Raw genomic sequence first — 57,079 nt, 5'->3', positions numbered from 1 at the left:
CTGCTGCTGCTCGCCCACGGGCTGCGGCGCCGCAAGCGCCGGGCATGGCGCGCCGCGGTGGTCCTGCTCCCGCTCGGCGCCGTCGCGCAGTTCGCGTACCGGCACTCGCTGATCGGCGTCGTCATCTCGGCGGCGCTGCTCGCACCGCTGCTGCGCCACCGCGACGAGTTCGCGGCCCTGCCCGATCCGCGCAGCCGGTGGCGCGCGCTCGCCAACTTCGTTCTCATGGGCGCCGGTTCCCTCGTCCTCGGTCTCCTCATCGTCAGCGTCCACGAGAACCGCATGATCGGCGACCCGAGCCTGGCCGACCGCATCACCCACGTCCTGTACGGCCTCGTCGGCTTCGAGGGCCCCGTCGACTACGCGGGACCCACCTCCTGGACGGTCGCCTTCTCCCTCGGCGCCCTCGGCTGGCTGACCGCCGTCACCACCGTCTACCTCGCCTTCCGCCCCGAGCACCCAGCCGCCCGCCTCACCGAGGACGACGAGGTCAGGCTCCGCGCCCTGCTGGACCGGCACGGCAGCCGCGACTCCCTCGGCCACTTCGCGCTCCGCCGCGACAAGGCCGTCGTCTTCTCGCCCAGCGGCAAGGCGGCGGTGACCTACCGGGTGATCTCCGGCGTGATGCTCGCCAGCGGCGACCCCATCGGTGACGTGGAGGCCTGGCCCGGCGCCATCGAGCGCTTCATGGACGAGGCGCGGGCGCACTCCTGGACCCCGGCCGTGATGGGCTGCTCCGAGACGGGCGGCGAGGTGTGGACCCGCGAAACCGGTCTCGACGCCCTCGAACTGGGCGACGAGGCGGTGGTGGATGTCGCGGATTTCTCCCTGGCCGGGCGCGCGATGCGGAACGTGCGCCAGATGGTGAAGCGCATCGAGCGGGCTGGTTACGAGACACGGGTACGGCGCATCCGTGACCTCGGCGAGGGCGAACTGGACCGGATACGGCGCGCCGCCGAGGACTGGCGCGGCACCGACACCGAGCGCGGTTTCTCCATGGCACTCGGCCGTATCGGTGACCCGTCCGACGGGGACTGTCTGATCGCCACCGCCCACAAGGCGGACGCACAGCCCGGCCCGTACGGCGATCTGAAGGCCGTCCTGCACTTCGTCCCCTGGGGCACCGACGGGGTCTCCCTGGACCTCATGCGACGCGACCGCGCGGCCGACCCCGGCATGAACGAACTCCTCATCGTGGCCGCACTCCAGGCCGCACCCCGCCTCGGCGTCGAACGGGTCTCCCTCAACTTCGCCATGTTCCGCTCGGCACTCGCCCGCGGCGAGAAGATCGGCGCCGGGCCCGTGCTGCGCGCCTGGCGCGGACTGCTCGTGTTCCTCTCCCGCTGGTTCCAGATCGAGTCGCTGTACAAGTTCAACGCGAAGTTCCGCCCCCGCTGGGAGCCGCGCTTCGTCGTCTACGCCTCCTCGCGCGACCTCCCCCGCATCGGCCTCGCCGCCATGCAGGCCGAGGGCTTCGTGAACCTCGCCCTCCCCCGCCTCCTGCGCCGCCGCCCACGGGCCCGGCGCCCCTGCGCGCACGCGCCGGCGGAACGCGCCGTCAGAGCCGCGTAGCCCGGACGCCGCCCCGCCCCCTCCCCCGTCCGTACGTGGGCGGGGGCGCCGTACGGACCGGAGCGATCGGGGCCGGGGCGATCCGGTCCGGGAGGAGCGGAGCGTGCCAGGCGTCGACGGCGGACGAGACTTTGCGGACACGCCCTAGGCTGGGCGTATGAGCATTGAGCGCGGGCGCGGCCGAGTCGCGGGACTGCCGACGTGGGACCGCTGCGCGGTCATGGGGGTCGTGAACGTCACCCCCGACTCCTTCTCCGACGGCGGCCACTGGTTCAACACGACGGCAGCCGTCAAGCACGGCCTCGACCTGGTCGCCGAGGGCGCCGACCTGGTGGACGTGGGCGGCGAGTCCACCCGCCCCGGAGCCACCCGCGTCGACGAGGCGGAAGAGCTCAAGCGCGTCATCCCCGTCGTCCGCGGCCTCGCCGCCGAGGGCGTCACCGTCTCGGTGGACACCATGCGCGCCTCCGTGGCCGAACGGTCCCTCGCCGCCGGAGCCGCCCTCGTCAACGACGTCAGCGGCGGTCTCGCCGACCCCGCGATGCTCCCGGCCGTCGCCGCAGCGGGCGCCCCCTTCGTCGTCATGCACTGGCGCGGCTTCCTGGCGGGCGGGAACGTGAAGGGGGTGTACGAGGACGTGGTCTCCGAAGTCGTCGACGAGCTGCACGCACGCGTGGAGGCCGTCATCGACGCCGGGGTCGCCGCCGACCGGATCGTCGTCGACCCCGGGCTCGGCTTCTCCAAGGACCCCGAGCACGACCTCGCGCTCCTCGCCCACCTCGACCGCCTCCACGCCCTCGGCCACCCGCTGCTGGTCGCCGCCTCCCGCAAGCGCTTCCTCGGTCACGTCCTGGCCGACCCGAAGGGCGCACCGCCGCCCGCGCGCGAACGCGACGCCGCCACCGCCGCCGTCTCCGCGATCGCCGCCCAGCACGGCGCCTGGGCGGTCCGTGTGCACGAGGTCCGGGCCACCGCCGACGCCGTACGGGTCGCCCGCGCCGTCGAGGGTGCCCGCACCGGCGGGCCGTCCGGCACCGCCGGCCGTCCGGCCGCAGAGGGAGCCCGGTGAGCACACCGCAGACCGACGTCGAGCAGGTCGAACGCGCCAACACGGCCTTCTACGAGGCGCTGGAGCGCGGCGACTTCGAGGCTCTCTCCGGCCTGTGGCTGGCCCCGCTGGACACGTCCGACGACGACTTCGAGGGTGAGGGCGCGGTCGTGTCCTGCGTCCACCCGGGCTGGCCCGTCCTCAACGGCCGCGGCGAGGTCCTCCGCTCGTACGCGCTGATCATGGCGAACACGGAGTACATCCAGTTCTTCCTCACCGACGTGCACGTCTCCGTCTCCGGCGACACCGCCCTCGTCACCTGTACGGAGAACATCCTCAGCGGGGGCCCGGCACCCGACGACGGCGAGGAGCTCGGCCCGCTCGTCGGCCAGCTCGTCGTCGCCACGAACGTCCTCCGCCGCACCCCCGAGGGCTGGAAGCTCTGGTCCCACCACGCCTCACCCGTGCTCGCCGAATCCACCGAGGAAGAGGACGAGGACACCGCCGGTTGAGTGGGTATGGGTCCCACAGGGACCAAGAAGTGGTTGGAATCACCACCTCGGGGTAGGGGCGGCTACCAACCCGTGAGCCGCCGCGTTCCCCAGGGGAAACGTCCGGTGAAGCCTCGTCGCCTTCGCCCGGACGCCCGCCCCGTGGGCGAACGCTGTCAGTGCCCGCAGGTAGATTCGCCTGAGGCTGGTGTGCCGACCGCACTCGGTGCACGACGGCCGTTACCGACGATTGCAGGAGTGATTCGCGTGGATCGTGTCGCGCTGCGCGGCCTCAAGGCCCGCGGGCACCACGGCGTCTTCCAGAGGGAACGCGAGGAGGGCCAGACCTTCATCGTGGACCTGACGCTGGGCCTGGACATCCGGCCGGCCGCGGCCGACGACGACCTGACGAAGACCGTGCACTACGGGATCGTGGCGGAGGAGGTCGTCGCCGTCGTCCAGGGCGAGCCCGTCGATCTCATCGAGACGCTCGCCGAGCGCATCGCCCAGACGTGCCTCAAGCACGACGGGGTCCTGGAGGTCGAGGTCTGCGTCCACAAACCGGACGCGCCGATCACGGTCCCCTTCGACGACGTGACCGTCACGATCACCCGGAGCCGAGTATGACCGCCGCGTCCTTCACCGAGGGTCAGAGCGACCCGACCGTACAGCCGGTGCCCGCCTCGGTCGTCGAGCGCGTGGACGCCGCCGACTCGACCCTGCAGAACCCCCGGCGCGCCGTGATCTCCCTCGGCTCGAATCTGGGCAACCGCCTGGAGACCCTCCAGGGCGCCATCGACGCCCTGGAGGACACCCCCGGCGTCCGGGTCAAAGCGGTCTCCCCGGTCTACGAGACGGAGCCGTGGGGCGTCGAACCGGACAGCCAGCCCTCGTACTTCAACGCGGTCGTGGTCCTCAGGACCACCCTGCCGCCGTCCTCGCTCCTGGAGCGGGCGCACGCGGTCGAGGAGGCCTTCCACCGCGTACGGGACGAGCACTGGGGCCCCCGCACCATCGACGTGGACATCGTCGCGTACGCCGACCTCGTCTCGGACGACCCGGTGCTGACCCTCCCTCACCCGCGCGCCCACGAGCGGGCCTTCGTCCTCGCCCCCTGGCACGACGTCGACCCGGAGGCGCAGCTTCCCGGCCGCGGCGCCGTCGCCCAGCTCCTCAGCACGCTCACGCGGGACGGCGTAGCTCCCCGCGCGGACCTGGAACTCCGGCTGCCCGAGTAGTCGTTAAGGTCAGGACGACCACGGGCCGGCCGGCACAGGGCCGGCCCCAACGGGCTACCGAAGGGGCATCGTGAAAGAGCTGCGCATCCGGACACTGGCCGCGGTGTTCGTCGTGGCCGGAGTGCTGTCCTGGGCGGGCGCCCGCCTGTGGGCCGCGGTGGGCACGCTGCCCCGGGTCCCGCTCGCCGCACCCATCGTGCTCGCCCTGATCGCGATCGTCCTCCTCGCGACGGCCCTGTCGCTGCGCGCCCGCCTCAAGGCCCAGCGGGAGCGCCGCCCCGGCGCCAAGGGCGTCGACCCGCTGATGGCGGCCCGCGCGGTCGTCTTCGGCCAGGCGAGCGCTCTGGTCGCCGCCCTGGTGGCGGGACTGTACGGCGGGACCGGCGTCTTCCTCCTGGAGTCCCTGGAGGTCCCCGCCCGCCGCGACCAGGCCATCTACGCCGGCTTCTCCGTCCTCGCCGGCATCGCCGTCATAGCGGCCGGCTTCTTCCTGGAGCGCGTCTGCAAGCTCCCGGAGGACGACGACGAACACCACGGCGGAGCGGCCCCGGCCGCCTGACGACGAGCTGTGCGCCACGGGCCCCGGCCCCGCCGGTGAAGGCGGACCGGGGCCCGTGGCGCACAGAGCCCGACCGCGGACGGCCGGGGCGCCGCTACGGGCTCTTCTTGCTAGCGGGCCATGATGAGGCTCATCGCCTCGTTGCGGGTCGCCGCGTCCCGCAACTGTCCGCGCACCGCCGAGGTGATCGTCTTCGCGCCGGGCTTGCGGATGCCGCGCATCGACATGCACATGTGCTCGCACTCGATGACCACGATCACCCCGCGCGGCTCCAGGATCTCCATCAGCGAGTCGGCGATCTGGGTCGTCAGCCGCTCCTGCACCTGCGGGCGCCGGGCGTAGACGTCGACGAGACGGGCGAGCTTGGACAGGCCGGTGATCTTGCCGCTGGCCGCCGGGATGTAGCCGACGTGGGCGACACCCCGGAACGGGACCAGGTGATGCTCACAGGTGCTGAAGACCTCGATGTCCTTCACCAGGACCATCTCGTCGTGGCCCAGGTCGAACGTCGTCGTCAGCACGTCCTCCGGCTGCTGCCGCAGCCCCGCGAAGATCTCCTTGTACGCCCGCGCCACGCGCCCAGGCGTCTCCCTGAGGCCCTCTCGGTCCGGGTCCTCGCCGACGGCTATCAGGAGCTCGCGTACGGCGTTCTCGGCACGCTTCTCGTCGAACTCGCCGATCGCGGCCTCGCCGTCCAGCGTCACGGGGTCGGTCATCTGGTCCTCGTTCCTGTGGATCCTGCGCGTGCCGTCGACGCGTCCAAAAGGTGCGGGCGTACGAAAAAGCCGCGCCCCCCAAGGCTAGAACCTGGGGGGCGCGGCGTGCATTCCGGCCCTGGTGGGAGCGCCGGGAGCCGAACGATGTCAGCTCTCGGTGCGGTCCTCCGGGCTGCTCTCCGTCGCCGGGACGGACTCCGTCGCGGTGGCGATGGAAGCCGTCGAGCCGTTCGCGCCGTTCGTCAGTGCCAACTCCTTGGGGGAGAGCACCGGCGGGCGGGTGGACGGGGTACGGCGGGAGGAGCCGGTCCACGCGGGGCGGGCCGGGCGCTTCACGATGGGAGCGAAGACCTCGGCGATCTGCTCCTTGCTCAGCGTCTCCTTCTCCAGCAGCTGGAGCACCAGCGCGTCCAGAACGTCGCGGTTCTCGACCAGGATCTCCCAGGCCTCGTTGTGCGCGTTCTCGATGAGCTTCTTGACCTCTTCGTCGACGAGCGCGGCGACCTCTTCCGAGTAGTCACGCGGGTGCGACATCTCCCGGCCCAGGAAGGGCTCGGTGTTGTCGCCGCCGAACTTGATCGCGCCCAGACGCTCGGTCATGCCGTACTGCGTGACCATCGCGCGAGCGGTGGTCGTGGCCTTCTCGATGTCGTTCGCCGCACCGGTGGTCGGGTCGTGGAAGACGAGCTCCTCGGCCGCGCGGCCGCCCAGCATGTACGCGAGCTGGTCCAGCATCTCGTTGCGCGTCGTGGAGTACCTGTCCTCGTCCGGCAGGACCATCGTGTAGCCGAGGGCACGGCCGCGCGACAGGATCGTGATCTTGTGCACCGGGTCGGAGTTCGGGGAAGCCGCGGCGACCAGGGCGTGTCCGCCCTCGTGGTACGCGGTGATCTTCTTCTCCTTGTCCGACATGATCCGGGTCCGCTTCTGCGGGCCCGCGACCACACGGTCGATCGCCTCGTCCAGCATGTCGTTGTCGATGAGCTTCTTGTTGCCGCGCGCGGTGAGCAACGCAGCTTCGTTCAGCACGTTCGACAGGTCGGCACCGGTGAAGCCGGGGGTCCGGCGGGCCACCGCGGACAGGTCGACGCCCGGGGCGACCGGCTTGCCCTTCTGGTGGACCTTGAGGATCTCCAGACGGCCCTGCATGTCCGGACGGTCGACCGCGATCTGGCGGTCGAATCGGCCGGGGCGCAGGAGGGCCGGGTCGAGGATGTCGGGCCGGTTCGTGGCGGCGATCAGGATGACGCCGCCCTTCACGTCGAAGCCGTCCATCTCGACGAGCAGCTGGTTGAGGGTCTGCTCACGCTCGTCGTGACCACCGCCGAGGCCGGCGCCGCGATGGCGGCCGACCGCGTCGATCTCGTCGACGAAGACGATCGCCGGAGCGTTCGCCTTGGCCTGCTCGAAGAGGTCACGGACTCGGGAGGCACCGACACCGACGAACATCTCGACGAAGTCGGAACCCGAGATCGAGTAGAAGGGAACGCCCGCCTCGCCCGCGACGGCACGCGCGAGCAGGGTCTTGCCGGTACCGGGAGGCCCGTAGAGCAGGACGCCCTTGGGGATCTTGGCGCCGACGGCCTGGAACTTGGCCGGCTCCTGCAGGAACTCCTTGATCTCGTGGAGCTCCTCGACGGCCTCGTCCGAACCGGCGACGTCCGAGAACGTCGTCTTCGGGGTGTCCTTGGTGATGAGCTTCGCCTTGGACTTCCCGAAGTTCATGACCCGGGAGCCGCCACCCTGCATCTGATTCATCAGGAACAGGAAGACGACGACGATGAGGACGAAGGGCAGCAGAGACAGCAGGATGCCCAGGAACGGGTTCTGCTTGGACGGCGAAACGGTGTAGCCGTCCGGGATCTGCTTGTTCTCGAACTTGTTCTGGAGTGTGTTGGCCAGGGTCACACCCTGGTCGCCGATGTAACTCGACTGGATCTTGGAGCTGCCGTCGACCTTCTCGCCATCCTTCAGCGAGACCTTGACGACCTGCTCGTCGCCGGTGGTGATCTTTGCCGACTCGACCTTGTTCTGGTTGATCGCCTGGACGACCTGGCCGGTGTCCACCGTCTTGTAGCCGCCGGACGAACCGACGACCTGCATCAACACGACCACGGCAAGGACGGCCAGCACGATCCACATGACCGGCCCACGGAAGTATCGCTTCACGTCCATCCATACGGAGCGATGCCGCCCCGTCCCTCCTGCCATAGTGAGTTTGATAAAGACTGTTCTTCGGACGGTACCCCAGCATTGTCACCCGAAGCCGCAGGGGACTGCTGGCAATCCCGCCCACGCATGCTCCAACGGCGCGAAAGCCGCTGGGGTTCCCGAACGTCTTACGAGGACTCAGCCGCCCTCGCGGAGAGGGTGCTCAGCCGCCGTAGACGTGGGGCGCGAGCGTACCGACGAACGGGAGGTTGCGGTACTTCTCGGCGTAGTCCAGGCCGTACCCGATGACGAACTCGTTCGGGATGTCGAAGCCGACCCATTCCACGTCGATCGCGACCTTCGCCGCGTCCGGCTTGCGCAACAGCGTGCACACCTTCAGCGAGGCGGGCTCGCGCGAGCCGAGGTTGGACAGCAGCCAGGACAGGGTCAGTCCCGAGTCGATGATGTCCTCGACGATCAGGACGTGCTTGCCCTTGATGTCGGTGTCGAGATCCTTGAGGATCCGCACCACGCCGGAGGACTGGGTGCCCGCGCCGTACGACGACACGGCCATCCAGTCCATGGTGACGGGGGTGGACAGCGCACGCGCGAGGTCCGCCATGACCATCACGGCGCCCTTGAGCACTCCGACGATCAGCAGGTCCTTGCCCGCGTACTCCGCGTCGATCTTCGCGGCCAGCTCTGCCAGCTTCGCGTCGATCTCTTCCTTGGTGATGAGCACCGACTTGAGGTCGGTGCCCATGTCTTTCGCGTCCACCCGCATCACTTTCGGTCGTCCGTCCCACTTTTTTGGGCTCGCGCGGCCGGTCGGACCGCCCGGGACCCGGTACTGGGGTCCCGTGGAACCGCGTGAGCGGCCCCGGCGGAGGGTCCGGTTTTCAGCCTTGCCGAATCACCAGTCTGCCACCCTGGCGCTGAGCGACGACTTTGCCCGGGAGATTGATCGCTCCCTGGCCTCGCCAGCCGGTGATCAGCCGGTCGATCTCCTCGATGTGACGGGCGAACAGCGAACCGGCCGGGGCGCCCGCCTCGATGGCCGCGCGGCGCAGGATGCGGCGCCGTACGGCGGGCGGCAGGGCGTAGAGCTTGGCGCATTCCAGGAGGCCTGCCGCGTCGCGTACGGAGGCCTCGGCCTGGCTGGCCCAGGTGTCGAGGGCGTCGGCGTCGTCCCGGGACAGCTGGGCCGTCCGGGCGAGTGCCTCCACGACTCCTTTGCCGAGGGCCTTCTCCAGGGCGGGCAGCCCTTCGTGGCGGAGCCGGGAGCGGGTGTACGCCGGGTCGGTGTTGTGCGGGTCGTCCCAGACAGGCAGCGACTGGACCATGCAGGCCTTGCGGGCGGTCTGCCGGTCCAGGTGCAGGAAGGGACGCCGGTAACGGCCGTCGGCCCCCGAGACCGCGGCCATGCCGGACAGGGAGCGGATGCCGGAGCCGCGCGCGAGGCCGAGCAGGACGGTTTCGGCCTGGTCGTCGCGGGTGTGGCCGAGGAGGATCGCGGTGGCGCCGTGGCGCTCGGCGGCGGAGTCCAGGGCGGCGTACCGGGCGTCGCGGGCGGCGGCCTCGGGGCCTCCGTCGCGGCCGACGGTGACGGCGATCGACTCGGCGGGTGCCAGACCGAGTTCGGTGAGGCGCAGGACGACCTCGTCGGCGCGCAGGTCGGAACCGGGCTGCAGACCGTGGTCGACGGTGACGCCACCGGCGCGGATGCCGAGTTTGGGGGCCTCGAAGGCGAGGGCGGAGGCGAGCGCCATGGAATCGGCGCCGCCGGAGCACGCGACGAGGACGAGGGGTGCCGGGGGCGCGTCGCCGCCCTGGCGCGGCCGGGGAGAGGCCGCGGGGGGCTGTTCGAGGGGAGCGCCGGCGGGCACGGTCATGCTGCGGCGCGTTCCGGGGGCGGGGACGCGCTCGGCGTCGGGCACGCAGGGGCGCGCGGCACCGCGGGCGGGCGAACGCCGGGTGTCGGGGGTGGGCGGATGCTCGGTGAGGATGTCGTGGAGTACGCGGCGGACCGCCAGGCGTATCGCCGCGACCGCAGGATGGGGACCCATGTCCGGTTCCCTTCATGAAGTTTTCGGGGGGTTAGCCCGGGATCGGTCACTCAGAGTGTGTAGATGGTGACAGAACCGGGGCGTTCCCCGAGCATTGCACGCCTACCCATGCTCCACGGTCCCTCGGACGGGTGATTGGAGGGGCGTTTGCCTGCCGTCGGCCGGATCCGGTTCACGACCGTCCCGTAAGGTTCACGACTCCGCTTTGCGGTGCACCCGTGTGACCCAGTCCGCCGGTTTGGCGATCTCGGCCTTGGTCGGGAGGGTGTTCGGGGAGGTCCACACGCGGTTGAACCCGTCCATGCCCACCTCGTCGACGACCGCGCGGACGAAGCGCTCGCCGTCGCGGTACTGCCGGAGCTTGGCGTCGAGGCCGAGCAGCTTGCGCAGGGTCAGGTCGAGGCGGGAGGCACCCTTCGCCCGGCGCTGCTGGAACTTCTCGCGGATCTCGGCGACGGAGGGGACCACGGCGGGTCCGACGCCGTCCATCACGAAGTCGGCGTGTCCCTCCAGGAGGGACATCACGGCGGTGAGCCGGCTGAGGATCTCCCGCTGGGCGGGGGTCTGCACGATTTCCACAAGGGAACGGCCGCCGTCGTCCTCCTCCGTGTCGGGGCGCGAGCCGGCGAGCGACTGCGCGGCCTCGCGGACGCGCTCCAGGACCGTCATGGGGTCGACCTCGGTCTCCCCCAAGAACGACTGGATTTCGCCCTCCAGGTGGTCGCGCAGCCAGGGCACGGCCGAGAACTGGGTGCGGTGCGTCTCCTCGTGGAGGCACACCCAGAGGCGGAAGTCGTGGGGCTGGACGTCGAGTTCGCGCTCCACGTGCACGATGTTCGGGGCGACGAGCAGAAGCCTGCCACCGCCGTTGCCGGGACCCGCGGGGCCTCCGGCGGGCAGGTCCCGGGTCGCGGGCGCGAACGTCTCGTACTGCCCGAGGACCCGGGAGGACAGGAACGACAGCAGCATGCCCACCTCGACACCGGTGACCTTGCCGCCGACCGCGCCGAGGACGGCTCCGCCCGGAGTGTTGCCGCGTCGCTCCTGCATCTTCCCCAGGAGGGGCTTGAGGATCTCCCGGAACCCCGCGACGTTCGCCCGCACCCAGCCGGGGCGGTCGACGACGAGGACGGGGGTGTCGTGGACGACGTCGCCACCCATGCGGGTGAAGCCCCGGACGTGCTCCTCCGAGGACTTCGCGTGCCTGCGCAGTTCGGCGACGATGGCCCTGGCCTCGTCACGGCTCACTTCGGGGCCCGGCCGCACGAGCCGGGTCGCGGTCGACACCGCGAGGTTCCAGTCGACCATCCCAGTAGATGCAGCACCACCGATGCTCGTCATGCGTCAACCGTACGTGAGCGGGTCCGTGTGCGGTGAGGAGTACGGCGCCGGATGCGGCCGGGTGGGGGGCCGGTGGTGCTGGTGATGCCGGTGGGACGCAACGGGCCCGACACCGTCCGGACGGCCCCCCGTTCGCCCGTCCCGTCGCCGTAGCGGGGGCCCGTCCGTCCCGTCGCGTCGCGGCTACCGGCAGCCGCAGGACGCCAGCGCCGTCGCCGTGTGGTCGAGGGCGGACCGCGCGGCGAACGGATTGGGCGGGTTCGCCTCGTCGGACGTCATGAAGGCGAAGGCGAGGAGGCGGCCGTCCGCGTCGACGACCGTTCCGGCGAGGGTGTTCACGCCCGTCAGGGTGCCGGTCTTGGCGCGGACGACGCCGGTGGCCGTGGGGGCGTCGGCGTACCGGGTGCTGAGCGTGCCGGTGAAGCCGGCGATGGGCAGGCCGGTGAGGACCGTACGGAGTTCGGGGTGGTCCGGGTCCCCGGCCGCGGCCAGCAGGGCGGTGAGCAGGTCGGCGGAGAGCTTGTCGGCGCGGTTCAGGCCGCTGCCGTCCGCGAAGTGCGCGCCGGTGAGCGGCAGTCCGAGCTTCTTCAGCCGGGCGTGGATCGCCTTCGCGTCGCCGTCGAAGCTGGGGTCGGCGCCGGTGGCGAGGGCGACCTGGCGGGCCAGTGCCTCGGCGATGTCGTTGTCGCTGTTGGTCAGCATGCGCTCGACGAGGGCGGACAGCGGCGGCGAGGAGACGGACGCGAGGGCCTTCGAGCGGCCCGTCGCCTTCGAGAGGCCCGGTGAGGTCGTGTCGATGCCGCGGTCGTGGAGCAGGTCACCGAATCTGCGCGCCGCGTCGGCCGCCGGGTCCTGGGCGCGTGCGGCCGTACCGCTCGTGGTGTCGTCCAGGCGGCCCTCGTCGACCATCAGGGGGGTCACCTCGGCGATGTTCTCGTTGACCCCGATGGGGTGAAGTACGGGGCCGGTGTAGAGCGAGGTGTCGTAGGAGAGCGTCACGTGGTTCATGTGCCGGGACTTCAGCGCGGCGGCCGTCCGGTCGGCGAGGGTGCGCAGGCTCGCCCAGCCGTCGGTGACCTTGCGGGCGGTCAGTGTCGGGTCGCCGCCGCCGACCAGCACGACCTCCCTGGTGTCGGGCTCCAGGACCGTACGCGTGGTGATGCGGTGGTCGGGTCCGGGTGCCGTGAGGGCGGCGACGGCGGTGGCGATCTTCGTGGTGGAGGCCGGGGTCTGGACCTCGTCGGCGCCCTTGCCGTAGAGCCGCTTGCCGGTTGCCACGTCGACGACGACGGCGGTGCGCCGGGCGCCGAGGACGGAGTCGTCGAGCAGGGGGTCGAGGACGCTCTTGAGGGCCTTCCCGGCGGGGGCGGGCACGGTTCCCGTGGAGCGGCTCAGCCCGGCCAGGACGGAGGCGGCACTGGGGGCGGGCCTGGGTGCCGTCGCGGCGGCACCGGCCGCGCCCGCGTGATCTGCGCCACCCTCGGGTGCCCGCGATGTGGCCCAGTCGCGCTCCGCCGTACGCTGACCGCTGGAGTCCCAGGGGCCGGCCACGGTCACCGCACCGGCCGCGAGCGCCAGGCCCACGGTGGCGGCGACCGCTGTGAGCTGGGGTGTCGTGAATCGCACGGCACCGGGCCGCACCGCTCGGGTGACCCGCGCCACATGCGGTTTCACCGTCCGCGCGACCCGCACCAGATGCGGTCTCGCGGTCCGCCAAGCCCTCAGCTCTGGCACGACCACCAGCCCCTTTCGCGATCACCCACCTGCGTGAGGGACACTTAACCACCAGAACTATGTGCTGATCATGGAGGAGCCACCGGTGGAGTTCGACGTCACGATCGAGATTCCGAAGGGTTCACGGAACAAGTACGAGGTGGACCACGAGACCGGTCGGATCCGTCTGGACCGTCGACTCTTCACCTCGACCAGCTACCCGGCCGACTACGGCTTCGTCGAGAACACCCTCGGCGAGGACGGCGACCCGCTGGACGCCCTGGTCATCCTGGACGAGCCGACGTTCCCCGGCTGCCTCATCCAGTGCCGCACGATCGGCATGTTCCGGATGACGGACGAGGCCGGCGGCGACGACAAGCTGCTGTGCGTCCCGGCGCACGACCCGCGTGTGGAGCACCTGCGCGACATCCACCACGTGTCGGAGTTCGACCGCCTGGAGATCCAGCACTTCTTCGAGGTCTACAAGGACCTCGAGCCCGGCAAGTCCGTCGAGGGCGCCGACTGGGTCGGCCGCACGGACGCGGAGGCCGAGGTCGAGCGTTCCTACAAGCGCTTCAAGGAGTCGGGCGGTCACTGACCTGCCGTGGGCGGCCCCGGCCGCCCCGATTCCGAACGGGCCGTGCGATCCCCCTGGGGGCCGCGCGGCCCGTTCGCGTATCCGTACGCATACTGAGGCATACGGAGGTTAGAAGAAGATCCACAGGCAGGCGAAAGGCGAGGCGGGAGTTGGTGGCGGACCCGGAAGCGGAAGACCGCAAGCCGCAGTCGGACGAGGCGAGGAGCGCCTTCAGTCCGCCTGCCGGTCTCGCGGCGCCGGGATCGGCGACGGTGGACGACGAGTCGTCGACCACCTCGGAGTTCGCCCTCCCCAAGGGACTCGACGTCGCACAGGCGCCGGAGCCCGAGCAGGAGGGTTCGGCGTTCAGCCTCCCTGCCACCTACAGCGCGCGGCAGGCCCCGCCCGCCTTCACCCCGCCGAACGGCATCCCCGCGGTCAGTCTGACCAAGGACGCCCCCTGGCAGGACCGGATGCGCACGATGCTGCGCATGCCGGTGACCGAGCGGCCCGCGCCCGAGCCCGTCCACAAGGGGGACGAGTCGGGGCCCGCCGTTCCGCGCGTGCTCGACCTGACGCTGAGGATCGGCGAACTGCTCCTCGCGGGCGGTGAGGGCGCCGAGGACGTGGAGACGGCGATGTTCGCGGTCTGCCGCTCCTACGGCCTCGACCGCTGCGAGCCGACCGTCACCTTCACGCTGCTGTCGATCTCGCACCAGCCGTCCCTGGTGGACGACCCGGTGACGGCGTCACGGACGGTCCGCCGCCGGGGCACCGACTACACCCGCCTGTCGGCCGTGTACCGGCTCGTGGACGATCTCAGCGACCCGGAGACCGCGATCTCCCTGGAGGAGGCCTACGGGCGCCTCGCGGAGATGCGCCGCAACCGGCACCCGTACCCCGGATGGGCGCTCACGGCGTCCGGCGGGCTGCTGGCCGGTGCGGCCTCCGTGCTCGTCGGCGGTGACGCGATCGTGTTCGTCGCGGCGGCGCTCGGCGCGATGCTCGGCGACCGGCTCGCGTGGCTGTGCGCCGGACGCGGACTGCCGGAGTTCTACCAGTTCACCGTCGCCGCCATGCCGCCCGCCGCGATAGGGGTGGCGCTCACGGTCGCGCACGTCGACGTGAAGGCGTCCGCCGTGATCACCGGTGGGCTCTTCGCCCTGCTGCCGGGGCGGGCGCTCGTCGCGGGCGTGCAGGACGGTCTGACCGGCTTCTACATCACCGCGTCCGCGCGCCTGCTCGAAGTCATGTACTTCTTCGTCGGTATCGTCGCCGGCGTCCTGGTCGTGCTCTATTTCGGCGTGAAGCTGGGCGCCGAGCTGAACCCGGACGCCGCGCTGAACATCTCCGAACGGCCGCTGCTGCAGATCGCCGCGTCCATGCTGCTGTCGCTGACCTTCGCGGTCCTGCTCCAGCAGGAACGGTCCACCGTGCTGGCGGTGACCCTCAACGGCGGTGTGGCCTGGTCGGTGTACGGGGCGATGCGCTACGCGGGCGACATCTCGCCGGTGGCATCCACGGCCGTCGCGGCGGGCCTGGTCGGACTCTTCGGGCAACTGCTGTCGCGCTACCGGTTCGCCTCGGCGCTGCCGTACACGACGGCCGCGATCGGGCCCCTGCTGCCCGGTTCGGCCACCTACTTCGGGCTGCTGTCGATCGCGCAGAACAACGTGGACAAGGGGCTGGTCTCGCTCACCAAGGCGGCGGCCCTCGCGATGGCCATCGCGATCGGCGTGAACCTCGGATCGGAGATCTCGCGGCTCTTCCTGCGGCTGCCGGGCGGCTCCGCCGGCGGCCGTCGGGCCGCCAAGCGGACGCGCGGATTCTGAGGTCCGGGGCTGCCGCGAGGGCTGCCGGGCGGCCTCAGTTCTGGCCGTTCCCCTGGCCGTAGGGGTACTGCTCCGAGCCGTACTGCTGCTGGGAGGGGTCCTGCGGGTACGGCCTGCGCCTGCCCTGACGCGGGTCGTAGCCCTGCTGGGGCTGCTGGGACTGCTGGGACTGCTGAGGCTGTCCCTGGTCGTAGCCCTGCTGGTAGCCCTGGTCGTACTGCTGCTGGTCGTAGCCGCCCTGTCCCTGGCCGTACTGCTGCTGGTGCGGCTCCTGGTACTGCTGCTGCTGCGGGTAGCCGTAGGCCTGGTTCTGGTGCTGGCTCGCGTAGGGGTCCTGGCCCTGGTGGCCGTACGGGTCGTGGCCCTGGCCCTGGTGGCCGTACGAACCGTCGTGGCCGTTGTCCCCGTACGCCCGGCCCTGACTCTGGTAGCCGTACTGGTCCTGGCCCTCCTGGACCGGCGGCACGCGCAGCGGCCGGGTCGCGTCGTCCATGACGGGCGCGGCGGGGTGGGTGTGGGCGGCCGGCTGCTCCTGCGGCGGGTTCTTCCTGGCCTTGGACCGGGCGCGCAGGAACTCGATGGCGATCGGGACGACCGACACGAGGACGATCAGGATGAGGATCGCCTCGATGTTCTTGTTCACGAACTCGATGTTGCCGAGCCAGGAACCGAGCAGGGTGACACCCGCTCCCCACAGGACGCCGCCGATCACGTTGAACGTGATGAAGGAGCGGTACTTCATACCGCTGACGCCGGCGATGATCGGCGTGAACGTGCGCACGATCGGCACGAAGCGGGCCAGCACCAGGGACTTGGGCCCGTACTTCTCGAAGAACTCGTGGGCCTTCACCACGTTCTCCTGCTTGAACAGGCGGGAGTCCGGGCGGGTGAACAGGGAGGGACCGACCTTCTTGCCGAAGAGGTAGCCCGCCTGGTCGCCGAGGATCGCGGCGACGCAGATCAACAGGATCGCCGCCCACAGCGGGAAGTCCAGGGTGCCCGCCGTGATCAGCAGACCGCAGGTGAACAGCAGCGAGTCGCCCGGCAGGAAGAAGCCGATGAGCAGACCGGACTCGGCGAAGACGATGAGCAGCAGGCCCCAGATGCCGAAGTTGTCCAGGAGCGTGTTCGGATCCAGCCAGCTTGGACCTAGGGCAAGCGTCGTCACGGTTCCGGGCTCCTGAGGGGTGAAGGGAGGTGCGGCGGTCCTGTTCGGCCGACCAAAGCTATCAACGCAATGGGTCCATCCCAGGTTCCACCCGTGGCTCCAGGATGCACTGTGCGCCGACTGGGACAAAGCTGTGAGCCATGGGCATCGAAGAATACGGAGGCGGCCAGGGTCCCCAGTCGGACATTCTGGTCGTGACGACGAACGACGTACCCGGCTACCGCGTCGAGCGGGTCATCGGTGAGGTCTTCGGCCTCACCGTGCGCTCGCGTCATCTGGGCAGCCAGATCGGCGCGGGTCTGAAGTCGATGATCGGCGGTGAGCTCAAGGGGCTCACCAAGACGCTGGTCGAGACCAGGAACCAGGCCATGGAACGGCTCGTCGAGCAGGCACGCACGCGTGGCGGCAACGGCGTGCTGATGTTCCGCTTCGACGTGAGCGAGGCGGCGGACGTGGGCACGGAGGTGTGCGCGTACGGCACGGCCGTGGTCCTCGTGAAGGAGTAGCGCGAACAGCGGTACAGGTAACGCGAACGGCAGGTAGGGGTAAGGGGCGGCCGCCATGGACGGGCACCCCTTACCCCTCTGCCTACGGCCGGTCCGCGGCCGTGCGCGTGCGGCCGGTCCTCACCCGCCGGCCCGGGCCGCGTTCGCCGCGATCGCGGTCCTCAGGTGCTCGGCGAGCGCCGGCCGCATCGAGTCGTAGAACTCCTTGAACCGCTCGTCGGCGACGTACATCTCGCCGAGCCCCTGATGGATCTCGTAGGTGCAGTCGTAGAACCACCGGGTGATGTGCTGCCGGTGCTCCTCGGCCAGGTCCATGGCCCGCTCGCCGTCCGGCAGTTCACCGGCCTCCATGAGGGCGCCGTACCGCTCGCCCCAGGACGCCACCTCCGCCTGCATGCGTTTCCAGTCGTCCCTGGTGTAGCGGGCCGCGCGGCGCTGCGACTCGGCGTAGGTGTCCGTACCTCCCCAGCGGCGTTCGGCCTCCTCCGCGTGTGCCTCCGGGTCCTTGTCCCCGAAGACCTCGAACCGCTCCTCCGGCGTCAGGTCGATGCCCATCGTCCGTGCCTCCATGGCGTGCTCCACGGCCGCCGCCATCCTCTGCAGTCTCTCGATCCGGGCGGTCAGCAGGTCGTGCTGACGGCGCAGGTGTGTGCGCGGGTCGGCCTTCCCGGTGGCCTGATCGTCGAGCAGGGCGGCGACCTCGTCGAGCGGAAAGCCGAGCTCCCGGTAGAACAGGATCTGCTGCAGCCGGTCGAGGTCGGCGTCGCCGTAGCGCCGGTGCCCCGCCTGGCTGCGTCCGCCCGGTGCGAGCAGGCCGATCTCGTCGTAGTGGTGCAGCGTGCGCACCGTGATCCCGGCGAAACCGGCGACCTGGCCCACTGAGTAGCTCAACGTCCGCTCCTTCCTCGGTACGCGCTTCACGATGGGGCCTCACGCGACGTGAGGTGCAAGCCCCGGCCCGCCATCCGGTCCGGCCCCTCCCCCGTCACCCGCCCAACCGCCCGGGCCCGGCGACCGCTCGGGATGTTATGTCCGTTTCGCGCGCTTAGGGTGAGCCCGTGACCGACGAAGCGGCTCCCCCGGGGCCCGCCCCCTCCCGGGCGATGCGCGCACGCACCCTGCTGCCGCTGTTCCTCCCGGCCGTCGTCGTCGGCGCGGTCGCCAGTCTCCTCTTCGTGGGCGTGAGCGAGCTGGCCGACCAGCTCAAGGACGTGCTGTGGTCGACGCTTCCGGACGCGCTCGGCGTCGGCCGCTACTCCTCCCTGTGGATGATCGTCATGCTCACCGCCACCGGCATCCTGGTCGGCCTGGTCGTGTGGAAGGCGCCCGGACACGCGGGCCCCGACCCGGCGACCCTGGGGCTCCAGGCCTCCCCGATGGCCCTCGTCATCCTCCCGGGGCTCCTCGTGGCGACGGCGCTCATGCTGGCCGGCGGTCCGAGCCTCGGCCCGGAGAACCCGATCATCGCGGTCAACGTGGCGCTGGCGTTCTGGGCGGGCCGCAGGTTCGCGCCGACCGCCCCCGGCGAGCTGTGGGTGACCCTGGCCGAGGCCGCGACCATCGGCGCACTGTTCGGTACGCCGGTCGCGGCGGCGCTGGTCATCTCCGAGGCGCTCGCCGGACGCCAGGTGAAGGGCATGCTGTGGGACAACCTCTTCGCCCCGCTGACGGCGGCGTCGGTGGGCTCGATGACCACGGCGCTGATCGGCCATCCGAGCTTCGACCTGGATCTGCCCCCGCTCGGTGATCCCGGCTGGGCGGACGTCCTGTCCGCACTGGTGATCGCCTCCGCCGCGGCGGTGCTGGGCATGGCCTCGGTCTACGTCTTCCCCTACGTCCACAAGGTCTTCTCGCACTTGCGTCACCCCATGGTGGCGCTCCCCGTCGGCGGGCTCGTCCTCGGCCTGCTGGGCTGTCTGGGCGGCTCGCTGACGCTGTTCAAGGGCCTGGACCAGGTCGCCGCGCTGGCCAAGGACCCGGACGGCTACTCGGCGGGCCGGCTCGCGCTGATGACCGTGGTGAAGCTGGCCGCGCTGGTGATCGCGGCCGGCTCCGGTTTCCGCGGCGGCCGCATCTTCCCGGCCGTCTTCGCCGGCGCCGCGTTCGGGCTGTGCGCCCACGGTCTCGTGCCCTCGGTCCCGGCCTCGCTGGGCCTGGCCGCCGGAGTGCTGGGCATGCTCCTCGCGATCACCCGGCAGGGCTGGGTGAGCCTGTTCACGGCCGCCGTCCTGGTGTCCTCGCCCTCGATCATCGCCCTCCTGTGCATCGCCTCCCTGCCGGCCTGGCTGCTGGTGACCGGCCGGCCCCAGATGCAGCTGCGCAAGGACGGGACCGCGATCCGATGACCCGATCCGTGAACCGCGGGAGTGCCCGCATCCGATGAATGAAGGGGACGCTCCGTCCCACAGAACGATGGGAGAAGCCCATGCCGCTCCACAAGGGCCACCAGGCACACGAGGAAAGCCCGATGTCCGTCAACCCGTTCTACGGGGAGACCAACCCGGTCAGCGGCATGGTCGAGGCGCCGCCGAAGCACCGCCTCCCCGACGGCCCGCTACCGCCCACCACGGCGCTGCAGATCGTGCACGACGAGCTGATGCTGGACGGGAACTCCCGGCTGAACCTGGCCACCTTCGTCACCACCTGGATGGAACCGCAGGCGGGGATGCTGATGGCGGAATGCCGCGACAAGAACATGATCGACAAGGACGAGTACCCGCGCACGGCCGAGCTGGAGCGGCGTTGCGTGGCGATGCTCGCCGAGCTGTGGCACGCGCCCGATCCGTCGACGGCGGTGGGCTGTTCGACGACCGGGTCGAGCGAGGCGTGCATGCTCGCCGGCATGGCGCTGAAGCGGCGCTGGGCGCAGCGCAACGCCGACCGCTACCCCGGCGCGCGGCCCAACCTGGTGATGGGCGTGAACGTCCAGGTCTGCTGGGACAAGTTCTGCAACTTCTGGGAGGTCGAGGCACGCCAGGTCCCCATGGAGGGCGACCGGTTCCATATCGACCCCCAGGCGGCGGCCGAGCTGTGCGACGAGAACACCATCGGGGTGGTCGGCATCCTCGGCTCCACCTTCGACGGGTCGTACGAGCCGATCCAGGAGCTGTGCGCGGCGCTGGACGCGCTCCAGGAACGCACGGGCCTCGACATCCCGGTCCATGTCGACGGCGCGTCCGGCGCGATGGTCGCGCCCTTCATCGACGAGGACCTCATCTGGGACTTCCGGCTGCCCCGGGTGGCGTCGATCAACACCTCGGGCCACAAGTACGGCCTGGTGTACCCGGGTGTCGGCTGGGCGCTGTGGCGGACCCCCGAGGACCTGCCCGAGGAGCTGGTCTTCCGGGTGAACTACCTGGGCGGTGACATGCCGACCTTCGCGCTCAACTTCTCGCGCCCCGGAGCGCAGGTCGTCGCGCAGTACTACACGTTCCTGCGGCTCGGCCGCGAGGGCTACCGGACGGTGCAGCAGACGACCCGGGACGTGGCACGGGGTCTGGCCGAACGGGTCGACTGCCTGGGCGACTTCCGGCTCATCACCCGGGGGGACGAGCTGCCGGTGTTCGCCTTCACGACGGCGCCCGACATCACCTCGTACGACGTGTTCGACGTGTCCCGGCGGATGCGTGAGAGCGGCTGGCTGATCCCGGCTTACACGTTCCCCGAGAACCGGCAGGACCTGTCGGTGCTGCGTGTCGTGTGCCGCAACGGCTTCACCTCCGACCTGGCCGAGCTGTTCATCGACGACCTGAAGCGGCTGCTGCCCGAACTGCGCGGCCAGTCCCACCCATTGATCCGCGACAAGAGCGCGGCGACGAGCTTCCACCACTAGGGCCTGCGATCGGGCTCACCGGCCGGGCAGCCGTGGCGGGTCAGCGGGCGTCCTCCGGGTGCCGTTCGCCCGTCGCGTACGGGTTCTCCTCGCCCTCCGCGAGGATCCCGAGGAACGGCGCGCCCTCCCCGGCGAAGGTGTACGCGCCGGCCTCGACGCGGGCGATCAGACCGCGGGTCCACGTCGCGTCGGCGTCGGCGGAGTGGACCCACAGATTCATGATCTCGCCGATGTGGCCGAGCTGTTCCGGGCCGTCCTCGGGCACGTAGTGCTCGGTGACCGCCGCCCGCCACTCCTCGATCTTCCCGACGCGCTCCTTCAGGAGGGCCACGGCCTCCTCGCGCGGGAGGTCGACCATGAAGCCGATGCCCGCCGACCGCACGTCCATCTTCTGGTCGTACGCCGTCAGGGACGCGCGCAGCAGCGCCAGGAACTCCTCGGTGCCGCTGTCCGTGATCTCGTACTCGGTGCGGGGCGGGCCGCCGGCCGTGGACGGCGCGATCTCGTGGGCGTGCAGCAGTCCCTGCTTGGCCATCTGCTTGAGCGCGTGGTAGATCGAGCCGGGCTTGGCGTTGGACCACTCGTGCGCGCCCCAGTACTCCAGGTCGTTGCGCACCTGATAGCCGTGGGCCCGCCCGTGCTGGCGCACCGCGCCGAGCACGAGGAGACGGATCGCTGACATGCCGCCCAGCCTAAGGCGGGCGGGCGTGTCAGCCCCAGGAGGTGCCCTGCTCCTGTGCGACCAGTTCGAAGGCCGTCTTCCCGTCCAGGGACTCGCGGATGATGTCGGCGTGACCTGCGTGACGGGCCGTCTCGCGGATCAGGTGGAGAGCGACCCAGCGCATCGAGACGCGGCCGTCGGGCGGGAACCAGGGGTCGTTCGGGAGCGCGAAGGTGGCGTCGAGGCTCGGCACCGAGCGCAGGAACGCGTCGGTCTCGGCGGCGACCTTCTCCCAGTACGCGAGCTGGGAGGCGACGGTCTCGCCCTCGCCCAGGACGAAGCACTCGTGCCAGTTCGACTCGTCCCGCCGCACGGCGGGCGCCTCGCCCCGGGCGCGGGCGATCCACCCCTGCTCGACCTCGGCGACATGCTTGAGCAGCCCGGACAGGGACAGTTCGCTCGCGCTCGGCCGGCTCGCGGCCTGCTCCTCGGAGAGCCCGAGCAGCGCCCGGCGGACACCGCCCCGCTGCTCCTCGATGAAGGCGAGCAGCGCCCCCCGCTCGTCGCCCTGCTCCTCTGCTCGCACATGCGTGACCATGACCGGCCCCTCTCGTCCCATCGGGTCCTCTTGCCTGACACCGATGAACGCTACGGGCCCTTGCGGTCAGGTTCTGTCCGCAAGGGCCCGGGTGCGTGAGATGGAACGAGGACGGCTTCGGCGGCCGCGAGGACGCCCCGGTCCGGCTGTCAGAAGGGGAAGCGGCTGCGGCCGTGCTGCACGGAGATCCACTTCGTGGTGGTGAACGCGTCGACCGTCGTCTCGCCGTTCAGGCGGCCGATGCCGGAGTGCTTCTCGCCGCCGAAGGGGACGAGGGGTTCGTCGTGGACGGTGCCGTCGTTGACGTGGAACATGCCGGTGTCGATCTGCTTGGCGAAGTTCACGCCGCGCTCGACGTCGGCGGTGTGGACGGCGCCGGACAGCCCGTACGGGGTGTCGTTGACGAGGCGGACGGCCTCCTCCTCGCCGTCGAAGGGAACGAGGAAGACGACCGGCCCGAAGACCTCCTGCCGGAGCAGCGCGGAGTCGGCGGGCAGGCCGGTCAGGACGGAGGGCTCGACCAGGTTGTCCGTGGTCGTGCCGTGCACCAGGGCGGTGGCGCCCTCCGCGATCGCCTGCTCGACGGTGCCCGACAGGGCGTCCGCCTGCGAGGAGTTGATGACGGGGCCGATCACCGTCTGCGGGTCGCTCGGGTCACCGACCTTCAGGGTCCGCACCTTGGCGACGAACTTCTCGGTGAACTCGGCCTCGACGGAGCGGTCCACGAGGACACGGTTCGCCGCCATGCAGACCTGGCCCTGGTGGACGTAGCGGCTGAAGACCGCCGCGTCGACCGCGTAGTCGATGTCCGCGTCGTCCAGCACCACCAGGGCGCTGTTGCCGCCCAGTTCGAGGACCGAGCGCTTGAAGTTCGCGGCGCAGACCGTGGCGACGTGCCGGCCGACCTTGTCGGAGCCGGTGAAGGAGATGACCTTCGGCACCGGGTGCTCGATGAAGGCGTCGCCTATCTCGGCTATGTCGGTGATGACGACGTTCAGCAGGCCGCCCGGCAGCCCCGCGTCCTCGAAGATCTTCGCGACCAGGGAGCCGCCGACGATCGGCGTGTTCTGGTGCGGCTTGAGGACCACGCCGTTGCCGAGCGCGAGGGCCGGGGCGACGGACTTGACCGACAGCAGGAAGGGGAAGTTGAAGGGGCTGATGACGCCCACGACGCCCACCGGTACGCGGTAGAGGCGGTTCTCCTTGCCGTCGACCGGCGAGGGGATGATCTTGCCCTCGGGACGCAGCGCCAGCTGGACCGACTCGCGCAGGAACTCCCGGACGAGGTGCAACTCGAACGCGGCCTTGAGGCGGGTGCCGCCCAGCTCCGCGATGATCACCTCGGTGATCTCGGCCTCACGCTCGTCGATGAGGGCGAGGGCCTTCTCGAAGACGGCACGGCGCGCGTACGGGTTGGTGGCGCCCCATTCCTTCTGGGCGCGCTCGGCGGCACGGTAGGCGTCGTCGATCTCCTCCACCGTGGCGATGGTGATCGAGGCCAGCTTCTCGCCGTCGTACGGGTTGAAGTCGATGATGTCCCAGGAGCCGGTGCCCGGGCGCCACTCGCCGTCGATGTACTGCTGGGCCAGGTCGGTGAAGTAGGACGACATGCGCTCCCTCAATCCCTGTGCTGCCGAGGCAGGCTCCTGACCCGGGGCAGCGGACATCCGATCACGGTCTGATCACACGTCATCGTACTTGTGTTTCAAGGGAGTTGAAGGTGACCTGGCAAGTCCGTGGCCCCGATCAGGAGAGCTGGAGAAGACCCCTCAGCAGATCGCGGCTCTCGGACGGCCCGGGGCTGTCCTGCTGCAGCTGCTTGAGCGCGCTCTCGTACTGCGTGACGTCCTCGCGCTTGTCCAGGTAGAGCGCGCTGGTCAGCTGCTCCAGGTAGACGACGTCCGAGAGGTCGGACTCCGGGAAGCTGAGGAGGGTGAAGGAGCCGCTCTCGCCGGAGTGCCCGCCGAAGCTGAACGGCATGACCTGGAGCCGGACGTTGGGCTTCTCCGAGACCTCGATCAGGTGCTGGAGCTGTCCGCGCATCACCTCGCGGTCGCCGTACGGGCGGCGGAGCGCCGCCTCGTCGAGGACGATGTGGAACTCCGGGGCGTTCTCGGCGACGAGGTACTTCTGCCGTTCCAGACGCAGCGCGACGCGGCGGTCGACGTCGGCGGCGGAGGCGCCCTTCATGCCGCGCCGGACGACCGCGTGGGCGTACGCCTCGGTCTGCAACAGGCCGTGCACGAACTGGACTTCGTAGACACGGATCAGGTGGGCGGCGCCTTCGAGGCCCACATAGGTGGGGAACCAGCTCGGCAGGACGTCGGAGTAACTGTGCCACCAGCCCGCGACGTTGGCCTCCTTGGCGAGCGAGACCAGGGAGGTGCGCTCCGCCTCGTCGGTGATGCCGTAGAGCGTCAGCAGATCCTCGACGTCGCGCGTCTTGAAGCTCACCCGTCCCAACTCCATGCGGCTGATCTTCGATTCGGAGGCGCGGATCGAATAGCCGGCCGCTTCACGGGTGATGCCACGCGCCTCACGCAGGCGCCGCAGATGTGACCCCAGCAGCATGCGCCGCACCACCGAGCCGCTCGACTCACCAGCGCTCACGTTCGTCCGCCTCCCCAACCGTCTTCCAGACGCCGCAGTCTGCCACTAAAACACTTCAAGCAGTACTCGTTCGGTTACGGAAACGGAAAGGAGCCAACGGAGGCGTGCATTAACAGATCAACAGAGCGTCAACAACGGGAATAAGACGCCAGAAAAAATGCACAGGAACCAGGAGAGGAAGGTCCAATCCGGGCGCGTGCACGTGCATCTGCCCTTGCATCTGCTGTGCGCATTCGGAACCATGGTCCCCGCGCCACCGCTGCATCGCAACGACCGCGAACACCCGGGAGTGCCTCGCATGGGGACGAATGGATCGACCATGCTCGAACCCTTACGGCAGGGACTTCCGCCTCTCGATCCCGCGGCCGTGTGCAGCGCAGCTTCGTGCGCTCTGCCCGCCCGCTTCGAAGCGGTCCGCGAGGCGCGGCAGTTCACCCGCAGGACGCTGGACCAGTGGGACATCGGCGAGCGGTTCGACGACGTCTGCCTGGTCGTCTCCGAACTCGTCACCAACGCGCTGCGCCACGCCCTGCCCTCGGACACCCCGCGTGTCGACCAAGGGCCCCCCGTGCGGCTGCACTTGATGCGCTGGACCTCACGACTGGTGTGCGCGGTGCGCGACCCCAGTCACGAGAGCCCGGTCGCCGGCGACTCGGACGACTTCTCCGCCGAGTCGGGCCGCGGCCTGTTCCTCGTCGACTCGTTCGCCGACGGCTGGGGCTGGCACCCGCTCGCCGGGACGCTCAGCGGCAAGGTGGTCTGGGCACTGTTCCGGCTGCCGCCGCAGCCTGCACCCGCCGCTCCCCCCTGTACGTGAAGAACCGCGGCGCCTTCTGGCGCCGCGGTTCTACGCGCGTCACGGAACGCTGCGTGACGATTAGCCTCGGTCGATACCGGCCCTCCCGTGGCCGGCCCGTGCCGTGCGCCCCGCGATCACATCCGTCATCCGGCGATCAGATGGTCGAACTCGCCGTCCTTGATGCCCAGGAGCATCGCTTCTATCTCGGCGCGGGTGTAGACGAGCGCGGGCCCCTCGGGGAACCGCGAGTTCCGCACCGCGACGTCGCCGCCGGGCAGCCGCGCGAACTCCACGCAGGAACCCTGCGAGTTGCTGTGCCTGCTCTTCTGCCAGGCCACACCGTCGAGTTCGGTCGCGGCCATGCCGTTGTACACGTCGTCAGCCATGCCGTTGTACACGTCATCCAGGTCGAACACGTCGTGGTCCACAGGTCGCTCCCCGGTCGTGCAGTGGCTGAGGTGGCCATAGATGCAGTGGTCAACTGACTCGGATCATAGCTCTGTTCATGTGCAGATGCATGGGCAGATGCACGTGCACGGGGGGTGGTCCTGCGGTTACAGCTTCCGCCGGTTTTTGACTACCGACTGTGGTGCCGACCGCTACTGCCTGCGGCCCGTCCGAGCACGGACCGGACTACATCCGGTCCAGCGCATTCCCCAGAGCCCGCATCACATGCGACCTCCAGCCCCCGTCCATGATCTTGCGCGCCATCATCTGTGCGGGATCGTCCGGATCGAATCCCTCGTGTACTAGGAAGAGACGCGTGCCGCGCCCTTCCTGTTCCAGTGTCCATGTGATGGTCCAGTGGACAGTGCCGGAGGCATCCGCGTCGGCCCACCGGACGCTCAGCATCCGCTCCGGCTCGAAGGCGAGAACGCGCACGTCGACGGTGCCGGAGAAGTTCGTATGGGGGCGCGGGACGGACGTCAGCGTGTACCGGTGGCCGACTTCGAGCCGGAAGCCCTCCGATCCCGGCATCTGCCAACGCGCCAGCAGTTCCGGCTCGGTGAGGGCGCGCCAGACCTTCGCCGGCGGATGCGGCAGGAACTGGTCGACGCGGATCGTCGTGAGGTCATCATCCGGAACGTGGTTCATGTCCCGGCATCGTCGCCCATGCGGTCCAGGAGATCACCGAGGCCCCTGAGCCGGTCGCGCCAGAACCGCTCGTACGGATGGAGCCAGTCCTGGACGTCGGCCAGCGGGGCGGCCTCCAGCCGGTAGATGCGCTGCCGGCCCGCGCGCTCCTCGGACACGAGGCCCGCCTCCCGGAGCACCCGGAGGTGTTCCGAGAGGCTCGGGCGCCGCATGGCGAAGTGGTCGGCCAGCGCCTGGACGGGCTGGGGACCGCGCTCCCGCAGCAGACGGAGCACCTCACGCCGGGTGCCGTTGGCGAGCGCGGCGAAGAGCAGGTCCTCGCCGGCGCCGGACGGCGAGGCGGCGGAAGGCGAGGCCCCGGCGCCGGGCGCGGCGAGGGCGGGCGGGGCGGTGACGGGGGCCGAGGCGACCGAAGGGGAGGCCCCGGTGCCGGGCGGGGCGGGGGCGGGGGCCGAGGCGACAGCGGAAGTGGCGCCGGGCGTGGCCGTGCCCGCCGGTCGGCCGCCGCCGGGTTCCGTCGCCCGGCCCGGACCGGTCACAGCTCCGCTCCGGTCACCGTCATGGCGCGCTCCGCACCTTTCTTCTACGAGGCCGTGTCGAGGGCCTTCTCCGTGATCAGCATCAGACCGTTGCCATCCGGGTCGCGGAACGAGGCCATGCGGCCCCAGGGGAGGTCGTCGGGACCCTCCACCGCCACCCCGGCGGCGACGAGCCGAGCGCAGTCGGCGTCGACGTCGCTCGTGACCAACATGATCCCCCGGCTCCCGCCCGGCGTGAAACCGCCCATGCCCGGACCCGAGAGCGTGAAGACCGTCTGCGCCCCCGCGGGCGCCACCTGCAGCCAGCGGCCGGGCGGCATCTCCAGGTCGGCGGCGACCTCGAAGCCGAGGACGTCCGTGTAGAAGCGCAGGGCCCGGTCCTGGTCGGCGACGGGCAGCGTGACGAAGGAGGCGTGGGTGATGTTCATGGATCCAGGATAGGTAGGGAATTTCCTACCCGTCAACCGTAGGAAATCTCCTACCTGTGACATCCGGCGGCGGACTCCGGGAACCCTCGGACCGTCCTGGTAACTTGCGGCCGTTCAGGCGACGCGGCATCCGACCCACCTTTGGGGGCTTCAGTGACTACGGCGACCTTCCCGTTCCGCCGGGCACGGCTCACGGCCTCGGCCGCGGGTCTCGCGGCGGGGCTCGCGCTGACCGGCTGCGGCGGCGGCGACGGCGGCTCCGACGACACACCGACGAGCGCCGGCACGTCCGCCACGGCGGGCACCGGTACGGACGACGGCGGCACCGGCGGCGACTCCGGCGGCACGTCCTCCGCGGGCGGCGACCTGTCGGGCAGCTGGCTGACCACGGCGGGGGGCAAGGCCGTCGTGCTGATGGTCAACGGCAAGCAGGCCGGCCTCTTCGCGACCGGCGGCACCATGTGCAGCGGCACCACCGCCGAGAAGTCCGGCACGCGGACGATCCGTCTCGCCTGCACGGACGGCAGCAAGGACCGCGCCGTCGGCACGGTCGACTCCGTCAGCGGCAGCACCCTGCACGTCACTTGGCGGGGCGCGCTCGGCAAGGAGACGTACACGAAGAGCCAGGGCGGCAAGCTGCCCACGGGCCTGCCGACGGCGAGCCTCGGGCTGGGGTCCTGATCGGGCCGGCTTCCGGCCCGACGCGGGGAGCGTGCGGCCCCGGCCGCGCGTCCGGTCGGTCCGGTTCGGTGGGCGGAGGGGCCGATTCGGTCGGCACCGGGGCGTACCGCGGGCAGAAACGGGCGATAACGGTCCCGGTCGGGTGAACGGTGAGGGGTGCGCGACATCGGCGGACCCACGTGCGTGATGATCCATGCACATCGTTCCGACCCCCAGGGGAACCCATGCGCGCTCTGCCCATCGCCGTCACCGTCCTCGCCGCCGCCCTCGCCCTGACCTCGTGCGACGACGGCGGCTCCAGCGGCTCCGGGAAGTCCGGCGACCCGGCCGGCTCCGCTTCCGCGACGAAGGCCGCCACCGCGGCCTGCGCGATCGGCGACGCCGGTCTCCAGGTCGGCCCCGCGAACGCCGCGACGGCCGCGGGGGACACGGGCAACATCCCGGTCACCCTCACCAACAAGGGCGCGCGCTGCACGCTGAAGGGTGTCCCCCGGCTCTCCGTGAAGGCGGCGGCCGGGAGTGCGGCGGAGATCGGCGCCGACGACTCCGCGCAGCCCGAGGAGCTGACCCTCGCCAAGGGCGACACCGCGTCCTTCACCATCACCTACGTGCGGGGCGCGGAGGGCGACGCGAAGACCCTCGCCGCCAAGACCCTGACGATCGGCTTCCCCGGCGCAGGCGCCACCCAGGACTTCCCGTGGTCCTACGGCCCGGTCGCGGGCAAGGGCTCGGCGAGCACGCCGAACGCGACCGTGACGCCGTTCCAGCACGCGGGCGACTGAGCGCGTACCGCTCTGCACCGCGCCCAGCCCCCGGCAGTCGAGCCCCCGCCGGCCGGTGGGGGCTCGTCGCGCAGTTCCCCGCGCCGCTCAACATCACCCCGGCACCCCCGGCAGTCGAGCCCCCGCCCGCCGGTGGGCGGGGGCGCGCAGTTCCCCGCGCCCCTCAACACCGCCCCGGCAACCCCGGCAGTCGAGCCCCCGTCCGCCGGTCGGGGCTCGTCGCGCAGTTCCCCGCGCCGCTCAACACCAACCGGCCCGCCGGTGGGGTCCCCGCGGCCCTTGGGGGCGGGGTGCTCACCCGGGTCGGTCGGGCGTTCCCGGAAGGCGGCGCCGGTCGCCGACCTGGGCCCGGTCGGCCGCGGCGGCGCCCTCGTGCCAGCCGGCCTCGTCGGTGATTCCGCGCATCCGGGTCGTCACGGTCTGCGGGAACATCTCGTCCAGGTGGTTCGCCACCGCCACGTCGCGGGCCGCGAGCACCGGCAGCAACTCCCCCTCCGTGGCGGTCACCTGCCCCTCGGCTACCGACGCGAGCCGGTCCCCGATGCGGTACGCGTACGCCGCGAGGAACGACTGTCGGAAGGTCTTCGTCCGCTTGCGGCCGCCCGCCCGCTGGGCCGCCTCGGCCTTGGCCATCGCCCCCGTGGCCTGCACGAGGAGCGAGGTGTAGAGCAGTTCGACGGCCTCCAGGTCGGCTTCGAAGCCGACCACGGTCGAGAAACCGAGGGCGTCGTTCCACACGGCGCGGCAGCGGTTGGCCCCGGCCACCGCGTCCAGGAGCACCGCCTTGGCGGTCTCGTAGGGCGGCTCCACACCGATGCGGCAGGCGCCGGGTCCGTCCTTCGCGTGGGTCCGGGCCGCGAGCAGCGCCTCGTCGATGCTGTGCCGGGCCATCAGCTCCTGCGCCTTGGCGCTCAGCGCCTCCGCCTCCTCCGGGAAGCCGGTCGCCTCCGCCTTGGCGAGGAGGGCGCGGATGCGGCCGAGCATGCGCGTCTCGCGCGGGGCGGAGGCGGGGGCCGCCGCGTGCGGTGTCTCCAGCGGCTCGATGGACGGCAGGCGCAGGAGCAGGCGGCACAGCTCCAGGGCCGCGGTGGCGTGGGAGAAGCGGTCGGCGCGGACGGCGTGCGGCGTGGTGCCCAGCTCGTCGAGCTGCGCGGCCCAGCGCGCGCCCCGGGGTGAGCGGTCGCCGTCCTGCTCTTGGAGGATCAGGGACGTGACCAGGCGTACGTGAAGGTCGTCCAGATCGCGCCGCACGAGCCGTACGACGTCGGCGGGCTGCCAACCGCGCCGCCAGGCCGCCGTGACGAACTCTCGCCCCCGCCGGGCGAGTTCGGCGTCGGAGGCCGGGTCGGCGGCGAGCAGGGAGGCGCCGGTGTCGAGGGCCGCCTCGGAGTCGGCGTAGAGGGCGGCCTCGAAGGCGCGCTCCACGGTGCTGGACGTACTCATCCCCCGATCGTGTCACGGGCCCGGCGATGCCTCGGGGTATGGCCTGCCCGACCCCCGGGACGCCCCCTGGTGGTCGTGTCCGGGAGGCCGGCGGACGGTTCGCTGGAGCCATGACGCACACCGCCGCACGGACCGCCGTCGCCCCGCACCCACAGGAGCCGCCGCACAGCACCCCGGCCCCCGCCGTCCCGGGGGGCCGGGCATGCTGAGCCTGCGCTCCCTGCGGACGCGGTGGCCCTCGTTCCTCGGCTGCTTCGTCGCCGTCGCGCTCGGGGTCGCGGTGATGACGGCGATGGGCCTCGGGCTGGCCGCCGCGACCGACGCGCCCCCGCGGCCGCCGACACGCTTCGCGGACTCGCCGGTCGTGGTGATGGGCCGTGACACGGTCACGATGGAGGTGCGACGAGGTCCGGGCACGGCCCGGGTGTCGAAGCCGCTCGCGCATCCACACCCCGTGGACAGCGAGCTGCTGGCCGAACTGCGGGCCTTGGGGCGGGTGCGGACCGACGGCGCGGCCCGCGACGCGGTCGGTGTCGACGCGCCCGCCCCGGCCGTACGGCGTCTCGTCGGCGACCGGGCCCGTGTCCTGACCGGTGACGACCGGCATCTCGTCGACCCGTCCGCCGCCCGGGACGCCGAGGCGCTGGTGGGGGTGGACGCGCTGCTGGGCACGGCGGCCGGCGTGACGGCCTTCGTCGCGGTCTTCGTGACGGCGTCGACGTTCGCGTTCGTGGTGGCCCTGCGGCGAAGGGAGTTCGGGCTGCTGCGGCTCGCCGGGGCGCTGCCCGGGCAGGTCCGGCGGACGGTCCTCGGGGAAGCGCTCGCGCTGGGGCTGGTGGCCTCCGCCCTCGGCTGCGTGCTGGGCGACGCAGCGGCGCCCACGCTGGTACGGGAGTTGGTCGACGGCGAGGTGGCGCCGCCCTGGTTCGCCCTGCGGGCAGGGACGCACTGGCCGTACGCAGTCGCCTTCTCCACCGGGGTGTCGGTGGCGCTCGCGGGTGCCTGGGCGGCGGCTCGGCGCGCCGGGCGGACCGGTCCGCTGGAGGCGTTGCGAGAGGCCTCGGTCGACACGGGGGTGATGCCCGGGTCCCGGCGGGTGGCCGGGGCGGTCCTGCTGGTGGCCGGACTCGGCCTGACGGCCTGGACGCTGTACGCGGACCCGGCGGCCCTGCTGAAGCGCAAGACCTACGCGACCCAGCCGATGGTCCTCGTCACGGCGGTCGCCGTGCTGGCACCGGCGCTGGTCGGCCCGCTCGTCCGGCTGCTTCCGCTGCGGCGGCTGCCCCGCGCGTACGGCGTCCTGGTCCGCGCGAACGCCGCCGGGTCCGTCCGGCGCACCGCCGCCGTGGCCGCCCCGGCCCTGGTGACGGTCGCGCTGGCCGGATCGCTGCTCGGTTCGGCGGCGACGGTGACCGGCGCGCGGGCCGCGGAGGCACGGGAGCGAACGGCGGCTCAACTCGTCGTCACCGGCGAGCGGTTGGGACACGTGCGGGCGCCCGGCGCGACGGTGTCCGGGACCGCGTCGACAGCCGTCTTCGTCCGGGAGGACGGGACCGCGCTCGTACGGTCGGACGCGCGGGCGGTGGACGACGTGGCGGCGTTCGCGGCGGTGACCCGGCTGCCGGTCATCGCGGGGGACGTGCGCGATCTCGACGACCGGTCGATCGTCGTCGACGAGGAGTGGCGGCGCCGCGAGGTCGGCTCCCGGGTCGACGTCCGGCTCGGCGACGGGCGGCCCGCGCGACTGCGGATCGCGGCCGTGCTGGCGCGGGGCACGGGCGACAGCGGCGCGTATGTGACGGTGGCCAACGCGCCGGGGGCCCACCTCGACCGGCTCGACGTACGGATGCGGCGCGGGGCCGACCCGGCGGCGGTCACGAGCGCGCTGCGCGCCTCCGGCGGCACGGTGCGGACGGCCTCGCAATGGCTGGCCGCGACCGGACCGCGCTCCGGGCCGCAGACCCGGCTCGGGTTCCTGGTGGTCCTGGGCATCGCGCTCGTCTACGCCGCCATCGCGCTCGCGGGCACCTGCCTGATGGCGACGTCCGCACGGGGCGCGGAACTGCGGTCCCTGCGCATGGCGGGCGCCACCAGGGGCCAGGTGCTGGGCGTGGTCGCGGGCGAGGCGGCGCTGGCGGTCGGCGTCGGAGCGGCCCTCGGGGCCACGGTCGCCGCGGCGAACCTCGCCGGACTCGCGGGAGCGCTCGGCCGGTTGTCGGCACCCGTGACGGTGACGGTGCCGTGGGTCCCGGTGACCGGATGCGTCGGGGTGTGCATCGCGATCGGGGTGGGGGCCTCGGTGGCGGGGGCCTGGCGACGGGCGTGAGGGAGCGCCGATGCACGGGCGTGCCCGGCGACGGGCCCCGCCACCGAGCACGCCGGTTCGAGCGCCGGGGCCCTTCTCCATCTCCATCGATACTTTCCGTCGCGCACATCCCGCCGCGCACATCCCGCCGTGCACATCTCGCCGAATCCCATGGGCGGACATCCCTCTCACCACTGTCAACTTCGGGTTGACACTTGCGCACTGTCAACCTAGCGTTGACGCATGACGACGAACCCGCCCGGCAAGGCATCCGTACGGCTCGACGACCTCATCGACGCCATCAAGAACGTGCACAGCGACGCGCTCGACCAGCTTCAGGACGCGGTGATCGCGGCCGACCACCTGGGAGACGTGGCCGACCACCTGATCGGGCACTTCGTGGACCAGGCGCGGCGTTCGGGCGCGTCCTGGACGGACATCGGCAAGAGCATGGGAGTCACCCGGCAGGCCGCGCAGAAGCGGTTCGTGCCCAAGGCTGAGGTGGACCTGGACCCCAGCCAGGGCTTCGGGCGCTACACCGAGCGGGCCCGCAAGGTGGTCATGGTCGCGCACGAGGCGTCCAAGGCGGCGGGGAACACCGAGGGGCTTCCCGAGCACCTCGTCCTCGGTCTGCTCAGCGAGCCCGACGCCCTCGCCGCGCGGGCGATCACCGCGCAGGGCGTCTCCCTCGACAGCGTCCGCGAGGCCGCCACCGCCGCCCTGCCGCCCGCCGCCGACGACGTCCCCGAACTGGTCCCCTACGGTCCGGCCGCCAAGAAGGTCCTGGAACTCACCTTCCGCGAGGCCCTGCGCCTCGGTCACAACTACGTCGGCACCGAGCACATCCTGCTCGCCCTGCTGGAGTTCGAGAACGGCACGGGCGTCCTCAGCGGCGCGGGCGTCGACAAGGCGACGGCCGAGGCCCACATCACCGCCATGCTCGACGAGATCGTTCGGCAGAAGCAGGCCGCGGAGGGAACCGCGTAGGGACACGGCCAAGCCGCCGGTCGCGTCGCCGGACCGCGTTGTCAGACCCCCCTGCGAGACTCGGAAGCATGACCGAGCGATGGGCTCTCGCGCCGGCCGAGGACGGCGGCGCGGAGATCGCCGCCCTCGGCCCGGACGGGCTGCCCACCGGGCCGGTCCGCCGGGAGCCCGACCTCACCGAGGCCGTGCGGACCCGGCCGGACGTGACCCGGTGGGTGTGGCGGTCGACGGCCGACGTGTATCCGCGTCTGCTCGCCACGGGGGTGCGAGTAGAGCGGTGTTACGACATGGAGGCCGCCGAGACCCTGCTGCTCGGACACGAGGGGCGGCTCGGCGAGCCCCGGTCGGCGGCCGCCGCGCTGGCACGACTGCGCGGCGGCCCCGTGCCGCCGGACCCGCCACAGCGTTCCGCCGAGCCCGGTTCGCAGTCCTCCCTCTTCGAGCCGCGCCCGGTCCACCTGCCGCTCGCGGACCTCCTCGCCGTCTACGCCGACCAGCAGCGCCGCCACGACACCACCGCCCACCCCGAGCGGATGCGGCTGCTGACCGCCGCCGAGTCCGCGGGGATGCTGGTCGCCGCCGAGATGAACCAGTCGGGCCTCCCCTGGAGCGCGGACGTCCACCGTGGCGTCCTGAGCGAACTGCTCGGCGAGCGCTACACCGGAGGCGGTGAGCCGCGCCGCCTCGCCGAGCTGACCGACGAGGTCTCCGCCGCCTTCGGCAGACGCGTCAGACCCGACCTCCCCGCCGATGTCGTCAAGGCGTTCGCGCAGGCCGGGATCAAGGTCAAGTCCACCCGGCGCTGGGAGATCGAGTCCCTCGACCACCCGGCCGTGAAGCCGCTCCTGGAGTACAAGAAGCTGTACCGGATCTGGGTCGCCCACGGCTGGTCCTGGCTCCAGGACTGGGTCCGCGACGGCCGCTTCCGCCCCGAGTACCTGCCGGGCGGGACCGTCACCGGGCGCTGGGTGACCAACGGCGGCGGCGCCCTCCAGATCCCCAAGGTGATCCGCCGGGCGGTCGTGGCCGACCCCGGCTGGCGTCTGGTCGTCGCCGACGCCGACCAGATGGAGCCGCGCGTCCTCGCCGCCATCTCGCGCGACCCCGGTCTGATGGAGGTCGCCGGCCGCGAGAGCGACCTCTACCAGTCGGTGTCGGACCGGGCCTTCTCCGGCGACCGCGCCCAGGCCAAACTCGCCGTGCTCGGCGCGGTGTACGGACAGACGTCAGGCGACGGGCTCAAGAACCTCGCGCTCCTGCGCCGCCGTTTCCCCCGGGCCGTGGCCTACGTGGACGACGCGGCCCGCGCGGGCGAGGAGGGCCGTCTCGTCCGGACCTGGCTCGGGCGGACCTGCCCCCCGGCCGCCGGCACACGGGACGACGGCGGCGACGAGGCGGGCATCCCGCAGGACGATCCCGCCGAGACCCCCTCCGGCCAGGGCTGGGTGCCGGGGTACGCGTCCTCCGACTCCCGCGCCCGCGGCCGGTTCGCGCGCAACTTCGTCGTGCAGGGCAGCGCCGCCGACTGGGCCCTGCTGATGCTGGCGGGGCTGCGCCGCACCTGCGAGGACCTCGCCGCCGAGCTGGTGTTCTTCCAGCACGACGAGGTGATCGTGCACTGTCCCGCCGAGGAGGCCGACGCCGTGGTGGCCGCCATCCGCGAGGCGGCCGAACTCGCCGGCCGCCTCACCTTCGGGGAGACCCCGGTCCGGTTCCCGTTCACGACAGCGGTCGTCAGCTGCTACGCGGACGCCAAGTAGCCGCTCCCCACGGCCCGCCGACGCAGCCCCACACCGACCACGCGCTACACCGGCGGTCGTCGCTCCAGCCGTCACCGGTCCGAGCGGCGGCAGTCCCGTGAGCAGCGAACCGGCGGTCGTCCGTCCAGCCACCGGCAGTCCCGGGGCCCGCAATCCGCCCGCCGGCAGGAACCGACGGTCATTGGTCCCACCGTTGGCCGTCCCGGCGTCACCGGCCCGTCCGCCCGGCCGGCCGTCTCGCGATCGGCGAACCGGTCGCCGTCCGTCCAGCCACCGGCAGTCCCGGGGCCCGCAATCCGGCTGCCGGCAGGAACCGACGGTCGCTGGTGCCACCGGTGGCCGTCCCGGCGTCACCGGCCCGTCCGCCCGGCCGGCCGGCCGTCTCGCGATCGGCGAACCGGTCGCCGTCCGTCCAGCCACCGGCAGTCCCGGGGCCCGCAATCCGGCTGCCGGCAGGAACCGACGGTCGCTGGTGCCACCGGTGGCCGTCCCGGCGTCACCGGCCCGTCCGCCCGGCCGGCCGGCCGTCTCGCGATCGGCGAACCGGTCGCCGGCGGTCGGGCCACCCGCCGAACCGGTGTCGGTGATCGGGCCACCCGCCGGCCGGCATCACGTCGCCAGCAGTCTTCTCAGTTCGCCCACGACCGGGCTGTCCGTGTCCTCCAGGGCTTCCAGGGCCGACGCCCACTCCCGGTACGCGGCCTGTGTGTCGCCCTGTTCGCGAAGCAGCAGCCCGCGCTGGTGCCTGGCGAGACCGCCGGTGTACCGGTCGGCGCGGCGGTCGGCGCGGCAGCACAGCAGGTCGCACTCGCGCGCCGCCCGTTCCCTGTGGCCCACGCCGCGCAGGGCGCGCACCAGGCCGAGCCGGGTCTGCGACTCCCCGTGCCAGTCGCCGTGACTGCCCAGCACGCGCAGGCTCTCCTCGAAGTGCGGTACGGCGGCGGCCGGTTCGCCGAGCGTGAGGTGCGCGTAGCCGATGTTGCAGTGCGCGGAGTGCCGGATGATCACGTCCTGCAGGGCCTCGCCGATCGCGAGGCTGCGCTTGTGGTGGTCGATGGCGGCCCGCGGATCACTGTGCTCGTACAGGTTGCCGAGGTGGCTGTAGGTGATCGCCTCCATGTGCGGGTCGCCGAGCTCCCGGGAGAACTGCAGGCTCTGCAGCAGGGCCTCACCGGACTCGTCGTAGCGGCCGAGACCTTCGAGGAGCATGCCCCGGTTGTTCAGGCCACGCCGTACCCAGGACAGCACGCCGAGGCGGCGCCAGATCGCCAGCGCCTCGTCGTTCAGGGCGAGGGCCTCGGCCCCCCGACCCGTCATGAAGTGCAGCCCTCCGAGGTCGCCGAGCGCGTACGCCTCGGCCGCCTCGTCGCCGAGCAGCCGCGCCCCTTCGAGCGCCGCCCGCTGGAGGCGTTCCAACTCGGCGACGTGTCCGCTGCGTTGGACGTACGGGTTGAGTGTGCGAGCCAGCAGGGGGACGTACGGGGAGGTGCGTGCGTACCGCTCCGCCAGGGCGACCGCGTTCGCCAGCTCGGAGTCGCCCCAGGCGAAGGCCTCGCGGGCCGAGCGGAAGGCGGGTGTGGCCGCGAGGTCCGCCGAGTGCCCGGCGGGCTGCGAAGCGGTCGGCCTGCTGCGGTCCTCGCGGTCGAGGCCGGGTTCGAGGATCGCCTCCAGGGACCGGGCGGCGACCGAGGCGTACCAGCGCAGGGCCCGCTCGGCGACGACCGCGTCATGCCCGCCGGGGTCCTCGCCGCGCCGCACGCCCGATTGATCCGGTTCGCGCTCGCCGGACACGGCGCCGGGGGCACCTCCGGACCGGGCGGTGCCGGGCCGGGCGGTGCCGGGCCAGGCGGTGCCGGCGTGCGGGACCGGGCCCGCCGTGGCGAGGACGCACTCCGCGGCGCCCGCGATCTCGCGCGCGAAGTCCCGTACGAGGTCGTGGGGCGCGTAGCGGCCGTACGCCGTCTCCTCAAGGAGGGCGACGTCGACGAGGCGGTCGAGGGCGGCCTCGGCGCGGCGCTCGCCGGTGCCGGTGAGGCGGGCGAGCAGGGCGGCTCCGTAGACGGGCAGGTCGAGCGCGCCGATCCGGCACAGGGCGAGCGCCGCGTCCCGGTCCGCCTCGCGGTCGGAGGCGCGCAGCGCGTCGTGCGCGACGGCCAGGGAGCGGCGCACGCTCAGGTCGTCGTACTCCAGGTGATGCAACCGGCCCTCGGTCGCGGCCAGTTGACCGGCCAGCGCGTCGGGGGTGAGGGCGCTGCGCGCGGCGAGTCGGGCCGCGACGACGCGGAGGGCGAGGGGCAGCCGGCCGGTGAGTTCGACGAGGGGGTGCGCGCCGTCGAGTCCGTCCTGGCGGCCCGAGACAGCGCGGAGCAGGGCCGCGCTGTCCTCGTCCGTGAGGGGGGCGAGCGGGAAGCGGTGGGCGCCGTCCAGCGCGGTGAGCGGCGAGCGGCTCGTCACGATCACCGCGCAGTCCGGGCCCGCCGGCAGCAGCGGGCGCACCTGGGCGGCGTGGGACGCGTCGTCGAGGACCAGGAGGGTGCGGGTCGGCGCGAGCGCCGAACGGAGCAACGCGGCCGCCGCGTCGGAGTTCTCGGGGACGCGGCGAGGTTCCACCCCGAGGTCGCGCAGGAGTGCGGCGAGGGCCTGAGCGGCGGTGATCGGGGTCATGCCGGGGGTGGCGCCGTGCAGGTTCACGTACAACTGACCGTCGGGGAAACGTTCCCTCAGCTCGTGCGCCACATGCAGCGCGAGGGCGCTCTTGCCGACGCCGGCCATGCCGCTGATCACCGTGACGGGGGTGGAGGCGGGGGCGGCGCAGTGCGGATGCCACCCGTTGCGGGACCGGGGCGGGAGCTCCGGGAACGCGGCCGGCCGCTGCGGGCGCAGGATCCGGACCAGCTGGTCGCGGAGGTCCACGCGGCCCATGAAGTGGGCCGGGGGCGGCGGCAGTTGGGCGGGGCAGGACGGCGGGGCGGGCTCCTCCCCGCCCCGGTCCGCGGGTCCCGTTCCGGCGCCGGTACGGTCCGCTTCCGGAACCCGCCCACCGGTGGGGGCGGTGCTCGCGTCCCGGTCCGTCGCGCGAAGGATCTCCAGGTGGGCCTCGCGCACCGCGGGCCCGGGCTCGATGCCGAGCTCCTCGATCAGGCGGGCCCGCAGGTCGCGGTGGACGGCGAGGGCCTCGGCCTGGCGTCCGGTGCGGTGCAGGACGAGCATCAGCAGCCGGTGGAAGGACTCGCGGAGCGGATGTTCGGCGATCCGGGCGGCCAGCTCGGGGGCGAGACCGTCGAGCCGGGGGACGCTCGGCGCGAGGCGCAGCTCCGCCTCGTACCCCCATTCCAGGACCAGCAGCCGCGCCTCCTCCAGGCGCTGGACGAGGGCGTGTCCGCCGGGCTCGGGCGGCAGGCCGCTCAGCGGGGTGCCGCGCCAGAGCGCGAGTGCGGCGGCGGATTCCCGCAGCGCCCGCTCCGCGTCCTGTCCGGCGTGCGCGTCGCGTGCCCCGGTGGCGTGCCGCTCGAAGAGCCGGACGTCCAGCTCGCCCTCGGCGACCCGCAGGACGTAACCCGGCGGTACGGCACGCAGTCGGTCCGGATCGTCGAGGAGGCGGCGCAGCCGGGTCACGTGGTTGTGCAGCGAGGCCCGAGCGGAGGCAGGGGGCGCGCCACCCCACAGCGCGTCCTTGAGGGCGTCGACGGAGACGACCCGGCCCGGTTCGAGGAGGAGTGCGGCCAGCAGGGCACGGGTCTTGCCGCTGCCGATCGGGACGACCTCACCGTCGGCGCCGTAGAGCACCGGCGGCCCCAGCAGCCCGAACCGCAGCCCGTTCCGCATCACACCGCCCCACTGCCTTGCCGCCCGGCCACGGTGGCCACGCTCCACGACGCGTTCGCGTCCCACGACGACGACGCCCGCCGACCGCCTGACCGTTCCCTCCCGGGAACGTTGGCCTCATGTTAGCGATCCGTTGGTGTGGCCTGATGTGATCACTTCATCGGATCCGGCCCGACGGTGCGCGCGTACTACGCGTAACTCGGGGGAGTGTCGCCGCCGCGGCTGGATCCGGGACGTGGCAGGCCCCGGTCGTCGAGGTGAGCGACCGGGGCCTCCGTCTGTCGTGTGCCGGACTTCCGGCGCCGCCCGTGGGGCGGGCGCGGGACGCCCGGGACGGGCCCTCCCGGCGAGTGCGCCTGCAACCACTCGCGCGTCGTGGCCCGATCCGGACGGCTGTCCCTAGATGACGGGCGGCCGCCCGAGGCGGGTGAGACGCCAGACCGTGCGCCAGCGCATCGGGCGCCGTTCACCGCCGGACTGGCGCAGCCCCTCGGCGAATCCGCCGAACCAGGCCTTCAGGCCGCCGGCCGACCGGGTCCGCAGGAGCGTGAGCACGATCCAGATGCCCAGGTGGACCGGGATCAGCGGCAGGGGCAGCCGGCGGCGGGTGAGCCAGACGCGGTTGCGGGCGGTGACCCGGTAGTAGATGGCGTGGCGGGCCGGCGAGGTCTTGGGGTGCTGGAGGAGCAGCGAGGGCTCGTAGAGGACGGTCCAGCCGGCGTCGATGGCCCGCCAGGCGAGGTCGGTCTCCTCGTGCGCGAAGAAGAACTCGGCGGGCCAGTCCCCCGTCTCTGCGAGCATCGGCATGGACAGCGCGTGGCCGCCCCCGAGGAAGCCGGTGACCGGTCCGCCGCGCATCGGGTCCTTCGCCCCGACCCTCGGCACGTGGCGGCGCTGCGTCTCGCCCAGCTCGTCGGCGATGCGGAAACCGACGATGCCGAGGCGTGGCCGGGCCGCGTACAGGTCGCGCACCGTGCGCAGGACGTCGCCGTCGACGAGGAGGCCGTCGTCGTCGAGTTCGACGACCACGTCCACGTCCCCGAACTCACGCAGCCGGGCGAGCCCCACGTTCCGGCCACCGGGGCAGCCGAGGTTCTCGTCGAGTTCGATCGCGGTCACCTCGCCCGGCAGGCCGAGGCGTTCGGCGAACTCGGGCAGCGGGCAGCCGTTGCCGACGATCACGATCCGGGTGGGTGCGAGGTCCTGCTTGGCCACGGAGGTCAACAGGGCGTCGACCTCGGCGGGACGGTTGCCCATGGTCACCACGGCAACGGCGATCCGCGGCCCCTCCTCCGCCTGTGACACGACACCCACCCCATCCCGGCCGACAACTGTGCCGCGATGCTAGCCGTTCACCGGAAAGCCTCCTCACGTACGTCCCCAGGTCCGCGGCGCGTACGTCCGGGTCTGGGCCCTTACGTCCGCCGCCGGGCCCCGTTGTCTCCGGGATCTTCTCGCACGACTCTCATGTGACGGACCGTCAGGCCGGGTCAGTGCGCCACCGGCGGGGCCACACATCCCGTCTCCGGGTACGGGCCCGTGACCTCCGTCCACACCTGGTCGGCGTCCAGCATGCCGGAGACGCAGGCCGTCGCGCCGATCCGGATTCCGTAGAGCGTGCCCGGCACCTTCTCCGAGTGGTCCACGTTCCAGCGCGACCACGGCTCCTGTACGCGCAGGTCGGCAGGCGGGAACCCGAGGGCGGCGAGCGCGGGGCGTACGGCGTCCGGGCCGATGCGGCCCTCGGCGTGGAGCTTCTCCAGTACGGGCCGGACCTTAGCGGCCTGCTTCCGCGCCGACTCCCTGTCCTCCGCGGTCATCTCGCCGGGCCGGCGTCCGACGTTGTTCTCCTCGTTGTGCGGCGCGCTGTCGCCGCGGTCCGGCTCGGCGTGCGGGCTCGACGGCGCGGCGGCCGAAGAGGACACCGGAGAGGGCCGGTCGGGAGCTCCGCCGGGCGCCGCGGCCGGGCGGTGGGTGCCGCAGCCGGTCAGGCAGAGGACCGCGGACAGGGCCGTCGCGGCGGTCAGGGCGGGGACGGCCGGGAAGCGCTTGCGCGAGGACATGCCGTCCAGGGTGGCAGAGAGGCCCCCGGGACACCTGAGTACGCGCACTCAGCGCAAACCGGCCACGGACGCAAAGGAGTTGGTGGGGACAGGCCGAAGAGCGGCCGGTGCCACGCTGCTCGCTCTCCCCCCACAGGTCGCACGCCCAGTCCCGGGCGTGAACCCCACATGAAGGAAACGAAGTTGAGACGCAGCAGACTGAGGAAGGCGCGTGTCCCGGTCGCCTCGGCCGTCGCGATAGCGGTGGCCTGCGGGATCGGCACGACGCAGGCCTACGCGAACGCGGCCCCTCCGGGCGCGGCCGACGGCTGGTCCGCCACCCCCAAGTCCGTGCCGGCGGACGGGAAGGCCCCGGCGAAGAGCCGGCCGGACGCGGTCCCCGAGAAGCAGCGCGCCGAGCTGCTCGGCAAGAACTACAGCGCGTCGGCCGACCGGGCGTTCACCACGTCCGGCGACGGCACCGGCTTCCACGTGATGATCGCCGACGAGAAGAGCGGCTACGCCTGGAAGACCGCCGCCTCGCTGTCCGAGCCGGGTTTCGAGACGGACACCTGGATCGGCAACGCCTGTCCGACCGGCTCCGGCCGGTACGCGGCCGTCGCCTACGCGCCGCGCACCTTCACCAACAAGCCCGACCTGCTGAGCCGCGGCGCGTTCACCGCGATCGTGGACCTGAGGTCGGGAGCCGTCCGCAAGCTCCCCTTCCAGGCCACCCTCGGCTACTTCTCGCCCGGCTGCGGCACCACCGAGAACGCCGTGTTCTCGCAGTTCACCGACGAGGCCACCTCCCGGACGAACGAGACGCGGCTCGTCTCGGTCGCCGCTGCGACCGGCAGGTCCGTGGTCACGAAGGTGCCCGGCCAGGTCACCTCGGCGGTCCCGGTGGACGGCGCGATCGTCGGCGCCCGCGGGAACCGGGTCGTCCGTGTTCAGGGCGGCACGGTGAAGACCGTGGCCGTCACGCACGCCGTGCCCTTCCAGCTGCAGCCCGACGCCGACGGCGGTGTCACGTTCATCGACCGGCTGCCCGGCGGCGCCAAGAAGTCCTCCACCGACGACCGGGCCGCCGTCTCCCGCGTCGCCGCGAGCGCGTTGCGCACCCCCGACGGCAAGGGCCGGGCGGCCCAGCTCGGAGAGGGCTCGCTCACCGCGTTCGACCTGGCGCGCACCCCCGCCGGCGCGGTGTACGTGACCGGCTCGGCGAAGACGAGCGGATCGCTCCCCTCCGCCGTCCACAACCCGGGCGGCATCGCGAAGGACGCCCGGATCTCCAGCCGCGGCGGTGCCGCGGTGACCACCGCGTGGGCGGACGGCAAGGACTCCCGGATCTCCCAGAAGGACTCCTTCTCGGCGCGCACCGCCCGCATCACGCTGAAAGCCCTCGACACCGGGAAGAGCACCGTCCTCGACGCCGCGCCGGGCAACCGGATCGGTGACGCGGCCGCCCAGCGCGCCGCGACCGCGATGAGCCCGGCGCTGGCCGCGCCCGCAGGATCCGCGTCGGGGAAGTCCCCGTCCGGGACATCCACGTCCGGGAAGTCCACGTCCGGGAAGTCCGCCAAGGCGAGCCCGATGGCCGCCCCGGTCGACACCGACCGCACGTGCTCGGTGCCGCGCAACGACCCGAAGAAGCAGGCGTTCCAGCCGACCCCGCGGCAGATCGAGTGGGCCGTGGACCAGGCCGTCGTCGGCACCCTCAACAAGGGCGCGACCCGCGCGGCGAACTGGAAGAACACGGGCATGGGCGCCTACGCGCCGCAGACCCTGTTCCCGCTCCAGGCGCTGAGCGGCGGCAGCGGCGCCGGCTGGCACGTTCCCGCACAGGTGATGCTCGGCGTCACCGCGCAGGAGTCGAACATGTGGCAGGCCACCCGGTACGCCGTCCCCGGCGTCACCGCGAACCCGCTGGTCGGCAACTTCTACGGCGTCTCCTACTCCTCCGACGGCACCCAGACCGACCCGTGGGCCATCGACTGGAGCAAGTCCGACTGCGGTTACGGCGTCACCCAGGTCACCGACGGCATGCGGCTTCCGGGCAAGGGCCAGCCGACGAAGACGACCGCGCAGCAGGAGGCCATCGCCCTCGACTACGCGGCGAACATCGCGTCCGGCGTGAACATCCTGGTCGAGAAGTGGAACCAGACCCGCGCCGACGGGATCACCATCAACGACGGCAGCCCGCAGTGGATCGAGAACTGGTTCGCCGCCCTGTGGTCGTACAACACGGGCTACCACCTGAAGGCGGACGCGGGCAGCAACGCCGGCAAGTGGGGCCTCGGCTGGACCAACAACCCGGCCAACCCGCTGTGGAAGGAGAACCGCACGCCGTTCCTGGAGAACGCCGCCGGCGGTGACGACTACAGCCACGCCGCGCACCCGCAGGACTGGCCGTACGAGGAGAAGGTCATCGGCTGGGCGGCGCGCCCGATCTCGGCGATGTTCGCCCCCGGCGACTTCCAGCCCGGCTACCGCGCCGCCTGGTGGACGACGACCGCCGCGCGCACCGCGGCCAAGCCGCCCATCTCGCTGTTCTGCGACAGCAGCAACAACTGTGACCCGTCGAAGATCAGCGACAGCGCCACCAACAACACCGGCGGCGGCCCCTGCCTGCTGCCCGGTGACCCGAGCACCTCGGACCCGCTCTACCTGAAGTGCTGGTTCACCAAGGCCTCCACCTGGAAGAACTGCACCTCGGCCGCCCTGTGCGGCAACGCGCTGCACCGGTTCGACGACACCTATCCCGAGCAGCCGGACGCCAACTCGTACCCGCCCGACTGCTCGTCCGGTCTGCCGTCCGGCACCTACGTCGTCGACGACGTCGACAACGGTGTCGTACCGGCCGGATCCAGTGGCAGATCGTGCGGGGCCGTCTCCTCGGCGGGCACCTTCGGCTTCGGCTTCGGCACCGCCTCCGGCCGGATCGACCTGCACCAGATCGGCGCCGCCTACGGCAACCACTTCTGGTTCTCGCACACCAACAAGAGCGGGACGGCCGACGCGACCAAGCTCCAGACCACCGGCACCTGGACGCTGAACAAGGCGGACCGCGGCTGGATGCGCGTGTGGATCCACCTGCCGGACCACGGCGCGCACACCCGCCAGGCGCTGTACAAGGTCGGCGGGTCCAACTCGACCAGCCCCAACCGGACGCTGCTCCAGCGGGTGATGAAGAACCAGTGGGTCTCCCTCGGGGTCTTCAACTTCACCGGCACACCCACGCTCTCCCTGTCGAACGTCACCCAGGACGGCAAGGGCACCGAGGACGTCGCCTGGGACTCCGTCGGCTTCCAGCCGATGAGCGCCAAGCCCGCCAACCAGGTCGTCTCGATGGGCGACTCGTACTCCTCGGGCGAGGGCGCCTCGGCGAACGGCGGCGACGACTACTACCCCGAGTCCGACTACTACGACTCGGCGCAGCCCGACACCGAGGACAAGTGCCACCGCTCCAAGTTCTCCTGGTCGCGGCAGGCCACGCTGCCCGGCTACACGAAGTCGATCGGCGCGATGGCCGACGACCGCGACGCGGCCATGGACTACCACTTCATCGCCTGCTCCGGCGCCCGTCACTTCAACATCCTCAACCAGGGTCAGAGCAGTGAACTGCCGCAGATCCAGCAGGGGTACCTCGACCAGAACACCACGCTGGTCACGCTGAACATCGGCGGCAACGACGCCCGCTTCGCCGACATCGTCCAGGAGTGCATCACGGCCCTGACCGTGTGCAACAACAACTCCATCGACGCCGTCGACCCGGACACCGGCGCGAAGACCGGCCAGTCCACCGGTTCCCTGGAGGAATGGGCGCCCAAGTGGCTCCGCGAACAGATCAGACCCCGCCTGGCGAGCACGCTCAACGCACTGCACCAGAAGGCGCCGAACGCCAAGATCGTGCTGATGGGCTACCCGAAACTCCTGGAGAATGAAGGGAGTTGCGTCATCGGTATCGGTACGGAGGAGGCGCCGTGGCTGAACGGCATGGCCGACACGCTCGCCGCCGAGATGCAGGGCGCGGTCAACGACGCCAACACCCTCTACAACGCGAAGGCGGTCTTCTCCGACCCGCGCGACGAGTTCGCCGGCAAGGCCATCTGCGGTGACCCGGAGGACGTGAACGGCATCGTCCTGTCCGGTCACTCGAAGGCCGACAACCGGGACTGGGACTGGCTGCCGGGCAACGTGGCACCGTCCATGAAGTCGTTCCACCCGAAGATCGCGGGCGCCCGGCTGTACGCAGACAGCCTGCAGCACTCGCTGTGAGCCGCTCGACGCGGTTCTGCACGGCATGAGTTGAGATGAGGGCGGGGGTCCGGGTGCACGCACCCGGGCCCCCGTCCCCTTGCCATGGAAGGCTGCCACCATGACGAACCGCACCGCCGCCGGCCGGGCCACCCGCTGGGCGAAGGGCACCGCCGTCGCCGCGGTGTCCGCCGTCGTCTGCTACGGGATCTGGACGTCCTGCCGCTCCTGGGCGCAGGGCGTGCGCGACGCGAGCGAGGACGCCTTCCTCGCCGGGTCCCTCGAATCGCTGCTCGCCGGGATCGCCGGCGCCCTGTCCATGCCGCTGCTGCTGTGGGCGGGCATGCGCCTGCTCGGCGAACGCGGCAACCACCTCCTGCTGCTCGCGGGCACGGTGGCGTGGTTCCTGATCGGCGGTCACGTCGTCGAGGACGCGGTCGGACACGGGGCCACGGCCGCGTTCCTGGCCCTGTTCGCCGTCCTCGGCGGACTGGCGGCATTGGCTCAGCCGCGCCCGGCGTGAGCGGCCCCGCACGAAGGGCCGGGCGCGGTGGCGCCCGGCGCGGTGTTCCTATGCGCCTAGCCGACCGCCTATGCGTGTGACCACCCGATTCATGGCCGCCGCGGGACCGGCACGGTCAACTGGTGTTCAACGCCAGTCGACTGCACCGCCCCCGACCTGATCGGCGGGCGGGACCATGGAGGCGGTCCCCATGACAACACCCTTGGCCGACTACGCGATGTTCGTCGGCAAGCGCATCGCGATCGTCGAGCACATGCAGAACCACCCGTTCGTCCTCGGCCTGCACCAGGCCCGCGAGCACGGTCTGGAGGTGTGGCTGCTGACCGGCGACCGGTCCTGGTACACCCACGGGCACGACTGGGACGCGCACCCGCTCGCCGCCGCGGTCGACCGGGTCGTCGACGTCGACACCACCGACCTCGAAGCGGTGCTGTCCGTGGTGACCGGCGAGGACGGCACACCCCTCGTGGACGGCCTCACGTCGTTCTCCGACTACCACACGGTGCTCGCCGCGCAGGCGGCCCGCCGCCTCGGCCTGCCCGGCCCCGACCCGGCGGCCGTGGAGCGGGCCAACACCAAGGACCGGCTGCGGGTGGCGCTCGGCGACGTGCCCTACAACATCCCGCACATGCTGGTCAGCGGCCCCGGACAGCTGGACGAGGCGGCCCGCCGGCTGGGCTTCCCCATGATCGCCAAGCCGCCTGCCGAGGCGATCAGTTACGGGGTGCGCCGCGTCGACGACATGGCCCAGCTCGTCGAGGCCTGGCAGGAGCTGTCCGGCATCCGGCGGAGCCTGCGCGGCCAGCCGCGCTCCGGGGACGTGCTGCTGGAGACGTACGTCGAGGGCGTCGAGGTCAGCGTCGAGACCATGACCGTGAACGGGCACACGCACGTCTTCGGCGTCACCTCGAAGGACCTCTTCGGCGACCCGGCCTACATCGAGTGCGGCCACACCTTCCCCGTGCCGCTTCCCCACGAGGAACGCGACCAGCTCTACGCGGCGGTCATCGGCACCCTGGAGGCCATCGGCTACGACCACGGCCCCTGCCACACCGAGGTGCGGCGCACCGAGTCCGGCTGGCGCGTCATCGAGGCCAACCCGCGCACCCCGTCGAGCTGCATGACGATGCTCGTCACCGACGTCACCGGGCGCAGCCCCATCCTGGACGCCTGGCTCCTCACGATCGGCGAGGTCCCGGCGATCGAACCGGTCCGGCACTCCGGCGGCGCGGCCGTCCGCATGATCTACCCGCAGCGGCGCGGCATCCTTCAGCGGGTCGACGGCGTGGAGGCCGCCGCCTCGGTGCCCGGCGTACAGGTGCTGCTGCACGTGGAGAAGGGCGACCACCTGCTCCAGCGGATGGACAACTCCGCCTGCGTCGGCTTCACCTACTGCAGCGGACCCGACCGCCTGGAGGCGCAGGCCCTCGCCGACAAGGCCGCCGCCCACCTCGACTTCGTCGTCGAGGACGGGACGAGGGAGCTGTGACCGGCACCGGTCCGTATGCGGCCGGCCGCGGCGACGTGCGGCCGGTGGCGGACGCCGCCGGCCTGCCGGGCGCCGGCTGGGACGGACTGCTCGGCGCCGAGGACTTCTTCCAGACCTCGCGCTGGCTCGCGGTGCAGGAGCGCAACTCCGGCACCACGATGGACTTCCTGATGCGGCACCGGGACGGCGCCCCCGTCGCCGGACTCGTCGCCGCGTGGGCCGACGACGCGGTGCCGTGGCTGCTGGCCCGTCCGGACGCGATGCTCTCCCGGGCGCTGGAGGACGGCGGGACGCCCGAGGCGGAGGCCGTCCTGCGGGAGGTCGCCGGGGGCGATCCCGCCGCCCTGCTGCCGTCCCTGGTGTGCGGCGGCCGGCACCTGGGCCGCACCCGCGCCCTCGCGGGCCCGCACGCGGAGCCGGGCGACGTCGAGGCCCTGGTGGAGCGGGCCGAGCAGCTCGCGCGGGAGCGGGGCGCGGCGAGCGTCTGCTTCCCCCATGTCGACGTCCGGGACGCCGCGTTGGTGGATCTGCTGCACGCGCGCGGCTACCGCTCGCACCTGTCGGCGCACTACGCCTGGCTGCCCATCCCGCCCGGCGGCTGGGACGAGTTCCTCGCCCGGATGAGCAAGCACCGGCGCCGCCGGGTGCGTCTGGAGCGCCGGGCGCTCGCCGAGGCGAAGGTCGAGGTGCACCTCGAACCGCTCACCAAGGCGCTGGCGCCGCGCCTCGGCGAGCTCGACTGCAACCTGCTGCGCAAGTACGGCAATCCGGCGAGCCCCGAGCACTCGGCGGGGCTCCTCAGCTGGATCTCCGAGGTGATGGGCGACGACGCGATGGTCTCGGTGGCGCGCCAGAACGGCAGCATCATCGGCTTCGGCATGGTGCTGCGGTCCCGGGCACGCGGCGAGGAGCAGTGGTTCGGCCACCGCGCCGGATTCGACTACGAGGCCCAGGGCAAGCTGCCGCTCTACTACGACGTCCTGTACTACCGCGTCCTCGAAGCCGCCGCCCGCGAGGGCGTGTCCGTCCTGCACGCGGGGATCGGCAGCATCGAGGCGAAACTCGCCCGCGGCTGCCTGGCGAGCGAGGAGCACGCGTTCCTGCTCCGGCTGCCCCGCACTGGATCCGGCGCCACGGCCTCCGTGCCCCGCCCGGTGACGGCCCGGACCACGGCCGGAGCCGGACACCCCGCCGGGGGGACGGACGCTCCCCCGCGCACCTCCGACCGGGAGACGACCACACGATGAGCACCGGAACGGAACGACTCACACGCGCGGGTGCCGGCTGGAACGCCGCCGTCGGAGCGACGGTCAACCCCTCGACCGCGCGCGGCGGCACGCTGCGGCTGGTGTCCTCGGCCGACGTGGACTCCCTCGACCCGGCCCGCACCTACTACGTCTGGGTCTGGCTGCTCCAGCGGATGCTCAACCGCACCCTCATGGCGTATCCCACCGACGCGGGCCCCGCGGGGCTCGTGCCCGTCCCGGACCTCGCCGAGGGCCCCGGGCAGGTCGGCGACGGCGGCCGCACCTGGACCTACCGGCTGCGCCCCGGCCTGCGCTACGACGACGGCTCGCCGATCACCTCCGACGACGTGCGCAACGCCGTGCAGCGGGTGTTCGCACAGGACGTGCTGCCCGGCGGACCGACGTACCTCATCCCCCTCCTGGACGATCCGGCACGGCCCTACCCGGGCCCGTACCGCAGCGACGAACCGCTGGAGTCGGTGCTCACGCCCGATGACTGCACGATCGTCTTCCGGCTGCGGCGGCCGTTCTCCGACTTCGACCACCTCATGGCGCAGCCGGCCGCCGCCCCCGTACCGCGCCGCGCCGACCTCGGTGCCGAGTACGGGGAGAACCCGCGCTCCAGCGGCCCGTACCGCATCGCCGCGCACCGGCCGGGACGTTTCCTGCACCTGGAGCGCAACCCCTACTGGGACCGGGCGGGCGACCCGGTCCGCCCGGCGCTGCCCGACCGGGTCGAGCTGACCATCGGGGTGGACGTCGACGAGCTCGACCGGCGCCTGATCGCGGGCGAGTTCGACATCAACCTCGAAGGCAGGGGCCTGCAGCACGCGGCGCAGAGCCGCGTCACGGCGGACGGTGTACTGCGCTCCCGCACCGACAACCCGCGCACCAGCTTCCTGCACTTCGTCTCGATCCAGCCGCACGTCCCGCCGTTCGACAACGTGCACGCGCGGCGGGCCGTGCACTACGCCGCCGACAAGATCCTGCTCCAACAGGCCCGCGGCGGACCGGTCATGGGCGGCGACCTGACCACGGCGCTCTTCCCGCCCCGGCTCCCCGCCCACCAGGCCCTCGACCCCTACCCGACCGGAGTCGACCTGCGCGGCGACCTCGACGCGGCCCGCGCCGAACTCGCGGCGGCGGGACTGCCGGACGGCTTCGAGGCGGTGATCGGCACCCAGCGCGGCAAGTTCCGCCTCGTCGCCGACGCCGTGGTGGAGTCGGTGGCCCGCGTCGGCATCCGCCTGACCGTGAAGGAGCTGGACGTCGCCAGCTACTTCAGCCTGGGCGCCGGGCACCCGGACACGATCCGCGAGCACGCACTCGGGCTCGTCGTCACCGACTGGGGCGCCGACTTCCCCACCGAGTACGGCTTCCTCGCACCCCTCGTCGACGGCCGCCAGATCCGCCGCAACGGCGGCAACTGGAACATCTCCGAACTCGACGACCCGCGCGTCAACGACCTCGTCGACCGGAGTCTGCACACCACCGACCCCGCCGAACGCGCGAGCCACTGGCGGGAGATCGAGCGCCTGGTGATGGACCACGCCGTGATCCTCCCCCTGGTCCACGACAAGACCCTGCACTTCCGCAACCCCTGGGTCACGAACGTCTACGTCCATCCCGCCTTCGGGCTGTACGACGTCCAGGCGATGGGCGTCGCCCCCGACCGCGCCGAGAGCACCGACCGGGAGAACACACCGTGAACGACAGCACCCGGGGCCTGCGCCTCAGTCCGCTGGCCGCCGACGACGAGACCACCGTCCGCCAGTGGCTGACGCTGCTCGACGACGCGGCCGGTGACGTGCCGGGAGCCGCGCCGCCCTGCGCCGCCGACATGACGGGCTCGCTGCGCTTCCCGCCGCCCGCGACCAAACTGGAGGACTGGGTCGTCCGTCACGAGGGCCGGGGCGACCGCGTCGTCGGCGCGCTGCGGCTCGCGCTGCCCGACGGCGCGGACGTCGCCCGGGTCGACCAGCTCCTCGTCCATCCGGAGCTGCGGCGCCAAGGCATCGGGCGGGCGCTGTACGGCCGGGCGGCCGAACTCGCCGCCGGACACGGCCGTTCCGTGCTCTCCGGGACCGTCGTGGAGGCCCTGCCCGGCGGTCCCGTGCGGGACACCGCTCCGGCGGCCTTCGCCGCCGCGGCCGGCGCGCGGCGGGCGGCGGCGCCGGCCGGCGTGCACCAGTGGCTCGACCTCGCCCTCCACGACCCGCTCGCCTCCGGGCTCCCCGCCGTCCCGGCGGGCTACTCGCTGGTGACCTGGGGGACGATCACGCCCGACGCGTACGCGGTACGGGTCTCGGTGCTCGAACAGTCCCTGGGCGACGAGTCGTTCGACGAGGACCAGGAGGTCGGGACCAGCTACGCGCGGGAGTTCGAGACCATGCGGGTGGGGCGCGGCCGGAAGGCGTACCACACCGGTGTGCTGCACGAGGCGAGCGGAAGGCTGGCCGGCTACACCAGCGTCTCCAAGACCACCGGCAATCCCGGCTACGCGCTCCAGGGCATGACCGTCGTCCACCGTGCGCACCGCGGCCACCGGCTGGGCACGCTGCTGAAGCTCGCGAACCTGGAGTACGTGCTGCGGCACGAACCCGCCGTCCGGCTGATCGAGACGGCGAACGCCGAGGACAACACCGCGATGATCGCGGTCAACGCCGCCCTCGGCTTCACCCCGACGGACCGCTGGACGACCTGGACGGGTCTGGTCGGGGCATCCGGATCCCACTGACCCGAGGCTCTGTGAAGGAAGGCGTGAAGGCCGTGCCCGCTCGCCGGACGAGCGGGCACGGCCTTCGCGTCGTCGGCGCCGCGCGTCACCGGTCCAGCGGCGGGCCACGGACCGACACCGCGGGAGCGGCACGGGCCTCGCCGCTCGCGTCCGCCCCCCTTGGTGCCGGAGTCAGCGCCGCACGATGGGGGGCTGGTCGCGTGCGGGCGTTCGCGCCTGCGCGGGAACCGTTCCGCCGCCCTCCACCGGGGGCGGGCCCGCGGCGTCCCCGGCCGGTGCGCCCTTGCGCCTGAAGGGGTTCCAGCCGGTTCCCACCAGGACGCCCGCGACGACCGCCGCGCCGCCGATCGCGGACCAGGCCGTCGGCTGCTCGCCGAGGGCCAGCCAGGCGCCGAGGACGGCGACCACGGGCACCAGCATGGAGAACGGCGCCACCTTCCCCGCCTCGTACCGCTTCAGCAGGGTCGTCCAGATGCCGGAGCCGACCACCGAACCGGCCAGCGCCGTGTAGACGAGCGCGACCAGGCCGGGCCAGCCGTCGGCGGAGAACGAGGCGCCGAAGTCGCGCCAGCCGGTACCGGGGCCCTCCATGGCCGCCGAGAGGGCCAGCAGCGGAACGGGCGGAACGACCGACATCCACAGGGCGAACCGCAGCGGGTGATCGGGCCGCGCCTGCCGGCTGGCGATGTTGCCGAACGCCCAGCCGAGCGCCGCGAGCAGGGTCAGCAACAGCGGGAGCAGAGCGGCGCTGCGGGCCCGCTCCACGGCGATGACGGACATGCCGACGACCGCGACCGCGACGCCGGCCAACTGCCGCCGGGAGATCCGCTCACCCAGCAGCAGCGCGCCGAGGAGCATGGTGAAGGGCGCCGACGCCTGCACCACGACCGAGGCCTGCCCGGAGGGCATGCCCTGGTCGATGGCGAGGAAGAGCAGCCCGAACTGCATGGCGCCGAAGCCGAGTCCGTAGATCACCAGCCAGCGCGGCGGGACCTTCGGGCGGGGCACGAAGAGGATCACCGGCACGGCGAGGACGACGAAACGCAGCGCGGAGAGGAAGAACGGCGGGTAGTGGTCGAGCCCGACCCGCACCGCGAGGAAGTTCAGTCCCCACAGCACGGCGACGAGCACGGCGAGGAGTCGGTCCCGGACGCTCACCGGGCGGTTTTCGCCTTCAGGAGCCCGGAGTTGACGACGCGCGAGCCGAGTCCGCGCAGGAAGAGACCGTCGCCGATGGGCTTCTGCTCATCCGCGGACTGGCGCAGCACCAGCACGTGCGCGGTGCCCTCCCCGTCCTCCAGGAGCCAGCAGAACATCATCACGCCCGGGCAGGAGCCGGCCTTGAAGTAGGCCCTGCTCCATCGCGCCGGGTCGACCGCGATGCCGGGGTAGGCGGTCAGGATGTGCTCGACGGTCCCGGTGGTGTCCCGCGCGCTGTCGCCGCGCAGCCCGTCGAGGACGTGCAGGACGTCGTACGCCGTCATGTGCCAGTCGAGGCCGAGCCGGTGCACGGTCTCGCCGAGGTCGGAGCCGCGCACCGTCATCGGACGGGCGATCGTCCGCAGCAGGTCGCGCCGGCCCGCCTCGTCCCGCTCCGCCCACGCGGTACGCGACGCGGCCTCCCCCCAGCCGAGTTCGAAGACCTCGTGACTGGTCAGGAAGGGCCGCAGGAGCGCCGGGTCGTGGTGCCCGGACGCGGCGACGGCCCGCTCGACGGCCTCCCGGCCGATCCGGTCGGCGATCAGGTCGGCACCGGTGTTGTCGCTCATCGCGATCATCTTGTAAGCGGTCTCGCGCACGGAGACACGGGTGCCGTCCGGCAGATCCTGCATGTCACCGGTGGGCAGGCTGCGCAGTTCGGGCCGGACGGTGACCTCGTCGTCCCAGGTCAGTTCCCCGTTCTCGACGGACCGTACGAGGGCCCGCATCACGTAGAGCTTGTACGCCGACCCGGTGGGCATCGGCCGGTCCGCGTCGGACGCGTGCAGGACCTCGATCCCGTCGGGCGTCAGACGCGCCGCGAGGACGGAGTGGTCGACGCCGGGAGTGCGCAGCACGTCCTCCAGCGCGGCCCAGTCGGCGATCTCCGGGATCTGGATCTCGGGCAGGAAGGTGAGGATGCGGATCAGCCCGGAGGAGTCGAGGGTGAGCGACAGGGTGTGCCGCACACCGGTCGGGCCGGCCAGGGTGACCCAGCCCTTGTGCGCGATCGGCTGGTAGTCCAGGACGGTGAACGGCCCCTTCTCGCGCCACTCGCCGAGCGTCGCGGAGAAGCCCTGGCTGCGCCGGGGCGGGAAGGTGGGGACGAAGCGTTCGACCGTGACGCCGTCCGCCGCGAGGTCCGGTGCCGTCAGCAGCCCGACCGCCCAGCGCGCCGCCTCACCCATCGGGGAGTCGTCGGCCGCGAGCGCCGCCTTCGGGGCGGCGGACGGGGAACCAGGGGCTTGGATCATCATCGCTCCACTCAGCTCTCGGTGACCGTGATCGCGCCGCACGGGCACAGCTCGGCGCAGAGCCGGGCCGAGGCGTGCAGGGCGGCTGCGGGGGTGGCGTCGAGCAGGACGACGGTGCCGGTGACCGGGTCCTGGTCGAAGAGATCGGGCTCGGCCGCGGCGCACCGGCCCATGGCGCAGCAGGCGTCGGGCACGATGGCGATCGTCAGGCCTCCCCCGCGCTCCGCGCCCTTCTCCGCGCCCGGCTCCGGGTCCGTGCCGCTCGGCTCGTGCTCGTCGCTCACCAGGTCACCGGCAGTGCGCCGAGCCCGTAACTCGACACCTCGTGGCGGAAGTCCAGTTCCTCGAAGGGCACCGCGAGCCGCACACCGGGCATCCAGCGCAGGACGGCGGCGAGCATCTCCTCGATCTCGACCTTGGCGAGCCACTGGCCGAGGCACTGGTGGATGCCGTGGCCGAAGGCGAGGTGGCGGCGGGCGTCGCGGTGCGGGTCGATGGTGTCGGGGGACGGGAAGACCCCCTCGTCACGGTTGCCGGCGGCCAGCGAGAGGACGACGCCCTCCCCGGCCCGGATCGTCACGTCGTCGAGCCGGACGTCCTCGACGGCGGCGCGGGCCAGCCCGTTCTGCACGATGGAGTGGAAGCGCAGCAGTTCGTCGACCGCCTTCGGCAGCAGGCTCTCGTCCTTGGCGAGCGCGCCGGCCAGGTTCGGGTCGGTGGCGAGACTGAGCAGGCTGAGCGCGGCCTGGCTGGCGGTCGTGCCGTGTCCGGCGACCAGCAGCAGCCGGCACATCGGCACGAGCTCCTCCACGCTCAGCCGGCCGGTGCGCACCTGCTCGGTCACCAGCCGGCTCACCAGGTCGGTGCCCGGGTCGGCGACCCGCTCCTCGACGAGGTCACGCAGGAAGCCGTCCAACTCGTCTCGGGCGGCGGCCACTTGGTCCGGCGTGTAACCGCGGTCGATGAGGATCGCGCTGCGGCTCTCGATGAAGTCCCCCTCGGACACCCCGAAGAGCAGGGTGATGACCTTGGAGGGCACGGATGTCGTGAGACCGGTGACGAGGTCGACGGGCCGCTCGCCGGAGGAGACCAGCGCGGACAGCATCTCGTCGAGCATTTCCCGCAGCACCGGCCGCATCTCCTCGGCGCGCCGGGCCAGGAAGTCCCGCGTGAGCATCGAACGCAGCCGGGAGTGGTCCGGGTCGTCCATGCGGATGAAGGAGGCCGTGTGCGGTGCGGCGCGCACCAGTTGGGAGGTGCGGGTCAGCATCGGGAAGCCCGGGGCGCTGGTGACGGCGGTGAACCGGCGGTCGCCGAGCACGGCCCGTACCCCGGCGTGTGAGGTGACCAGCCAGACCCTGCTGCCGTCCCACAGGGTGACCTTGCTCGCGGCCGGACCGGCGCGCAGTCCGGCGAGCTGCGGGGGCGGGTCCACGGGACAGCCCCGTGGCATCGGGTACGAGGGGGCCGCCTTCTCGTCCTGGAGTGCCGCGTCGTTCTGCATCATCCACCGCCTATCGCTGCGCAGGTCGCTGCACCGGGGTCGCGCCGACGTGCTGTCGCCGTCCCAATCTGCCGTGCCCGCCCGGAGGCGTCGTGGCCTGGCGGCCCGGCGCGCATAACCGGCCGGAAACAGTCATAACCAGCTGCTCCTTCGGCCATTCACCCGGCCACGGCCCTGCTGCTAACGTCGCGGCGTCCCGACTGAATTGGTCCGGCGTCCCGGCCGAAATGAGCAGGTGTCCCGGCCCAATCGGCCCGGCGGCCCGGCCGAATTCCCGGACCTGTCCACACACCGGAACTCGCCCCCGGGGAGAACGATGACCAAGACGTCAGCACTGCAGGGAAAAGTCGCGCTCGTCACGGGCGCGAGTTCGGGCATCGGCGCGGCCACCGCGCGAGCGCTCGCCGCGGAGGGCGCGGCGGTCGCCGTCGCGGCCCGCCGGGTCGACCGGCTGACCGCGCTCGCGGACGAACTCGCCGCGACGGGAGCAACCGTGCACGTCGTCGAACTGGACGTGACCGACGAGCGGGCCGCGGCCGACGCCGTACGGTCCACGGTGGAGACCCTGGGGCGCCTCGACATCCTCGTGAACAACGCCGGGATCATGCTGCTCGGCCCCGTCGAGGACGCCGACACCACCGACTGGACCCGGATGATCAACACCAACGTGCTCGGGCTGATGTACATGACCCACGCGGCCCTTCCGCACCTGCTCAGGAGCCAGGGCACGGTCGTGCAGATCTCCTCGATCGCCGGCCGCGTGGCAGGGCGCGGGGCGGCCGGCTACAACGCGAGCAAGTTCGCCGTGAACGGCTTCAGCGAGGGGCTGCGCCAGGAGGTCACCGAACGCGGGGTGCGCGTGGTGGTCGTCGAGCCGGGCACGGTCGAGACGGAACTGCGCGAGCACATCACCCACGCGCCGACGAAGGCCGCGATCGAGGAACGGGTCGCCAAGATCCGGCAGTTGCAGGCCACCGACATCGCCGAGGCGGTGCGCTACGCCGTCACCGCGCCGGCCCGCGCGACGGTCAACGAGATCTTCATCCGCCCGACCGACCAGGCCTGAGCGGCCCCGCCGCACCCGGTCTCCGGACGGTCTCCGGTGCCTCTCCCGAAGTGAGGAGAGCCCGGAGAGAGGACGTGCCTAACATCACCGCAGCGACAAACGGAGAATTCGGCCACTTTCGAATTCATCGAGCCACTGCGGACAATCACACGGCACAGTCCTTGACCACAAAGGAAACCGACATTGTCTTCCGGGTCAGAAATAACGCCTGCGGTACATCCTGCACTCGCCTCTGTTCCCGACCGGCCGACATCCTTTCCCCCATCCCCATCCCCCACCGCCACGACCGCTCCGGCGTCCGCCACCGCCGCGCCCCCCACGCCGGCGGCCCCCGGCGCCGTCCCCGCGGGCTTCCCCTTCACCCGCCCCGACCTGTCCCTGCTGGACGCGGTCGGGCAGTGCGGGGACCTCGCCGAGGCCGCCCGCCGGACCGGGTCG

General features: G+C 72.1%; 49 protein-coding genes (2 of these 49 cut by a window edge). 25 read left to right on the top strand and 24 right to left on the bottom strand.

Features of this window, described 5'->3' with window-relative positions; genetic code table 11:
* The 6 genes from ACIRQH_RS09540 to ACIRQH_RS09515 form a co-directional block, all read left to right on the top strand.
* Positions 1-1,572 carry the 3' portion of a phosphatidylglycerol lysyltransferase domain-containing protein gene (locus ACIRQH_RS09540; protein ID WP_358815511.1) on the top strand. It extends 234 nt beyond the left edge of the window, so 1,572 of the gene's 1,806 nt are visible here — the last part of the coding sequence; the start codon falls outside the window, past its left edge; its stop codon occupies positions 1,570-1,572.
* A gap of 157 nt (positions 1,573-1,729) precedes the next feature.
* The gene (gene folP / locus ACIRQH_RS09535; protein WP_358815510.1) at positions 1,730-2,641 is read left to right on the top strand and encodes a dihydropteroate synthase; all 912 of its coding nucleotides are present in this window, start codon (positions 1,730-1,732) and stop codon (positions 2,639-2,641) included.
* Positions 2,638-3,132, top strand: a complete 495-nt coding sequence (locus ACIRQH_RS09530; RefSeq protein ID WP_358815509.1) for a nuclear transport factor 2 family protein — start codon at positions 2,638-2,640, stop codon at positions 3,130-3,132. The genes folP and ACIRQH_RS09530 overlap by 4 nt, the downstream gene beginning before the upstream one ends.
* Positions 3,133-3,378: 246 nt before the next feature.
* Positions 3,379-3,738 carry a dihydroneopterin aldolase gene (gene folB / locus ACIRQH_RS09525; RefSeq protein WP_358815508.1) on the top strand — a complete coding sequence of 120 codons (360 nt, stop codon included), beginning with the start codon at positions 3,379-3,381 and terminating at the stop codon, positions 3,736-3,738.
* Complete coding sequence (folK, locus tag ACIRQH_RS09520; RefSeq protein WP_388876080.1) at positions 3,735-4,349, top strand: 2-amino-4-hydroxy-6-hydroxymethyldihydropteridine diphosphokinase; 615 nt, start codon at positions 3,735-3,737, stop codon at positions 4,347-4,349. The genes folB and folK overlap by 4 nt, the downstream gene beginning before the upstream one ends.
* Before the next feature lie 70 nt (positions 4,350-4,419).
* Positions 4,420-4,908 carry a DUF3180 domain-containing protein gene (locus ACIRQH_RS09515; protein WP_355878785.1) on the top strand — a complete coding sequence of 163 codons (489 nt, stop codon included), beginning with the start codon at positions 4,420-4,422 and terminating at the stop codon, positions 4,906-4,908.
* A gap of 110 nt (positions 4,909-5,018) precedes the next feature.
* On the opposite strand, the gene folE is transcribed toward ACIRQH_RS09515, so the two are convergent.
* From folE to dacB, 6 genes are all read right to left on the bottom strand, one after another.
* Positions 5,019-5,624 (bottom strand): GTP cyclohydrolase I FolE, encoded by a 606-nt coding sequence (gene folE / locus ACIRQH_RS09510; protein ID WP_358815506.1) that lies wholly within the window; start codon positions 5,622-5,624, stop codon positions 5,019-5,021.
* A gap of 147 nt (positions 5,625-5,771) precedes the next feature.
* A complete protein-coding gene (gene ftsH, locus ACIRQH_RS09505) occupies positions 5,772-7,799 on the bottom strand; it encodes an ATP-dependent zinc metalloprotease FtsH (RefSeq protein WP_358815505.1) in 2,028 nt (675 codons plus the stop codon).
* Between the two features lie 199 nt (positions 7,800-7,998).
* A complete protein-coding gene (hpt, locus tag ACIRQH_RS09500) occupies positions 7,999-8,559 on the bottom strand; it encodes a hypoxanthine phosphoribosyltransferase (RefSeq protein WP_081218605.1) in 561 nt (186 codons plus the stop codon).
* Positions 8,560-8,674: 115 nt separating this feature from the next.
* Positions 8,675-9,841, bottom strand: coding sequence for a tRNA lysidine(34) synthetase TilS (tilS, locus tag ACIRQH_RS09495; protein WP_358815504.1), 1,167 nt, complete (start codon positions 9,839-9,841; stop codon positions 8,675-8,677).
* Between the two features lie 192 nt (positions 9,842-10,033).
* Positions 10,034-11,182 (bottom strand): zinc-dependent metalloprotease, encoded by a 1,149-nt coding sequence (locus ACIRQH_RS09490; RefSeq protein ID WP_358815503.1) that lies wholly within the window; start codon positions 11,180-11,182, stop codon positions 10,034-10,036.
* A 183-nt stretch (positions 11,183-11,365) separates the two neighbouring features.
* A complete protein-coding gene (dacB, locus tag ACIRQH_RS09485) occupies positions 11,366-12,922 on the bottom strand; it encodes a D-alanyl-D-alanine carboxypeptidase/D-alanyl-D-alanine-endopeptidase (protein ID WP_404224956.1) in 1,557 nt (518 codons plus the stop codon).
* Positions 12,923-13,001: 79 nt separating this feature from the next.
* Between dacB and ACIRQH_RS09480 the strand changes: the two genes are divergently transcribed.
* Entirely contained in the window at positions 13,002-13,493 is a 492-nt protein-coding gene (locus ACIRQH_RS09480) for an inorganic diphosphatase (RefSeq protein WP_358815560.1), read from the top strand.
* Positions 13,494-13,645: 152 nt separating this feature from the next.
* Positions 13,646-15,304: a threonine/serine exporter family protein gene (locus tag ACIRQH_RS09475; RefSeq protein WP_358815501.1), complete on the top strand. Its 1,659-nt coding sequence runs from the start codon at positions 13,646-13,648 to the stop codon at positions 15,302-15,304.
* Positions 15,305-15,338: 34 nt separating this feature from the next.
* On the opposite strand, the gene ACIRQH_RS09470 is transcribed toward ACIRQH_RS09475, so the two are convergent.
* Positions 15,339-16,472 carry a DedA family protein gene (locus tag ACIRQH_RS09470; RefSeq protein ID WP_404224954.1) on the bottom strand — a complete coding sequence of 378 codons (1,134 nt, stop codon included), beginning with the start codon at positions 16,470-16,472 and terminating at the stop codon, positions 15,339-15,341.
* A gap of 140 nt (positions 16,473-16,612) precedes the next feature.
* On the opposite strand from ACIRQH_RS09470, the gene ACIRQH_RS09465 reads away from it, so the two are divergent.
* Positions 16,613-16,978: a YbjQ family protein gene (locus ACIRQH_RS09465; protein WP_355878808.1), complete on the top strand. Its 366-nt coding sequence runs from the start codon at positions 16,613-16,615 to the stop codon at positions 16,976-16,978.
* 120 nt (positions 16,979-17,098) lie between these two features.
* Here ACIRQH_RS09465 and ACIRQH_RS09460 read toward each other — a convergent pair whose 3' ends face one another.
* Positions 17,099-17,869 carry a MerR family transcriptional regulator gene (locus ACIRQH_RS09460; protein ID WP_358815499.1) on the bottom strand — a complete coding sequence of 257 codons (771 nt, stop codon included), beginning with the start codon at positions 17,867-17,869 and terminating at the stop codon, positions 17,099-17,101.
* 212 nt (positions 17,870-18,081) lie between these two features.
* Between ACIRQH_RS09460 and ACIRQH_RS09455 the strand changes: the two genes are divergently transcribed.
* Together ACIRQH_RS09455 and ACIRQH_RS09450 are read left to right on the top strand one after the other, a co-directional pair.
* Entirely contained in the window at positions 18,082-19,323 is a 1,242-nt protein-coding gene (locus ACIRQH_RS09455; RefSeq protein ID WP_358815559.1) for an ion channel protein, read from the top strand.
* Positions 19,324-19,403: 80 nt separating this feature from the next.
* Positions 19,404-20,810 carry a glutamate decarboxylase gene (locus tag ACIRQH_RS09450; RefSeq protein ID WP_358815498.1) on the top strand — a complete coding sequence of 469 codons (1,407 nt, stop codon included), beginning with the start codon at positions 19,404-19,406 and terminating at the stop codon, positions 20,808-20,810.
* A 40-nt stretch (positions 20,811-20,850) separates the two neighbouring features.
* On the opposite strand, the gene ACIRQH_RS09445 is transcribed toward ACIRQH_RS09450, so the two are convergent.
* From ACIRQH_RS09445 to ACIRQH_RS09430, 4 genes are all read right to left on the bottom strand, one after another.
* A complete protein-coding gene (locus tag ACIRQH_RS09445) occupies positions 20,851-21,492 on the bottom strand; it encodes a PadR family transcriptional regulator (RefSeq protein ID WP_358815497.1) in 642 nt (213 codons plus the stop codon).
* 28 nt (positions 21,493-21,520) lie between these two features.
* Positions 21,521-22,069 carry a DinB family protein gene (locus tag ACIRQH_RS09440; RefSeq protein ID WP_358815558.1) on the bottom strand — a complete coding sequence of 183 codons (549 nt, stop codon included), beginning with the start codon at positions 22,067-22,069 and terminating at the stop codon, positions 21,521-21,523.
* Positions 22,070-22,218: 149 nt separating this feature from the next.
* A complete protein-coding gene (locus ACIRQH_RS09435) occupies positions 22,219-23,679 on the bottom strand; it encodes an aldehyde dehydrogenase family protein (RefSeq protein WP_358815496.1) in 1,461 nt (486 codons plus the stop codon).
* A 136-nt stretch (positions 23,680-23,815) separates the two neighbouring features.
* Complete coding sequence (locus ACIRQH_RS09430) at positions 23,816-24,640, bottom strand: helix-turn-helix transcriptional regulator (RefSeq protein ID WP_358815557.1); 825 nt, start codon at positions 24,638-24,640, stop codon at positions 23,816-23,818.
* 337 nt (positions 24,641-24,977) lie between these two features.
* Here ACIRQH_RS09430 and ACIRQH_RS09425 point away from each other — a divergent pair, with 337 nt between their 5' ends.
* Entirely contained in the window at positions 24,978-25,496 is a 519-nt protein-coding gene (locus ACIRQH_RS09425; RefSeq protein ID WP_358815495.1) for an ATP-binding protein, read from the top strand.
* A 125-nt stretch (positions 25,497-25,621) separates the two neighbouring features.
* Here ACIRQH_RS09425 and ACIRQH_RS09420 read toward each other — a convergent pair whose 3' ends face one another.
* The 4 genes from ACIRQH_RS09420 to ACIRQH_RS09405 all read right to left on the bottom strand — a co-directional run bounded on the left by ACIRQH_RS09420 (position 25,622) and on the right by ACIRQH_RS09405 (position 27,540).
* The gene (locus ACIRQH_RS09420) at positions 25,622-25,864 is read right to left on the bottom strand and encodes a DUF397 domain-containing protein (protein WP_355878903.1); all 243 of its coding nucleotides are present in this window, start codon (positions 25,862-25,864) and stop codon (positions 25,622-25,624) included.
* A gap of 247 nt (positions 25,865-26,111) precedes the next feature.
* Positions 26,112-26,573: an SRPBCC domain-containing protein gene (locus tag ACIRQH_RS09415; protein WP_388930188.1), complete on the bottom strand. Its 462-nt coding sequence runs from the start codon at positions 26,571-26,573 to the stop codon at positions 26,112-26,114.
* On the bottom strand, positions 26,570-26,887 hold the full coding sequence (locus ACIRQH_RS09410; protein ID WP_388876172.1) for an ArsR/SmtB family transcription factor: 318 nt from the start codon (positions 26,885-26,887) through the stop codon (positions 26,570-26,572). The genes ACIRQH_RS09415 and ACIRQH_RS09410 overlap by 4 nt, the downstream gene beginning before the upstream one ends.
* Positions 26,888-27,156: 269 nt before the next feature.
* The gene (locus ACIRQH_RS09405; protein ID WP_388876059.1) at positions 27,157-27,540 is read right to left on the bottom strand and encodes a VOC family protein; all 384 of its coding nucleotides are present in this window, start codon (positions 27,538-27,540) and stop codon (positions 27,157-27,159) included.
* Positions 27,541-27,693: 153 nt separating this feature from the next.
* Here ACIRQH_RS09405 and ACIRQH_RS09400 point away from each other — a divergent pair, with 153 nt between their 5' ends.
* Together ACIRQH_RS09400 and ACIRQH_RS09395 are read left to right on the top strand one after the other, a co-directional pair.
* Positions 27,694-28,221, top strand: coding sequence for a hypothetical protein (locus ACIRQH_RS09400; RefSeq protein WP_404224950.1), 528 nt, complete (start codon positions 27,694-27,696; stop codon positions 28,219-28,221).
* Positions 28,222-28,445: 224 nt separating this feature from the next.
* Entirely contained in the window at positions 28,446-29,003 is a 558-nt protein-coding gene (locus ACIRQH_RS09395; protein ID WP_388876053.1) for a DUF4232 domain-containing protein, read from the top strand.
* Positions 29,004-29,297: 294 nt separating this feature from the next.
* On the opposite strand, the gene ACIRQH_RS09390 is transcribed toward ACIRQH_RS09395, so the two are convergent.
* Positions 29,298-30,446, bottom strand: a complete 1,149-nt coding sequence (locus tag ACIRQH_RS09390; protein WP_404224948.1) for a DUF2786 domain-containing protein — start codon at positions 30,444-30,446, stop codon at positions 29,298-29,300.
* 202 nt (positions 30,447-30,648) lie between these two features.
* Here ACIRQH_RS09390 and ACIRQH_RS09385 point away from each other — a divergent pair, with 202 nt between their 5' ends.
* The 3 genes from ACIRQH_RS09385 to ACIRQH_RS09375 all read left to right on the top strand — a co-directional run bounded on the left by ACIRQH_RS09385 (position 30,649) and on the right by ACIRQH_RS09375 (position 35,498).
* Positions 30,649-32,772, top strand: coding sequence for an FtsX-like permease family protein (locus ACIRQH_RS09385; RefSeq protein WP_404224946.1), 2,124 nt, complete (start codon positions 30,649-30,651; stop codon positions 32,770-32,772).
* A gap of 222 nt (positions 32,773-32,994) precedes the next feature.
* Positions 32,995-33,738, top strand: coding sequence for a Clp protease N-terminal domain-containing protein (locus ACIRQH_RS09380; protein WP_358815488.1), 744 nt, complete (start codon positions 32,995-32,997; stop codon positions 33,736-33,738).
* 68 nt (positions 33,739-33,806) lie between these two features.
* Positions 33,807-35,498 carry a bifunctional 3'-5' exonuclease/DNA polymerase gene (locus ACIRQH_RS09375; protein ID WP_388876044.1) on the top strand — a complete coding sequence of 564 codons (1,692 nt, stop codon included), beginning with the start codon at positions 33,807-33,809 and terminating at the stop codon, positions 35,496-35,498.
* A gap of 609 nt (positions 35,499-36,107) precedes the next feature.
* On the opposite strand, the gene ACIRQH_RS09370 is transcribed toward ACIRQH_RS09375, so the two are convergent.
* The 3 genes from ACIRQH_RS09370 to ACIRQH_RS09360 form a co-directional block, all read right to left on the bottom strand.
* On the bottom strand, positions 36,108-39,323 hold the full coding sequence (locus ACIRQH_RS09370) for a BTAD domain-containing putative transcriptional regulator (protein ID WP_404224943.1): 3,216 nt from the start codon (positions 39,321-39,323) through the stop codon (positions 36,108-36,110).
* A 399-nt stretch (positions 39,324-39,722) separates the two neighbouring features.
* Positions 39,723-40,637, bottom strand: a complete 915-nt coding sequence (locus ACIRQH_RS09365; RefSeq protein WP_358815485.1) for a glycosyltransferase — start codon at positions 40,635-40,637, stop codon at positions 39,723-39,725.
* Between the two features lie 176 nt (positions 40,638-40,813).
* A complete protein-coding gene (locus tag ACIRQH_RS09360) occupies positions 40,814-41,386 on the bottom strand; it encodes a hypothetical protein (RefSeq protein ID WP_404224940.1) in 573 nt (190 codons plus the stop codon).
* A 183-nt stretch (positions 41,387-41,569) separates the two neighbouring features.
* Here ACIRQH_RS09360 and ACIRQH_RS09355 point away from each other — a divergent pair, with 183 nt between their 5' ends.
* The 6 genes from ACIRQH_RS09355 (at position 41,570) to ACIRQH_RS09330 (ending at position 51,618) form a co-directional block, all read left to right on the top strand.
* Positions 41,570-45,643 carry an SGNH/GDSL hydrolase family protein gene (locus ACIRQH_RS09355; protein WP_404224938.1) on the top strand — a complete coding sequence of 1,358 codons (4,074 nt, stop codon included), beginning with the start codon at positions 41,570-41,572 and terminating at the stop codon, positions 45,641-45,643.
* 100 nt (positions 45,644-45,743) lie between these two features.
* Entirely contained in the window at positions 45,744-46,145 is a 402-nt protein-coding gene (locus ACIRQH_RS09350; protein ID WP_358815482.1) for a hypothetical protein, read from the top strand.
* A gap of 190 nt (positions 46,146-46,335) precedes the next feature.
* The gene (locus ACIRQH_RS09345; protein WP_404224936.1) at positions 46,336-47,634 is read left to right on the top strand and encodes an ATP-grasp domain-containing protein; all 1,299 of its coding nucleotides are present in this window, start codon (positions 46,336-46,338) and stop codon (positions 47,632-47,634) included.
* On the top strand, positions 47,631-48,881 hold the full coding sequence (locus ACIRQH_RS09340) for a GNAT family N-acetyltransferase (RefSeq protein ID WP_404224934.1): 1,251 nt from the start codon (positions 47,631-47,633) through the stop codon (positions 48,879-48,881). The genes ACIRQH_RS09345 and ACIRQH_RS09340 overlap by 4 nt, the downstream gene beginning before the upstream one ends.
* Positions 48,878-50,590 carry an ABC transporter substrate-binding protein gene (locus ACIRQH_RS09335; protein ID WP_404224932.1) on the top strand — a complete coding sequence of 571 codons (1,713 nt, stop codon included), beginning with the start codon at positions 48,878-48,880 and terminating at the stop codon, positions 50,588-50,590. The genes ACIRQH_RS09340 and ACIRQH_RS09335 overlap by 4 nt, the downstream gene beginning before the upstream one ends.
* Complete coding sequence (locus ACIRQH_RS09330) at positions 50,587-51,618, top strand: GNAT family N-acetyltransferase (RefSeq protein WP_388876022.1); 1,032 nt, start codon at positions 50,587-50,589, stop codon at positions 51,616-51,618. Before ACIRQH_RS09335 ends, ACIRQH_RS09330 begins: the two co-directional genes overlap by 4 nt.
* A 171-nt stretch (positions 51,619-51,789) precedes the next feature.
* Here ACIRQH_RS09330 and ACIRQH_RS09325 read toward each other — a convergent pair whose 3' ends face one another.
* Genes ACIRQH_RS09325 through ACIRQH_RS09310 form a run of 4 tightly spaced genes read right to left on the bottom strand, consistent with a single transcriptional unit; the run spans position 51,790 to position 55,578 of the window.
* Positions 51,790-52,776, bottom strand: a complete 987-nt coding sequence (locus ACIRQH_RS09325) for an EamA family transporter (protein WP_388876019.1) — start codon at positions 52,774-52,776, stop codon at positions 51,790-51,792.
* The gene (locus tag ACIRQH_RS09320) at positions 52,773-54,074 is read right to left on the bottom strand and encodes a serine hydrolase (protein WP_358815476.1); all 1,302 of its coding nucleotides are present in this window, start codon (positions 54,072-54,074) and stop codon (positions 52,773-52,775) included. Before ACIRQH_RS09320 ends, ACIRQH_RS09325 begins: the two co-directional genes overlap by 4 nt.
* Before the next feature lie 8 nt (positions 54,075-54,082).
* Positions 54,083-54,355: a ferredoxin gene (locus ACIRQH_RS09315; protein ID WP_388876013.1), complete on the bottom strand. Its 273-nt coding sequence runs from the start codon at positions 54,353-54,355 to the stop codon at positions 54,083-54,085.
* Positions 54,352-55,578, bottom strand: a complete 1,227-nt coding sequence (locus ACIRQH_RS09310; protein WP_358815475.1) for a cytochrome P450 — start codon at positions 55,576-55,578, stop codon at positions 54,352-54,354. Before ACIRQH_RS09310 ends, ACIRQH_RS09315 begins: the two co-directional genes overlap by 4 nt.
* Before the next feature lie 313 nt (positions 55,579-55,891).
* Between ACIRQH_RS09310 and ACIRQH_RS09305 the strand changes: the two genes are divergently transcribed.
* Positions 55,892-56,641: an SDR family NAD(P)-dependent oxidoreductase gene (locus tag ACIRQH_RS09305; RefSeq protein WP_388876010.1), complete on the top strand. Its 750-nt coding sequence runs from the start codon at positions 55,892-55,894 to the stop codon at positions 56,639-56,641.
* A 372-nt stretch (positions 56,642-57,013) separates the two neighbouring features.
* Positions 57,014-57,079, top strand: the start of a protein-coding gene (locus tag ACIRQH_RS09300) for a LysR family transcriptional regulator (RefSeq protein ID WP_404225026.1). The gene runs 1,278 nt beyond the window's last position; the window shows 66 of its 1,344 coding nt (coding positions 1-66); its start codon is at positions 57,014-57,016; its stop codon lies beyond the right edge, outside the window.

Source organism: Streptomyces sp. NPDC102279 (genome assembly GCF_044766365.1).
Lineage (GTDB): Bacteria > Actinomycetota > Actinomycetes > Streptomycetales > Streptomycetaceae > Streptomyces.
The sequence above is the reverse complement of the archived record's forward strand: the minus strand, read 5'-3'. Positions and strand labels throughout refer to the sequence as shown.

What these genes read in the sequence shown, in the direction of transcription:
- folP (WP_358815510.1), top strand. Translation starts at nt 1,730, where the DNA reads ATGAGCATTGAGCGCGGGCGCGGCCGAGTCGCGGGACTGCCGACGTGG.
- folK (WP_388876080.1), top strand. Translation starts at nt 3,735, where the DNA reads ATGACCGCCGCGTCCTTCACCGAGGGTCAGAGCGACCCGACCGTACAG.
- folE (WP_358815506.1), bottom strand. Translation starts at nt 5,624, where the DNA reads ATGACCGACCCCGTGACGCTGGACGGCGAGGCCGCGATCGGCGAGTTC.
- ftsH (WP_358815505.1), bottom strand. Translation starts at nt 7,799, where the DNA reads ATGGACGTGAAGCGATACTTCCGTGGGCCGGTCATGTGGATCGTGCTG.
- hpt (WP_081218605.1), bottom strand. Translation starts at nt 8,559, where the DNA reads ATGCGGGTGGACGCGAAAGACATGGGCACCGACCTCAAGTCGGTGCTC.
- tilS (WP_358815504.1), bottom strand. Translation starts at nt 9,841, where the DNA reads ATGGGTCCCCATCCTGCGGTCGCGGCGATACGCCTGGCGGTCCGCCGC.
- ACIRQH_RS09490 (WP_358815503.1), bottom strand. Translation starts at nt 11,182, where the DNA reads ATGACGAGCATCGGTGGTGCTGCATCTACTGGGATGGTCGACTGGAAC.
- ACIRQH_RS09465 (WP_355878808.1), top strand. Translation starts at nt 16,613, where the DNA reads ATGGGCATCGAAGAATACGGAGGCGGCCAGGGTCCCCAGTCGGACATT.
- ACIRQH_RS09455 (WP_358815559.1), top strand. Translation starts at nt 18,082, where the DNA reads ATGCGCGCACGCACCCTGCTGCCGCTGTTCCTCCCGGCCGTCGTCGTC.
- ACIRQH_RS09450 (WP_358815498.1), top strand. Translation starts at nt 19,404, where the DNA reads ATGCCGCTCCACAAGGGCCACCAGGCACACGAGGAAAGCCCGATGTCC.
- ACIRQH_RS09445 (WP_358815497.1), bottom strand. Translation starts at nt 21,492, where the DNA reads ATGTCAGCGATCCGTCTCCTCGTGCTCGGCGCGGTGCGCCAGCACGGG.
- ACIRQH_RS09440 (WP_358815558.1), bottom strand. Translation starts at nt 22,069, where the DNA reads ATGGTCACGCATGTGCGAGCAGAGGAGCAGGGCGACGAGCGGGGGGCG.
- ACIRQH_RS09435 (WP_358815496.1), bottom strand. Translation starts at nt 23,679, where the DNA reads ATGTCGTCCTACTTCACCGACCTGGCCCAGCAGTACATCGACGGCGAG.
- ACIRQH_RS09430 (WP_358815557.1), bottom strand. Translation starts at nt 24,640, where the DNA reads ATGCTGCTGGGGTCACATCTGCGGCGCCTGCGTGAGGCGCGTGGCATC.
- ACIRQH_RS09425 (WP_358815495.1), top strand. Translation starts at nt 24,978, where the DNA reads ATGGGGACGAATGGATCGACCATGCTCGAACCCTTACGGCAGGGACTT.
- ACIRQH_RS09420 (WP_355878903.1), bottom strand. Translation starts at nt 25,864, where the DNA reads ATGGCTGACGACGTGTACAACGGCATGGCCGCGACCGAACTCGACGGT.
- ACIRQH_RS09415 (WP_388930188.1), bottom strand. Translation starts at nt 26,573, where the DNA reads ATGAACCACGTTCCGGATGATGACCTCACGACGATCCGCGTCGACCAG.
- ACIRQH_RS09405 (WP_388876059.1), bottom strand. Translation starts at nt 27,540, where the DNA reads ATGAACATCACCCACGCCTCCTTCGTCACGCTGCCCGTCGCCGACCAG.
- ACIRQH_RS09395 (WP_388876053.1), top strand. Translation starts at nt 28,446, where the DNA reads ATGCGCGCTCTGCCCATCGCCGTCACCGTCCTCGCCGCCGCCCTCGCC.
- ACIRQH_RS09390 (WP_404224948.1), bottom strand. Translation starts at nt 30,446, where the DNA reads ATGAGTACGTCCAGCACCGTGGAGCGCGCCTTCGAGGCCGCCCTCTAC.
- ACIRQH_RS09385 (WP_404224946.1), top strand. Translation starts at nt 30,649, where the DNA reads ATGCTGAGCCTGCGCTCCCTGCGGACGCGGTGGCCCTCGTTCCTCGGC.
- ACIRQH_RS09380 (WP_358815488.1), top strand. Translation starts at nt 32,995, where the DNA reads ATGACGACGAACCCGCCCGGCAAGGCATCCGTACGGCTCGACGACCTC.
- ACIRQH_RS09375 (WP_388876044.1), top strand. Translation starts at nt 33,807, where the DNA reads ATGACCGAGCGATGGGCTCTCGCGCCGGCCGAGGACGGCGGCGCGGAG.
- ACIRQH_RS09370 (WP_404224943.1), bottom strand. Translation starts at nt 39,323, where the DNA reads ATGCGGAACGGGCTGCGGTTCGGGCTGCTGGGGCCGCCGGTGCTCTAC.
- ACIRQH_RS09360 (WP_404224940.1), bottom strand. Translation starts at nt 41,386, where the DNA reads ATGTCCTCGCGCAAGCGCTTCCCGGCCGTCCCCGCCCTGACCGCCGCG.
- ACIRQH_RS09350 (WP_358815482.1), top strand. Translation starts at nt 45,744, where the DNA reads ATGACGAACCGCACCGCCGCCGGCCGGGCCACCCGCTGGGCGAAGGGC.
- ACIRQH_RS09345 (WP_404224936.1), top strand. Translation starts at nt 46,336, where the DNA reads ATGACAACACCCTTGGCCGACTACGCGATGTTCGTCGGCAAGCGCATC.
- ACIRQH_RS09335 (WP_404224932.1), top strand. Translation starts at nt 48,878, where the DNA reads ATGAGCACCGGAACGGAACGACTCACACGCGCGGGTGCCGGCTGGAAC.
- ACIRQH_RS09320 (WP_358815476.1), bottom strand. Translation starts at nt 54,074, where the DNA reads ATGATGATCCAAGCCCCTGGTTCCCCGTCCGCCGCCCCGAAGGCGGCG.
- ACIRQH_RS09310 (WP_358815475.1), bottom strand. Translation starts at nt 55,578, where the DNA reads ATGATGCAGAACGACGCGGCACTCCAGGACGAGAAGGCGGCCCCCTCG.
- ACIRQH_RS09305 (WP_388876010.1), top strand. Translation starts at nt 55,892, where the DNA reads ATGACCAAGACGTCAGCACTGCAGGGAAAAGTCGCGCTCGTCACGGGC.